This is a genomic window from Solitalea lacus (genome assembly GCF_022014595.1).
In the GTDB taxonomy this organism is placed as follows: domain Bacteria; phylum Bacteroidota; class Bacteroidia; order Sphingobacteriales; family Sphingobacteriaceae; genus Solitalea; species Solitalea lacus.
The window spans coordinates 4,323,273-4,380,943 of record NZ_CP091740.1 but is presented as its reverse complement, the minus strand read 5'-3'; the positions used below and the strand labels follow the sequence as shown (position 1 = coordinate 4,380,943).

Below are 57,671 nucleotides of genomic sequence, written 5' to 3'. Positions count from 1 at the left end.
TACGGTTCCGAAGAACAAAAACAAAAATACCTGGTGCCTTTAGCCAAAGGCGAGATGATTGGAGCCTTTTGTTTATCTGAACCTGAAGCTGGGTCTGATGCTACCTCGCAGCGCACTACTGCTATTGATATGGGCGATCATTACCTGTTAAACGGAACCAAAAACTGGATTACCAATGGTAATAGCGCTTCTGTTTATTTGGTTATCGCTCAAACTGATGTAGCTAAAGGACATAAAGGCATTAATGCGTTTATTATTGAAAAAGGAATGCCTGGCTTTACAGTAGGGCCTAAAGAAAATAAATTAGGCATCAGGGGCTCTGATACCCACTCGTTGATGTTTACAGACGTTATAGTTCCAAAGGAAAACCGAATTGGAGAAGATGGGTTTGGATTTAAGTTTGCTATGAAAACCCTTGAAGGAGGTCGTATTGGTATTGCTTCTCAGGCATTGGGAATTGCATCCGGAGCTTTTGAACTAGCTACTCAATACGCTAAAGAACGTAAAGCATTCGGTAAACCAATTGCTGATCATCAGGCCATTCAGTTCAAGTTGGCAGATATGGCAACTCAGATTGAGGCAGCCCGTATGCTTTGCTTTAAGGCAGCATGGTTAAAGGATCAACACCTGCCATATGCTCAGGCTAGTGCTATGGCCAAATTATTTGCTTCAGAAACGGCTATGAAAACCACTGTGGAAGCTGTTCAGGTACATGGAGGCTATGGTTATGTAAAAGAATACCACGTGGAACGATTAATGCGTGACGCAAAAATTACCCAGATTTACGAAGGTACTTCTGAAATTCAGCGTATTGTAATTAGTCGTGAAGTGTTGAAATAAGAATCTGCTGGTAACAGCAAAGTCAATCAATAAATTGGAGGGGCGGCAACTTGTAGTTGTCGCTTTTTTGTTTTTTCCAAATTGAAATATTGCTAAAAGGGTTACTTTTATAATTAATTGAGTCACCGATAAGTAAATTGAACCACAATCATAAAGACTTGTATTTAAGATGAAGTATTTAATTGGATTGATCCTTACCAGCTTATTGTTTACCGGATGTGCTGATAACGGAGCTACGATGATGCAAAATGGTGTATGGCGTGCAACATTAAAAACAGAATCGGGAAAAGAAATTCCTTTCAATTTTAATTTGATTCATGACAAGAAGAACGAACCTAATATTGAAATTATTAATGGTGACGAACGCTTGCTTGTGGATGACATTATAATAAAGGATGATTCGGTGTTTATTAAAATGCCGTTTTTTGAATCTGAATTTGTGGGCCGATTTGAAGGTGATGCGATTAAGGGGTTTTGGATTAAGCATTTGGCCAATAAGGATGTTTCAATGCCATTCATTGCAGAACCGGATACTTATTGGCGTTTTGAGAAATCAAAAGTGAAAGCTACGAGCAATGTTTCAGGGAAATGGGCTGCTACGTTTGCCGACGGTAAAGACAGCACAATTGCCATTGGAGAGTTTGTTCAACAGGATAATAAATTAACTGGCACCTTTTTAACTACTACAGGTGATTATAGGTACCTTGAAGGTATTGTTGCCGATAATGATTTTTATTTATCATGCTTTGATGGTTCTCATGCTTATTTATTTACAGGATCGATTAATGGAGATAAAATTAGTGAAGGTAAATTTTATGCCGGATTAAATCATGTTGAGGAATGGAGCGCTTCAAGGGATGAAAAGGCCACCTTGCCTGATGCCTATTCTTTAGCCAAGTTAAAGGAGGGCCAAAAACGATTGGATTTTGCATATCCAAACCTTAATAAACAAGTCATTTCTTTAAAAGACCCAAAGTTTAATAACAAAGTAGTTATTGTGCAGCTTCTGGGATCATGGTGCCCTAACTGTATGGATGAAACTAAGTTCCTGGCCGATTTTTATAAACAGTATAAAGGGAAAGGAGTTGAAATAGTTGGATTGGCCTTTGAGCGTACCACTGATTTTGAACGTTCTAAAAAATCAATTTCTAAGTTTAAAGATCGTTTTGATGTGCAGTACGATTTACTGGTAACTAATAAAACCAACGAGGCTGAACAAAGGAATGAGGCCTTGCCAATGCTTGATCGTATTCTTGGGTTTCCTACCACCATTATTATTGATAAAAATGGAGAAGTGCGAAAGATACACACTGGGTTCAGCGGCCCCGGTACCGGCAAGCATTATGTTGACTTTGTTAAGGAGTTTACTCAATACATAAACGAATTATTGGCTGAGCCGCAAAAAACAGCGGCCTGATCTATCCGTAATATTTTACGACTCCCGGCTGTTTTACCGTCAAAACAACTTATACTTGCTTTTGAATATACAGCCGGGAGTTTTTTGTTTTCGGTTTACTTAAGAGAAACACATAGAATTTAGAATGATAAATAGAAAAGTACTAGTTTCGGCATTGTCTGCATCTGTAGCGTTGATGGCTTGCTCAGGAACAAAACATGTGCAATTGCCTGAAATGGTAATAAGTGCTAACTCAAACAATACACTTGAAAAAACAGATTCCTTACATCGCAATAGAAATTATTTTGCCACTTATACTACAATAAACGATTTAATTAATACCAAACTCGATCTCAAATTTAAATGGGATAGTGCTTTTGTTTATGGTAAGGCGGAGTTGAAATTAAAACCATATTTCTATCCAACCGACTCATTGAAATTAAGTGCCAAGGGCTTTAAGTTAAATGAGGTTGCTTTGCTTACCGGAGCTTCTAAGCAACCATTGAAATATGATTACGATGGGGAATCAATTCGAATTAAACTAGATCGAACCTATAAGCGTAATGAAGAATACACGGTATTTCTTGATTATGTCGCCATGCCCAATAAGCGCATTATAAAAGGAAGTAAGGCCATTACGGAGGATAAAGGTTTGTACTTTATTAATAATGACGGAAAAGATCCTAAAAAGCCGAAACAAATCTGGTCTCAGGGAGAAACAGAAGCTAACTCTTGTTGGTTTCCAACAATTGACGGTCCCCAGGAGAAACATACGCAAGAAATTGCTTTGACTGTTGATAAGAAGTACGTTACTCTTTCTAATGGAATAATGACTGGCTCTAAGCAGAATTCTGATGGTACCCGAACTGATAGCTGGAAACAAGACAAAATGCATAGTACTTATCTAACCATGATTGCAGTAGGGGATTTTGCTGTGGTAAAAGATAAATGGAGAAACGTTGAAGTAAACTATTACGTTGAACCTGAATATGAGAAATATGCAAGACTGATATTTGGCAACACTCCTGAAATGCTCGAGTTCTATTCAACAAAAATGGGAGTTGATTATCCATGGGACAAGTATTCACAAATAGTTGTTCGTGACTTTGTTTCCGGGGCGATGGAAAACACTACTGCTACGGTTCATTTTGATAAGCTTCAGATGACCGACAGGGAGCATTTGGATGAACCTCATGAAGATATCATTTGTCACGAGTTGTTTCATCATTGGTTTGGGGACTTGGTGACTTGTGAGTCTTGGCCAAATTTGCCATTAAACGAATCCTTTGCCACCTATGGTGAGTATTTATGGTTTGAACATAAATATGGAAGAGCTGAAGCCGATATCAAAAGTCAGATGGATATGATGGCTTACCTGAGTTCTAAAGACGACGCATCCAAAAACCTGATTCGTTTTAATATTGATGATCGTGAGAAAATGTTCGATCTGGTATCCTATCAGAAAGGTGGTCGTATTTTACATATGCTTCGCAAATATGTTGGAGACGAGGCTTTCTTTACAGCCCTAAAGAATTACCTTACTGAACATAAATATTCCACTGCCGAAGTGCATGATTTACGTATTGCTTTCGAGAAAACTACTGGAGAAGATTTGAATTGGTTTTTTAATCAGTGGTTTTTAGCATCGGGACACCCGGAAGTTAGTGTTGCTTCGGGTTATAATGATGCAGAAAAGCAGGTTGAAATAAACGTGGCCCAATTGCAAAACTTTGAAAAGTCTCCACTGTATAAATTGCCTATAGATGTCGATTTTTATTTCGAAGATAAGGTAGAACGCAAGCGGATTATAATCAATCAGGCTTCACAAAAGTTTACTTTTAAATTTGATAAAAAGCCTGATGTAGTAAATTTTGATGCCGAGAAAATGCTCTTAGGGATGAAACGGGAGACTAAAAATAACCAGGATTGGGTAAATCAATTTAATAAAGCCTCACTGTTTATGGATAAGATTGATGCCCTTTCCTACCTTGAGTACAATAGTACTAGTCCGGAAACTCAGGAGGTTTTTAAAAAGGCATTAACAGATAAGGCATGGGGTGTCCGCATTTTTGCATTACAAGCGTTAGCTTCTTTACCTGTAACTTCTTTGGAGACGTTTTATCCGTTGGTTCTAAATGCAGCCAAGAATGATGAAAAATCATATGTTAGGGCAACAGCGCTTGGCGTATTGAATCAACTGTATAAAACAAAGAACAATAAAGTGATATATCATGAAATGTTAAAAGATAAATCACCGCTTGTTGAAGAAACAGCTAAAAACTTGCTTGAGAAATAATTAGATCAAGGTTTTAGGATAAAGGCTTAAGCAGGCGAGGAGCTTGCTTAAGCCTTTTTTATACCCAGCCCTTAAACTTTTTTACAAGATTTTTTGCATTTATCAAACACTATCTTTACAATTGTAGTGTATTAGTAAACTATAACACTATATCAATTATCTATGATTACCATTAACCATTTAAACTTTGGCTATCACAAAAGAAAGCCTTTATTTACCGACCTTAACCTGGAGTTGAAGCCGGGGCACATTTACGGCTTATTAGGAAAAAACGGAGCCGGAAAATCGTCGTTGCTTCGCCTGCTTTGCGGATTATTGTTTCCTAAACAGGGGGAAATTACCGCGATGAGTTTTATTCCGGGGAAACGCCAGCCTGCATTTTTGGAACAAGTATTTTTCGTTCCTGAAGAAATTGATTTGCCACACTTGAGCGTGCAGCAATACTGTAATGTAAACGGACCGTTTTACAGCGCATTCAGCAAGGAGTATTTTTATGAATTGCTGAAAGAGTTTGAGGTGGATGCCGATGCTAAAATTAAGGACCTTTCGTACGGACAGCGTAAAAAACTGCTGATTGCATTTGCCGTAGCTACTAACGCGAAGTTTCTAGTGATGGATGAGCCAACTAACGGTTTAGACATCCCTTCAAAATCGCAGTTCCGCAAGATTATGGCCGGAGTGATTGATGAGGAGCGCTGTATTGTAATCTCCACGCACCAGGTACGCGATTTGGATAACCTCATCGATGCGGTAATTATTCTGGATGAAGGCAGCATTGTGCTGAACGATACCATGGAGCGCATTTCTGAGCGTTTGCTCTTTACCGTTGCCAAAACCATTGACGAGCATGCCAATGTTTTGTACCAGGAATCTTCCTTAGCCGGCTACCTGACTGTAGCTGAAAACCAATACGGCGAAGACAGCAAACCCGATATGGAGCTGCTCTTTAACGCCGCCACCGAGAATAAACAACATATCCGCAAAATCTTTAATAACTAAGCCATGAACTCTACGTTAAGTATGCATCGTTTGGGCCTGCTGTTTAAAAAAGATTGGGTCGAGAACTGGACGTCTTATCTGTTTATACTGACAGCCATAATTGCTATAATTCCTTTAATGTTGAAGATTGAAAATGTAGTAAAAAGGGGTAACGAGGAAATTGTTGCTGCTAATGTGAGCATGGGCCTGTTATTTATTACTACAGTCTGGCTTCCTATTCTACGCTTTAATCAGTTTTCAAAAAATGAAAAAGCGCTTAACTTTTTAATTCTACCAGCTACTGCTTTTGAGAAGTTCTTGGTGAATTGGGTTTATGCAATTCCTTTCTCAATTCTGCCTTATGTTATTATGCACCTGTATTTTTTTGAATATAAACTAAACCACTTGCATATAATAAATGATAGTTACATGGATTATTGGTTGTTATATGCGTCTGTTTTTTTTATAGGAAACTTACTTTTTAAACGCTATGCTGGAGTTAAATGCTTTCTATTGATAGCAGTCGTACTTTCTGCTATCCTAAAGTTTGGGGATACCATTGAAAGTCGGTGGTGCATAAAGACTGATTTTTTGTTTGGGTCCTTCAATTATTACATCGTCTCAGGCTTTTTGGTTGCAGTATCCGTGCTCATTTGGATACTGTGCTGGCAATTAATTAAGAAGAAACAGGCATAAATAGCTTATGGAAAATAATATGAACAAGATTTTAAGTATGCATCGTTTGGGCCTCCTGTTTAAGAAAGATTGGGCGGAGAACTGGAAGTTCTACCTTCTGGCTATACCGGTAATCATCATTCTTATTTCTTTATTTTTCTACATCACGGATGATATAAAAAGAGAAATTAATAATGGTCTTTCGTACGTGGGCCCACAGATGAAAAATTTTCAGTTTGGCCATGAGATGAAGTATTTAACCGGGTTAATCTTTCTTAGTGTGGTTGCAGCGATTTTACGGTTTAACAGTTTATCGCATAAATCTAAATCTATCGACTTTCTGCTACTACCGGCTACTGCCACAGAAAAAATGATCATTAACTGGGTATGGGTATTTCCCATCTTCTTTACGGTATACTCCATTTTGTACTGGGTGATGGATCATGCATTTATAACCGCTTATATCTCCATGGCTAAAGAAGCAGGGGTGGCAGTAACAGAGGTTAATAAAATTGTGTTTGTTGATTTGAAAACTGTCTGGGAACATCCGTCTGAGTTTTCATGCTACCCGATTTTTACTTCAATCTTTCTGTTGGGCCCGCTCCTGTTCAGAAAATATGCAGTGGTGATTACGATCATTTTGGCTGCAACAGGAGCTTATACCTATATGGACTTATTGAATTCCATGCAGCATTCACTCATTCCGGAATCAGTAAAGCAGGGCTTTAGCTATACCCTTCCGGGAGGGATTCGCCCTGATTACCTTCTGTTAATGTTTGTGATTCCTGCCTTGTTCTGGATCATCACCTGGATGCGGATTAAAGAACGTCAAGTTTAAATTAACATCATTCAATTAGTATAAATTGCTATGAACAACACATTTAGTTTGCAACGTTTTAAGCTGCTCGTCCTAAAAGAATGGGCAGAGAACCGAAGGCTTTACCTCTTTGCCATACCGCTTATTGCTATCGTTATTTCAATGTTCTTTTATTATATGGGAGATAATATCCAGTCGGCTATTAAACTTAGTTATAATACGCGTCATGACTCCTATACTTATCCGATTTGGCGTCATAAACATGAGGGTGTTTATAATATTGTTTTGATTCTGTTGAGTGCATGCTGGGCCAACATGCGGTTTAATCATTTATCAGGCAAGGCCAAATCCATTGGTTTTCTTATGCAGCCGGCAACCTGCTTCGAAAAATTCATTCTGAACTGGCTCTTGGTTTTTCCTGCTTTATTATTGGTATATACCCTGGTGTTTTGCATAATCGATTATTTCTTCATTAACGCTTATATCTCCATGGCCAAAGCTGGGGGTGCCGAATCATTACTTAAAGAGCTTGCCTATGTTGATCTGAAATATGCTTGGTTTGATACTGTAGCGTTGCTGGCTTTGTATTCAATCTTTACCTCCATCTTTCTCTTGGGGCCTTTTTTGTTTAAACGGTATGCATTTGTTAGCACCTTGCTGGTTGTTGCAGCCGGAACTTATGGATATGTTCAATGGCATGAGAATCGTGTGTATGTTTACGGATTACAGCAATTTCTGAAACTAGAATACCTCATGTCATGGCCCCACCAAATAGTAGTTATAGTCTGGGTGTTGATGATCCCTGCATTAGTTTGGGTAGCCACTTATTTACGCATTAAAGAACGAGAGGTATGAAATTTAGAGATCAACAGGCTATTTACCTGCAAATAGTGGAGTTTGCCTGCGAGCAGTTACTCCTGGGTAAATGGCAGCAGGGGCAGCGCATCCCCTCTGTACGTGAACTGGCGGTAGAGCTGGAAGTGAATCCTAATACCGTGCTGCGTGCTTATGAAATTTTACAACAAGAAGAAATTAGTATAAACAAACGAGGAGTCGGTTTTTTTGCTGCTGATAATGCCATTGAAAAGATTAAGGCCTATCGCAAGGAACAATTTATTGCGCATGAATTAATGCCTTTTTTCCGAAATCTGTATTTGCTGGATATCGATTTTGAAGAACTGAAAGCAAAATACGAAGCGTTTAAAAAAGAATACGACCCCACAACTACCTAAATCAATGAACAAGTCGATTAAATTATTAATAGCAACAGTACTCTTGCTGCTGCTGACTATTCCTTTACATGTGTATTGGATAAAAGCTAAAGGAACCGTTTTAGATACTGCGATTAAGCCGGGCTCGTTAAGCGGAAGAAAAATACGGGTACTTTGCGTGAAAAACCTAAAACCTGTAAATGGGCAAGGCGTTTATTTGACTGTTAAACAGGGAAGACACGAACAGGATGATGAGTTAACTTACTGGAATGATGATGGGGTTTATTCATTTCGTGGCGATACACTGTTTGTTAGTCAAAAGGTGGCCGCGGGTAAAGAAAATCAAACAAGTCCCGGAGTCTCTCAAACCATCAATGATTTGGTGAGTCTAACATTCGATGTTTTGCCTGAGGTAATTATTGCTGACAATGTGGAGAAGATAACGGTTGAAGGAGAGCAAGGACAGTGGAAAACACTGAGGATTAATGCCAGGAATGTTGATCAGATGAATTTGACCAATATTTCCATTGCCGAATTAACCATTAAGTCCCAAGTGCGGTCAGGTTTTGTTATAAAGGACGATGTAAAGATTAATCGGGCCAATATTGAGATGGACGGTACCTGTTCGCTCGATCTCGGTTCTGCTAAGATCAATAACGTTACCACTAAGCTCGGGCCAGATGTACAGCTTTCGGGCGATATGGAGAATGTTAAGAAGCTGCTGACTGCCCATTAATCAATATCTGTGTAAATCTGCTAAATCTGTGTAATCCTATTCAAACATGAAAAACTCAACAAAAATACTCTGTACAGCAGCTCTATTGCTGGTGTTCACTACACCCCTAAGAATATATTGGTTAGAAGCCGAGAAACAAAAGCATCCGGAAAAATCGGAAACAAAAGATATCGGATCTAAATTACAGAACAGGCCCGTACGGGTGTTATGTGTTAAAAATCTGATCGGTACAAAACAATGGGGAGTGTATTTGAAGCTTTGGATCGGAAAAAATAACCTGAGTCAGGGATTGCCAATGAATATTGCCGACAGCATGTCATTTGCCTATAAGCAGGATACGCTCTATGTAGAACAAAAGATCACAGGACAAAATCGATATGGCAACCGCGGCATCTACCACTTAGATCTTTCATTTGAAAAGATGCCCGAAGAGATTTTCGCAGATAATGTTGAATCGGTAGAAGTCAATGACTCTTTTTTTAGAAAGAAAATGACTGTTAAGGCAAAGGAATTGAAATCGCTAAACCTCTCTGTTCCTGGTGTTGATTCATTAATCGTCACCGCTAATGATTCTACGGATATGATTGTTCACATTGGAAATGCTACCTATGCAAAGCTGGATATCGGCGCGGGTTCTTCTATTAATCTTGCTAACTCCAAAATCACAACCCTAAAGGCCAACCTGGCACCCGATGTAAAGATTGGCGGCACGGTGGAGAATATTAAGAAAATGCTGGGTCAATAATGAGTTTACTTCGGCTTTGCGCCTTCGCACCTATGCTTGAGAAATAATTAGATCAAAGGTTAGGCTAAAGGCTTAAGTAGGTGAGGGACTTGCTTAAGCCTTTTTTCTGAAAATTAGATATGCGTTAGTGCAGGCAAGCCATCTTCCATGCTTATTGGTGCGTAAAATATTGATTATGCCAAACGGTTATATGATCAAAGTTTCCGAGGCTCTGATTGGGCCAAAACCGTAGAATTGTTAGCCACAATCAACTATTCTGCAGATTGTCAGGCAGAAGCAACTAAATAGCTCGTTGATTCACTATTTACTCATTTTATTGATGTAATTCATGATGCTAAACTCCTGATGCTAAAAGGTTTTGTAAGCAGAATATTTTTTATTACCTTTGCGTTGCAAAAAGAGAAAAGAGGGGACGGTGTCCCCTCTTTTGTTTATTATGTTGTAGATGAGCGTAGTAATTAACAGAGTAACAGCGTTAGTAGAAGAAAAATTAGACGGCACGGATTTATTTATTGTTGACATTAAAATGTTGCCAAACAATAAATTAATGATCTTGCTGGATGGCGATACGGGTGTGGGTATTGATCAATGTGCTGCAGTGAGCAGACACGTCGGATTTCATTTAGAAGAAGAGAATGCGATAGATCATGCTTATACTTTGGAAGTATCCTCAGCAGGGCTTGATTATCCGTTAAAGCACCAACGTCAGTTTGTTAAAAATATAGGCCGTACGGTAATTGTTAAGTTGAATGATGGGGCAAAAAGAGAAGGAAAGTTGCTGAGTTCAACAGAAAACGGAATTACCATTGAAGAAACGGTAAAAGAAAAAGGAAAAAAGGCACAATTGATTGAAAGCGAGCTAAGCTTTAATCAAATAGCTGAGGTGAAAGTAACAGTAAGTTTTAAGTAAACGATAATTCGTAATCAGTAATCACGCAGATTATTGGTTAGGGGTAAGGATCAACAATAATTAAAATGAGCAACATCAATTTGATAGACTCTTTTCAGGAGTTTAAGCAATTCAAGAACATTGACAGACCAACCATGATGAGCGTGCTGGAGGATGTATTCCGTAGCATGTTACGTCGTAAATATGGTACTGACGAAAACTGTGACGTGATCTTGAACACCGAAAACGGTGACCTTGAGATTTGGCGTACCCGCAAAGTGATGGAAGATGGTTTTTCGGAAGACGATGCATTGGAGGTAGAATTAGCCGAAGCCAAGCTCATCGATCCTGATTTGGAAGTGGGAGATGATGCCATTGAACAAATTACGTTGGAAAGCTTTGGTCGTCGAGCCATTTTGGCTGCCCGCCAAACATTGGTTTCGCGTATCATGGAGCTTGAGAAAGACGATATCTATAAAAAATATAAAGATCGTGTAGGCGAGATTGTGGTGGGTGAAGTATACCAGGTATGGAAAAAAGAGATTTTGGTTTTAGATGAAGAAGGTAATGAGCTTTTGTTGCCTAAAATCGAACAAATTCCTGCCGATTTCTACAAAAAAGGCGATAGCATTCGTGCTGTAGTTTTAAAAGTGGAAATGATCAACAACAATCCTAAAATTATTATTTCACGTACCGCTCCTGCGTTCTTGCAACGTTTGTTCGAGCTGGAAGTGCCTGAAATTTTTGATGGTCTGATCAGCATAAAGAAAATCGTTCGTGAGCCTGGAGAGCGTGCTAAAGTGGCTGTTGAGTCATTCGATGACCGCATTGATCCGGTTGGTGCTTGCGTGGGTATGAAAGGGTCTCGTATCCATGGAATTGTACGTGAGTTGCGCAACGAAAATATAGATGTAATTAATTACACTAATAACGCCTCGTTATACATCACACGTGCTTTAAGTCCGGCAAAAATTACATCCATCAAAATTAATGATGATAAAAAGCATGCTTCGGTGTACTTAAAGCCAGATCAGGTTTCTTTAGCAATTGGTAAAGGCGGACATAATATTAAACTTGCCGGTAAATTAACCGGATATGATATTGACGTATTCCGTGATGCTGAAGATGCAGATGAAGAGGATGTGGACTTAGAAGAATTCTCAGACGAAATTGATAGCTGGGTAATTGATGAATTAAAGGCCATCGGTTGTGACAGTGCCAAAAGTGTATTGGCTCTTTCTGTAAGCGAGTTGGTGAAACGTACTGATTTAGAGGAAGAAACAGTTAAGGAAGTATTGCAGATCCTTCGCTCAGAATTTGAATAAGAAATCCGTTCAGGCTTTTGCAATATAATTTGCAAAGGCCTGAGCTTAATAATAAGCTCTTTTTTATAAGTGCAGGTTGTTGAGATGATAACCATACGATTGCCTCTGCTAAAATGGCATGCAGTGAATCAAAAAATAAGTAAATCAGTTTAATTGAGTTAAAATAGCTGTTAACTGATAACTTATAACTATTTTTACAGTCGAAATTCTAAACAGAAGGAATGTCAGAAGACAAACAATATCAATTATTTAAAGTAGCCAAGGAACTGAACATCGGTTTGAATACAGCCGTTGATCACCTGAATAAGAAAGGGTATAAAGTGGATGCAAAGCCAACCACTAAGATCAACGATGAAATGTATGCAATATTGCAAAAGGAGTTTCAGCTTGGTAAAATTATTAAGGAAGAGGCGAAGCACATTCACGTGGGAAAGGTACGTCGTGATGAAGTATCGATAGATGAATCATTGCTTGAAAAGGTGAAGGTAAAAGAAGAAGAGCCTGAAGAAATTCTAATTAAGAATGTTTCATTGAATGCCCCGGTAGTTGAAAAGCCTAAAGTAGAAGCTCAGGAAGAGCCAAAACCTGAGCAAGAATCAGCACCGTCAGCACCTGCAATTACCCCAGTTTCAGGTTCTGAAGAGATTCCGGGAGTTAAGGTGGTAGGTAAAATTGATTTGGATGCATTAAATCCAAAGAAAAAGATTCATAAAGAAGAGCCTGCAGCTGTTGAGCCTCAGGTAGTTGCTGAAGAAAAAATGGAGAAACCTCAGGTAGTTGCTCAAGAGCCGGTTAAACCTGTTGAAGAGAATGTAAAACAGGAAGCCCCAGCTGCTAAGGTTGAAAAAGAAGAGCCTGTAGCAAGTTCAATTGCTGAAGAAGAAAAACCGGTTGTTGTAAAAGCTGAAATTCAGCATGAAGAAAGTATTACTCCTCATGTTGAAGAACCTTCAAGTCAGGAAACAATTAAAGAAGATGATGTAATTCGTGCCAGAGCTCAACGATTGAGCGGTCCGAATATCATTGGGAAAATACAGTTGCCGGTAGAGCGTAAAGGTCAGCCGGTAGCCTCTTCATCTGATAGCGACCGTCATAAACGTAAGCGCAAACGTAAAGATATTCAACCAGGAGCAGGAAACGCTCCACAAGGAGGGCAACAAGGTCAGGGTGGCCAGGGTCAAGGTCAAGGTCATGGCGGACAACGTCAAGGCCAAGGTCAAGGCGGACAGCGTCCGGGCCAGGGTCAGGGTCATGGAGGACAGCGTCCGGGCCAAGGTCAGGGCGGTCAACGTCAAGGACAAGGTCAAGGCGGTCAACGTCAAGGCCAAGGTGGAGAAAGACGTTTTGAAAACAGACCTGGACATCAACGTCCTGATAGCAGAGGCGCACATGCTCGCCCTGAAAAAGAAGAAGTAGATGAGAAAAAAGTTCAAGAGCAAATTAAGCAGACTCTTGCTAAGTTAACGGGAGCCGGTAAGCAAAATAAATTTGCCGCTGGTCGTAAGCACCGTCGTCAGAAACGTGATGATTATGCACAATCTCGTGAAGAGCAAATGATGCAAGATGAACTTGAATCGAAAATATTAAAGGTTACAGAATTCGTAACGGCTAATGAGTTGGCTAATATGATGGATGTACCGGTGACAAAAGTTATTGCAACATGTATGTCGTTAGGTATGTTCGTATCAATTAACCAACGTTTAGATGCTGAGACGTTAACAATCGTAGCTGACGAGTTTGGTTATTCTGTTGAATTTGTTTCTGCAGATGTGCAGGAAGAGATTGAGGAGGATGTTGACGATCCGGCAGATTTAGTAGGCCGCTCGCCAATTGTGACCGTAATGGGTCACGTTGACCACGGTAAAACTTCATTACTTGACTTTATTCGTAAGGCCAATGTAATTGCAGGCGAAGCCGGAGGAATTACCCAGCACATTGGTGCTTATGAAGTGAAGTTGGAGAGTGGCAAGAAAATCACGTTCTTGGATACCCCAGGTCACGAAGCCTTTACGGCCATGCGTGCTCGCGGAGCCAACGTAACCGATATTGCTATTATTGTAATTGCGGCAGATGATGCGGTAATGCCTCAAACCAGGGAAGCAATCAATCATGCAATGGCCGCGAATGTTCCTATTGTTTTTGCATTTAATAAGATAGATAGAGAAGGAGCTAATCCCGACAGAATTCGTGAGCAACTTTCTGCAATGAATATTTTGGTTGAAGAATGGGGAGGTAAATATCAGACTCAGGAAATTTCAGCTAAAAAAGGTTTAAATATCGACCTGCTACTCGAGAAAGTATTGCTTGAAGCAGAAATGTTAGATTTGAAAGCCAATCCGAATCGTAGGGCGGTGGGTACGGTTATTGAAGCGGCCTTAGATAAAGGACGCGGTATCGTTACGACTGTTCTGATTCAAACGGGTACATTAAATGTAGGCGATCCAATTTTGGCAGGCTCTCACTCGGGTAGGGTAAAAGCGATGTTTAATGAAACTGGTGCCAAAATTTCAAAGGCAGGACCGTCAACACCTGTGTTGGTATTGGGTATGCAAGGTGCGCCGCAAGCTGGAGATAAGTTTATTGAAGCTAAAACAGAGCAGGAAGCTAAAGAAATTGCCAATAAGCGTACTCAATTAATGCGTGAGCAAGGTTTACGTACGCAAAAACATATTACTTTGGATGAGATCGGTCGTCGTTTGGCTATCGGTAACTTTAAAGAGCTTAATATCATTGTTAAAGGTGATGTGGATGGTTCGGTTGAGGCTTTATCAGATTCATTGCTGAAACTTTCAACAGAGGAAATCCAGGTTAATATCATTCATAAATCGGTTGGTCAAATCTCTGACTCAGATGTATTGCTTGCTTCGGCTTCTGACGCAATCATCATCGGTTTCCAGGTTCGTCCATCAGCCAGTGCGCGTAAGCTAGCTGAACAAGAGCAGATCGATATCCGCATGTATTCGGTAATTTACAAAGCTATCGAAGAGATTAAGGCGGCAATGGAGGGTATGCTTTCTCCAGAAATTGAAGAGAAGATTGTTGCTAACGTTGAAATTCGTGAAACCTTCAAAATCAGTAAAGTGGGTACAATTGCCGGATGTATGGTACTGGATGGTAAAATTCACCGTAACAACAAGATCAGGATTGTTCGTGATGGCGTAGTTGTTCACAATGGTGAGTTAGACTCTCTAAAACGCTTTAAAGATGACGTTAAAGAGGTTGCAACGGGTTACGAGTGTGGATTGAATATTAAAGGCTTTAATGATATTAAGGTTGGCGATATTGTAGAAGCGTACGAAGAAGTGGAAGTTAAACGTAAACTTTAATCAAACTTATTAGAATATAGTAAAGTGCCCAGCTTAATAGTTGGGCACTTTTATTTTAGCCTGTTATTAACACAGAGTTTCGCATTGTAACTTGAATGTAGATTATCAAAAATAACCATAGGTTTATTTTGGTTTTTATTACTTTTGTCACACATTCTATTTATAGAAGAAAAATTGTTGATTGTGGTTTAGGCCTACTGGGTCTTTAGCAAGTCTTAATCATTTTTCTTAATAAAAGCGTTAACATCTTAATTAATAACTTCATGAGTTTAAAACAGCAACCCTATCTATGTATTTTGGTTTTGGCTTTTATAGCTTTGTCATGCAAATCTTCAAATGATCCTATTGAAGAAGTTAAACCTCAAGAACCAAAGATTATTTACGATTTGGTAAATGTCAAATATTCGCTTTCTGCAGATGATAAAGTGACACTTGTTCCGTTCCCTACTTATTCTAGGACTATGGATAACAGGTCTTCAATTCCACAATCTTTATCAATTAATCTTTCAAAAGACTATAATGAAACATCTGATTTTACTAACGTTGATGGTTTTGATATGACAAGACTAGAACGGTCAAAGGTTGGTGTTCCGCGTTTTAATGGGACTCAAGCAGAGGTAGGAGTGTTGTCATTGCCCAAATGGACCTTTGGGGAAAAGTCGGAATTAGAGAGGGAAGTCGAACAGACTGTTACAGTGGAGGTGCCGGCAAATAGTAAGGTTACAGCTAATTTAATGATAAATATGTATAAACTCTCGGCAAATTATACAGCTACACTTAAAAATAAGCTAAATGGCGAAATTAAAACAATTTCCGGAAAGTGGTATGGACTTCAATCAGGAGAAGCACAGATAGAAATTAAACAATAAGTATGTATAATTAATTACATTCTCTTTAGCAAATTTAGCTCTTACCAAAAGTAAGAGCTAAATTTTTATCTGTCAAAAACAAAGGAAGCTCAGTGAATTACTTATTGTCAAATACAGCCACAGGAAGATAGGCTATCTTCAGTTTGTTATGGTGTACATACAGGTTGATCAGACGCTCTGATAGGAATCCGAATACCCGTTTTTGATAAGGGTCATCACTAACTTTAATCCTGTTTTTTACTTCCAGTAAAACATCAAATAACCAGGTAAGGTAGGCATCCCAAATTTTCCATGGAGCGATCATCATATTGAAGAACGACATAGTGGTAGAATTATTAAACGTAGGAATGCTCTTTAAATAATCAGGGTATTTTTCAGTAATAACATCAATTGTTGTTTTCCAGTCATTTTCAAAATGGTCAGTTGAATAATGTTCTTCAAGCGTTAACTTAACCCCATTTCTTTTGGCTATTACCATTGGTTTGGGTAAAATAACATCACTTGTTTGCAATATTTCTTGCATCTGGGTATATAGCTTTTGGCTAACTACATTGTCCAGATTTTGCTGGTCAATAATTTTAGTGTAGGTTCTTTTATTTTTAAAAGTTGCATTGAACCAGTTTTCTGTTGTGAAATAACGACGATAATGACACATGCCCCAAATATCACAACGAGATCGGTCTTCGTTTTTCCAAATCCAATATTGAGCAGTTAATTCACAGAATGTGCTATTTAATTCAGATATATTATCGCCTGTATTATCTTCAAGGAAATCCAGCTTTTGATTAGAAAGGGCCTTGCCTGCATGTATAGGAATAACAAAGTTTTCTTTAGGCTGAATAAAAGGCTTGTGAAAAACGCTATAGAGTTTTATTGACTTGTCAATCATTTTGAAATTCTTTTTTTACTTTGGTTAGTGCTGATGCAATTACTTGATGCATATCATAATAGCGATATTCAGCCAGACGGCCACCAAAAATTACTTGTGGAGTTTGATTGGCCAGCTCCTTGTATTGTTTATATAAACTGTCGTTTTTCTCGTTGTTTACAGGATAGTAGGGTTCTGCCTTCTTATGCCAAGAAGCAGGGTATTCTCTAGATATTACAGTCTTGTCTTGTTGGCCAAACTCAAAATGCTTGTGTTCAATAATACGGGTAAAAGGAGTGATAGCGTCTGTATAGTTCATTACGGCTACACCCTGATAATTACTGGTATTAAGGGTTGCTTCCTCAAATCGGAGACTTCTATACTCAAGTTCTCCAAATTTATAGTCAAAAAACTCATCTATTTTACCGGTAAATACAATCTTATTGGCCTGTTGCTCCCAATAGGCTCTGTCATCAAAAAAATTGATATCTGTTTTGCATTCAATGTCCTTCAATAAGCCATCAATTATTTTATTATAACCGCCAATGGGAATTCCCTGGAAAGTATCGTTGAAATAATTATTATCGAATGTAAAGCGAACCGGAAGTCGTTTAATGATAAATGCTGGCAGTTCTTTACATGGTCTGCCCCATTGTTTCTCCGTATAACCCTTAATCAGTTTTTCATAAATATCTGTTCCAACCAGTTTAATAGCCTGTTCTTCTAAATTAGCTGGCTCGTCAATGTTCAGGTTTTCAGTTTGCTGGCGAATGATTTCCTGAGCCTCCTTTGGGGTGCGGACCTTCCATAACTCATAAAACGTGTTCATGTTGAAAGGAAGGTTATAAAGTTCCCCATTATAATTGGCTACAGGAGAATTTATATAGTTGTTGAATGAGGCAAATTGGTTGACGTATTGCCAAATCTCTTTATCATTAGTGTGAAAAATGTGAGCTCCATAAGAATGTACATTAATTCCCTCAACTGATTTGCAATGTACATTTCCACCCAAGTGATTGCGTTTATCTATTACCAAGCATTTAAAGCCTCTTAAATTAGCTTCGTGTGCAAAAACGGCTCCAAATAAACCGCTTCCTACAATTAAGTAATCGTATTTGAATGAATGATTATTCATGGTTAATTAAAGTGTAGAGTGCTATAGCGAGATTATGATTTCTTTAATTTAAGTTGTAAGTTTTGAATTTCTTCCATAAACGTATGAAGCTCAGCTTTACTGTCTTTTAGCGCCTGAATGTATCCTTGATTATATGTTAAGCGAGGAGTCCTTCGCGTTGAAGTTGGACTAAACAGGGTTTGTTTAATCATTTTTGTGTAAGCACCAATAAGCTGACGGAGGTAATAAAATTTATCCATCTGTTTATTGGCATGAACCAACTTATATAAGTTTAAAATGGGTTGTGCTGCGCCAATTCCCTTGCGCATTTCACATAAATAGTCAAAGTTTAAGCGTTTTGAAGTTAAGTAATGTTCAAAGGTTAGGTCGTCATTATAACCTATGTTAACATCCATAAACTGAAGGGCAAAAACCAACTCGGTATCTTCTCCTGCAAGTAAAATGGAGCCCTTTCTTCCTATGAGTTTAGGTTCAAATCCGGAATCATACAGCTTCTGCAAATAGGATTTTCGTAAAGCAATACCTGCTCCATACAGGTTTTTTATGACCGACTGAGCTCCCTTCTGTTTACCAACTGCATAGTTTATGGCATATTTGTCAAACCATTTCGGTTTCTCTGTTTCAAATACGGGGATACCTCTTCCCCCTAATGCAGCTAGTTTTTGATCGTTTTCAAATTCGTTAATTACTGTTGCAACGTAATTCTCGTTTAAACGATTATCATCATCACAAAAAATTAAAATCTCTCCAGAGCTTACACTTTTGCCTTTCTCTCTGGCATTCATTAATCCGGCATTAGGCTCTCGTACCACTAGCAATTTAAAAGGAGATCCTAATTGTTTCCATTCATTTTCGGCGAATTCAAAAGTGTTGTCAGAACTATTGTTGTCAACAACAATTATTTCCCAACTAAATGGTTCAGTTTTTTTCTGCAAAGAGAGTGCTTGCAGGGTTGGCCCTAATAATTTGCTGCTGTTGAAGCAACAAATTATGACACTTAGTTTAATTGGGTTGTGTTGATCGATTGTGGTCATTAAAATGGCAAAAAACGTTGGTTAGTTCGAATTATGCTTCCGCACCAAACGACTGCATGTTAATTAGTTTATAGTATAGCCCTTCTTTGGTCAACAACTCCTGATGGGAGCCTTGCTCAATTACTTTACCTTTTTCAAGCACAATAATTTTATCAGCGTTTTGGATGGTGCTTAAGCGGTGAGCAATTACTAACGAAGTGCGATTTTGCATTAAACGATTTAAGGCATCCTGCACCAGTTTCTCTGATTCAGTATCCAGAGCTGAAGTTGCTTCATCCAATAACATTATAGGAGGATTCCCTAAAACAGCACGTGCAATACACAATCTTTGGCGCTGGCCTCCAGATAATTTAGCGCCTCTGTCGCCAATATTGGTTTCATAGCCATCTTCAGTTTCCATAATAAAGTTATGGGCATTGGCAATTTTGGCGGCCTCAATTACTTCTTCCAAAGTTACATTGGGTTTTCCAAAGGCAATATTGTTAAAGATTGTATCATTAAATAAAACAGACTCTTGTGGAACCAGGCCGATTTGAGCCCTGATGGAGTCAATTTTAAGATCTCTTATGTCTGCGCCGTCGAATAAAATCGAACCGCCGTTTACATCATAAAAGCGAGGCAGAAGGTCACATATTGTGGTTTTGCCACTGCCGGAAGGTCCAACCAAGGCAACGGTTTCTCCCTTATTTATTTCAAACGAAACTTTATCCAGTACTATTCGGTCGGTGTACGAAAACTCGACATTTTGTAATTCAATTTTATTGCGGAATAATTCTGCGGTAATTGCAGTCGGTTTGTCTACTATTTGAGGCTTGGTGTCAACAAGCTCTAAGACACGCTCTCCTGCAGCCAGTCCTTGGTTAATATAGGTGAATGCTTCGGAAATAGCCTTAGCCGGACGGGTTACTTGTGAAAACGCCGCGATATATCCTATAAATTGAGCCGCTGTTAAGCCAGACTGTCCATGCGTGATCATGTATCCCCCATATAATAAAATTCCGGCTACAGTAACAATGCCTAAAAATTCTGAAATAGGAGAGGCCAGCTGCTGGCGACGAATCATTTTATAGTTTATTCTTGAGTAATAAATATTCTCATCTTTAAATTTCTGCTTAATAAAAGGTACGGCATTGAAAGCGTTAATGATTTTGATGCCAGAAAGAGCCTCATCCAAAAAGCTAATCATATTTGAATAGCTTTCTTGTAGTGATTGTGCTTGTTTTTTTAAGCGTTTTACCAATGCCGCTATTGCAATACCTGCAATTGGAACTGCAAGAATTGAAAAGAGCGTTAATTTAACCGAAACGGTAAACATGAAAATGAAATAAGCAATAAGCTGCAACGGGTCGCGGAAAATTACCTGCAATGTACTTGTTACTGTAAATTGCACAACCTGAACATCGGAAGCTACTTTTGAGATAATATCTCCTTTTCGTTCATTGTTAAAAAAGCCGACATTCATGTTCATCACATTTTCAAAAACGCTAACCCGAAGGTTTTGCATGGTATGAACACGAAGCTCTTCCATGAAACGCTGAGAAAGATATCGGAATAGATTGCTTAAAAAAGCTGAACAAACAATTATTACACTAACAAACTTTAACGAACCGTAAATTCCATAAGTTCCTTTTGCTTGATAAAAATGATAATAGAAAAGGGTTTTAAAGTATTCAAATGAATATTGGAATTCTGGTTTAGTTAAAATAGCCTTTGTATTGTCTTCAGAGAAAAGCGCTTGGAGTAAAGGTATTAATAAAGCAAAATTTAATGTACCGAATATCACAGCTAATATGGTGGTGAAAATATAAGGTACCGCATATTTCCCAATTGGTTTAGCGAATGAAAGTAGTCTGAAATAAGTTTTCATCCTTTGTATTATTTTGAAGTAGGCTTAAAAGCCAGCTTGTATTTTAAAAATGTATAATAAGAACCGTAAGCGTTTACAAAAAAGCCTTGCTTCCCATCTAAAAAACCTCGCTTAAAGAAGTAGTTCTTTATAAAATAAAAAATGGGGCTAGAGATTGCTTTGAACAACAGGTAGGGTTTGGATTTACCCTTTCTGTCGGCGGCACCTAATTCCGCGTATTTTAAATATTTCTTTATCAGGTCTTCTTTTTGGTAATACGAATAATGCAGTAAATCGCCTTTTAAATGGTTTTTTTTGCAATCAGGCGGAATTAAAAGATCTTCATGTACAGCAGAAGCATTCCAGCTGATAGATTTTGGATAAATCCGGTCTTTGGTGTCCGGGTACCAATCTCCATGCTTAATCCACTTTCCGCAAAAACTGGTTAAACGATTAAATGAATAAACTCCTTCAAATCCTTTATTTTTTTCCTTTAGTATAGAATCCTTAAGTTCAGCAGAAATAGCTTCATCAGCATCAATTGAAAGGATATATTCATTTGCTGCGTTTTCAGCGCCAAAGTTTTTAGTAGGACCATAACCCATCCAATCAACGCTGATGAATTTAACCGGATATTTTTTGCAAATTTCAGGAGTACTGTCGGTGCTTTTTGAATCAACTACAATAATTTCATCAACCCAGTCAGTCAATGATTTAATGCATCGTTCAATGTTTTTTTCCTCATTATAAGTTATTATAACAGCACTTAGTTTTTGTGGCATTTAATTGTTGAAAAATTAGCTTACAAAGGTAGAAATAATAACCAATCTGAACCATACCTTCTAATTGACAATTAGTGGGAGTGTTTCAGCGGATATTTTCTTTACTTTGAGTCTGAAAACATGCTTGAATGACTCACGATTTGCTAAACAAAATAAAAAAGGGTGATTTTAGGGCTCTTTCAAGAGCTATTAGCTGGGTTGAAAATGAAATCCAAGGTGCCGAAGAACTCTTACTTAATTTGGATTTGTCACGTAATGTTCCTGTAATTGGTATTACCGGCCCTCCGGGAGCGGGTAAAAGCACACTGGTTAACAGGCTGATTTCTACTATAACCCAACAAGGAATGCGAGTAGGGGTCGTTGCTATAGATCCAACTTCTCCATTTAATTTAGGGTCACTATTAGGCGATCGCATTCGGATGGCTGAACACTTCAATAATCCTAATGTGTTTATTAGGTCATTGGCTACGCGAGGATCTTTGGGCGGTTTATCCGCAAAAACCATTGAAGTGGTTGATGTAATGAAAGCAGCGGCGTTTGATTTCATAATTGTTGAAACAGTGGGAGTAGGGCAGTCAGAAGTAGAAATTGTTGGGTTAGCAGATACAACAATTGTAGTTCTGGTTCCGGAGGCGGGAGACGAGATCCAGACCATTAAATCAGGATTAATGGAAATAGCAGATATTTTCGTTGTAAATAAAGCAGATCATGTTGGGGCTGATACATTTGCCCGTAATCTTCAAAAACTTGTTCATCAACGTCCAGCCTCGCTATGGCAGGTTCCTGTCATTAAAACAATTGCCGATAAAAACGAAGGGGTTGGGGATTTGTTTTCCCGCATTGAGCAGCATTATCCTTTAGCAGAAAATGAAAAAAAGCCATTTCTAATGCTGGAAAAGGCTTTCCGGATAATTCAACATAGAAGAATGCATGATATCGATAAAACTCAATTGTTAAAAGAAGTAACTATTGGGCTAAGTAAACCAGGATTTAATTTATATCGATTTATTGGCAATTATGACTCTTAAGATTATAAATCATAAGGAATGTAATAAGGTTAAGCTAGAAATAATTGATAGATATTTTAGGTTTAAAAATTAAATTATTGTTAATAAAATCGCCTTAAATTGCAAAAAGTTAAGACAATATTTGGTTGCGCACATTAATTTTGTTACATTAATATTTTGAAAGCAGTGTGTTAAAATCAAATTGCAGACAGTTGCCTTAGAAGTAAAGTATTAGTTTTGTTTTCCTGATGAAAGAATAACTTTGAGTTAAAGCTTGTATGATTTTTGGCTAAGTTATGTAATTAATGAAAATATTCTATATTTGCCTAGCATTTATGCTATATATTTAAACTTGAACAATATATATCTAACTAATATTTGATCGACTATGAACAAATCTACTTTTAAAAAGGTAGCAGCTTTAACGCTGGTTGCAGCATTTAGCGGGCTATCTGCGTTTGCCCAAGATGGTGGCGCGAAAGTGTTTGGCGGGGCCAAACAATTCAACACATGGTCAATTGGGGTTAACGGCGGTGTTAATGCTCCTGTTATCTTCTTAGGTGGCCATAACGATTACAATGAATGGGATGCAAACTTTGGTTACGGAGCGTACATTCAAAAGCAAATCACCCATGCATTTGCCTTGAAATTGGACTACCAAGGAGGTAAAGTATCAGGTTCCTACAACCCAAATGAAAACGGACAGGGCAACCCTGGTTTCTCTTCGTTTGAAACAACCATTAACTATGCAGCTTCCTTACAAGCACAAATCGACTTGACCAGCTTGTTGTGGAAACGCGACAGCAAAGTGGCGTTATACGTGCAAGGTGGTTACGGTTTAACCGGTTACAAGCCAGATAGCGAAACCCGTACTGAGCAGTTCTTCCCAGTAGGTGGTGGTTTGAAATTCAAATTATCAGAGCGCATTGGTTTGGACTTAGGTTACACCATGAACTTCCTGGATGCGGATAACTTGGACAGAACCTGGTATGGTTCAGCTAACGACAAATGGTCGTACGGTTATGCAGGTTTGAACTTCAGCTTGGGTAACAAATCGAAGAAAAACCTAGATTGGGCAAACCCTTATGCCTTGATGTATGATGAGTTGAAAGACGATCAATTACGTCAGGAAGTTGAAGCATTGAAATCACGTGTAGCCGCTACAGAAGGTGATGTATCGAACATGAAGAAAGATTCTGACGGAGACGGCGTATCGGATGTGTTTGACAAAGAGCCAAATACTCCAGCAGGCAACGTAGTTGACGGTGCAGGTCGTACCATCGTGTTCCCTAAACCAGAGCCTACAGCCGCAGTAGCTGAGCAAAGCAACACCATTCAATTCGACTTTAACTCAGACAAATTACGTCCAGAGTCAATGGGTGCGATTGAAAACATGGCGAACGAATTGAAAGCTTCAGGCGGTAAAATGTTGTTAGAAGGTCACGCTTCAGCAGAAGGTACCGAAGCTTACAACATGGACTTATCAAAACGTCGCGCAAGTTCAGTGAAAAAAGCTTTAGTGAAAGCCGGAGTAAAATCAGGTAACATCACAACTAAAGGTTACGGCGAAACTCGTCCGGTAGCATCGAACGACACTGAAGAAGGTCGTCAGAAAAACCGTCGTGTTGAATTCAAAGTTCAATAAGTAGAAGACGATAAAATTTTATAAAAAAGGGAGTCCTGATTATTATCGGGACTCCCTTTTTTATAATTTTGCATAATATGTTGTACTACTTCCGAAAAAAAGATCCCAATCGTCCAACTAACTTCAATATTAAAGTAATGCATTGGATCAATAGGATTGCCATTATCATGTTTCTGGCAGGGGTTATTTATAAGCTTGTTGAAGTTTTTTTAATTAAATAGACCTTATTCCTATATACATAATTCATTCAGAATTTGAAGAGATCAGTACGCAAAATCTATTCTAATATTATAATCATAAATGAAGTCTATAGTAAAAACAGAAAATGCGCCTGCACCAATTGGGCCTTATAATCAGGCTGTATGGGCAGGGAATATGTTATTTGTATCCGGACAAATTGCAATTGTACCTGAAACCAATGAAATTGTATCTGGTGATATAAATAAAGAAGCTCATCAGGTTATGAAAAATTTGAGTGCGATTTTGGAAGCCGCAGGTTTAACTTTTGAAAACGTGGTTAAAACAGGTATTTTCTTGAAAAACATGAGCGATTTTGCGATCGTTAATGAAGTTTACGGAAGCTATTTCAGTGGAAATTATCCTGCTCGTGAAACTGTTGAGGTAGCGTGCCTGCCCAAAAATGTGAATGTCGAAATATCTGTTGTTGCTGTAAAACTTTAAGGCCAATTGGAGCAAAAACAACAGTATAAATATTTTTTAGCCGGATTTATTTCTCCGGTAATTTGGGGTTTCTTTGCCATTGTGCTAAGAAACCTCAGTCTTTTTCCAGCTCAGCAGATCCTGGATTACCGCATCTTTACTTCACTCGCTGTTTTAGTGCTGGTTATTCTGATATTCAGAAAAAGACAATTGAGAGCGGATATTTATCATTATAAAGAGAACGTTGCCAACAAAAGCCACCTCTGGAGAATCGTTATTCTATCCTGTATATTGCTTACAGGCAATTGGTTGTCGTTTATTTATGTTATAAACAATGTGAGTGTTCAAGCTGGAGCATTTGCTTATATGGTTTGTCCATTACTGACAGCAATTGGCGCTTTCCTGATTTTAAAGGAACCGCTAAGTAAATTAAAATGGCTTGCCATTGGAATAAGTCTGATAAGTTCAGCTATTTTGGGATGGGGGCATTTAAGTGATGTACTTTGGTCTTTTTTTGTAGCTATATTATTTGCCGGATATCTTATAGCGCAGCGTAGTATTCAAGGGTTTGACAAACTAAACTTGTTAGGAATACAGTTATTGATTTCCTGTGTTTTTATCCTGCCTTTAGAGCTATTGAACCCGCATGAAATTCCAGCATCTTTCAATTTTTGGATAAACATTGTAATCATAGCAGTTGTATTTACGATTATACCTTTGTTTTTAAGTTTGTTTGCTATGATTAAAATTCCAGCGTCAACAGCCGGAATTCTTATCTATGTTAATCCAATTATTGCTTTTGCTGTTGCTTATTTCTATTTCCACGAGGGATTTTCTCTGCAAAAATTGATATCATACAGTTTGCTGGCAATTGCAGTAATGCTTTTCAATTTGGAGTACATTAAGAAACTTCTTCCCGTTATGAAATTGGAGAAATAATCTTGTTCGTGTATTTTAGTAGTAGTGGAAAGAAAGAGCTTTTTTGAAACACCGATAGAATACTTAAAGGGCGTTGGCCCTTCAAAGGCTGAGATTCTGAAAAAAGAACTCGGTATTTTTACTTATGGAGACTTAATTTATCATTATCCGTTTAGGTATATTGACAGAACACGGTTCTACCGAATCTCAGAGATAAGTCCTGATTTACAATATATTCAAATTAAAGGGGTGATAACAGGCACGCAACTAATTGGAGATGCTCGAAAGAAAAGATTAGTTGCAACCCTTGCTGATGATCATGGGGGGCATTTAGAATTGGTTTGGTTTCAGGGGATTAAATTTGTTGAAAAGAATATTCAAATTGGTCGGCCATATATTGTTTTCGGGAAACCTAATTTCTTTAACCATAAACCCAATCTGCCTCATCCCGAACTCGAATTATTATCTGAAAGCAAAAAGGAATTCCAAACAGCTCTTCAACCAGTTTATTCGTCAACAGAAAAACTGAAACTTTTTTTTCTGGATAGTAAGGGATTAATGAAGCTGATTTATACGGTTTTGCAGCAAGGTGCTCATTTTATTGATGAAACACTTCCAGAGGAAGTCTTGAGTCAGTACAAGTTTATGTCTAAGCGTGAAGCTCTTGCTCAAATCCATTTTCCATCAGACTCTCGTTTACTGCAACGCGCTCAAAGCCGTTTAAAATTTGAAGAGTTGTTTCTCATTCAATTGAGATTATTATTCAATAAACAAGTAAAAAAGAGACTGTATAATGGAAGTACTTTTTCTGTAGTTGGTGAGCTTTTCAATTCATTTTATAATCATCATTTACCATTTGATTTAACAACTGCGCAGAAGAAAGTTGTCCGCGAAATTCGTCAGGACACCTATTCCGGACTTCAAATGAACAGACTATTGCAAGGCGATGTAGGAAGTGGAAAAACGGTAGTAGCTCTCATGACCATGTTGCTTGCAGCTGATAATGGCTATCAGTCTTGTATGATGGCACCAACTGAGATCTTGGCTGTTCAGCATTATCATTCTTTAAGAGGAATGCTGAAGAATATGAACATTGAAGTAGGTCTATTAACCGGTTCAACAAAGAAAAAGGAAAGAACTCGATTGTTTGAAGCATTGTTGAGCGGTGAGCTGAAGTTATTGGTGGGAACGCATGCTCTTATTGAAGACGGAGTTCAATTTCAGAATCTGGGGATGGTAATTATAGACGAGCAACATCGTTTTGGCGTTGAACAAAGAGCTAAATTATGGAGGAAGAATAATAATCCTCCGCATATTTTGGTCATGACAGCCACACCAATTCCTCGTACACTGGCAATGACCTTATATGGAGATTTAGATGTTTCAGTGATAGATGAGTTGCCTGCAGGTAGAAAGCCCATTACAACCTTACATAAATTTGAGAACCATCGCTTGCGATTATTCGGCTTTTTGAAAGAAGAAATTGCCCGGGGCCGTCAGGTTTATATTGTTTATCCTTTAATTGAGGAGTCAGAGAAATTGGATTACCTCGACTTAATGAATGGGTATGAGCATATATCCAATACTTTTCCTGCTCCACAGTACAGAGTTAGCATTGTGCACGGCAAAATGAAGGCTGCAGAAAAGGATATGGAAATGGAGCGGTTTAAAAATGGTGAAACCCATATTATGGTGGCAACTACGGTAATTGAAGTTGGAGTAAATGTACCTAACGCCTCGGTAATGGTAATTGAAAATGCAGAAAAGTTTGGATTGTCTCAATTGCATCAGTTAAGAGGGCGTGTGGGAAGAGGTGCTGAACAGTCGTATTGCATTTTAATGAGTAGTCATAAATTATCATCTGAAGCCAAAATAAGATTAGACACCATGGTACAAACAAATAATGGGTTTGAAATTTCTGAAGTTGATCTTCGATTACGTGGTCCGGGCAACCTGGAGGGCACACAACAAAGTGGAGTGTTGGATTTGAAACTGGCGGATCTGGCTAAAGATCAGCAAATTTTGATTGAAGCCCGGAGTTGCGTTGAACGAATTTTAGATGAGGATCCATCATTAATTATGGAAAAGAATAAGAAGCTAAAGTATTATTTTGAAAATAAAGGAGTTTCTGAAATAACTTGGGAGAAAATTTCGTAAGTATGTATATATTTGAAATTAACAACTTAATCCAATCTTTTTTATGAAAAAATATTTATTAATCATTGTATTGTTGCTGGCATTTCAGAAGGGGTTTGCTCAGGAGTCATTAAGTATTATTCAACAATCGGAAGGGTGGTTTAATCAAAATAGCGAAACGTTTTTAAAGAAAATGACGCCTGCTAGCTGTGAGAAAATTGAAATAGTATGGGATAAGGCTGAACAACAGTATTCTGAAGGTAAAGATTATATCAAAGTGCCGGTTAATTTAGTGCTACTGCCAACTAATAAGCCTGTATCTAAGAAGAAAAGCAAGGAAGAAAAGGCTCCCGAGGCTAGCAATAACCTGTATTTGGTTAAACAAAATGGTTCTTTTAAGTGTGTTTTAGTTAATATTCAACCAGATCCCGCAAAGCATCTGAATGTTATCAAATTATACGATGGGGAAAATGGTGAGTTTTTAATAAAGCAGTTAGACGATATATTACCTTTGCCCAAACCAAACTGGTATTTTGAACAACCTAAAAACTAACTATTTTTATCATAAAATTGTTGCAGTGCCCGACGCATTTACATGCTCGGGCACTGTCATTTTAATCTATATTTAATGTCTCTGTCAAAGGATATATTTTTGTTTTTAAGGAAGAAAAATTCAGTTGATATTTATATGAAGAAAGTAAGTTTATTGATAGCTGCATTGGCTTTTGGGGCCTTAAGTAGTTATGGAGCTAATCCTGATTCAGTTGCTGTAAGTCGTATTTATGGAGAAATTCTGGAAAACGGAAAAGTATATTCTAATCTGCATTATTTATGCAAAAACTTTGGGCCGAGGTTAAGTGGTTCTCCAACAGCACAAAAAGCTGTTGAATGGTCCAAATCCCTTATGGAGTCTTACGGGTTTGACCGCGTTTACCTGCAAGAAGTAATGGTTCCGCATTGGGATAGAGGAGCTAAGGAAAAAGCATTTTTTAAGATTGGAAATACTAAACAGAATGTTTCTGTTGCCGCTTTGGGAGGTTCAGTTGCTACTAATTCCAAAGGAATAGAGGCTGAAGTTGTGGAAGTTTATTCCTTTGATCAGTTGAAAGAAATAGGAGAAGAAAAGATTAAAGGCAGAATAGTTTTCTTTAATCGCCCAATGAGTCAACGGTATTTAAAAACCTTTAATGCATACGGCGCTGCTGTAAATCAACGAACCCAAGGGGCTTCTGAAGCTGCAAAGTACGGAGCTGTGGGTGTGATTGTTCGGTCAGTGACTACCAAGGTTGATGAATTTCCTCATACAGGTTCAGTAGGGTATGCTGATAATGTTGCTAAAATTCCAGCTGCTGCTATCAGTACTCGCGATGCAAATGCACTTAGTGAGGCGTTAAAGGCTAACCCGAAATTAACATTCTACTATCAGCTAAATTGTAAAATACTACCTGATGCAGTTTCTTATAATGTCATTGGTGAAATTAAGGGGGCTGTCTACCCTGAGAAAATTATTACTATTGGAGGGCATTTAGATGCGTGGGATTTGGCAGAAGGCGCACATGATGATGGCGCAGGATCAATGCAATCTGTGGAAGTGCTGCATGCCTTTAAAGCATTAGGAATAAAACCAAAACATACAATTAGGGCCGTATTATTTATGAATGAAGAAAATGGTTTACGCGGAGGCCTGAAATATGCAGAGGTTGCCAAGCAAACTGGGGAGCAACATTTGGCCGCTATTGAGTCTGATTCAGGAGGGTTAACTCCTCGTGGTTTTTCAATAGATGCATCAGGTGATGTAGTGGAGAGGGTTATGAACTGGAAATCTATTTTTGACGAATACGATTTGCGTGAAATTGGAGGAGGGGGAGGAACTGGATCTGATATTGGCCCACTTAAACAAGTAGGGGCGGTATTATTCGGTTTACGGCCTGATTCACAGCGTTATTTCGACTATCATCATGCTCAAACCGATGTGTTTGAAAATGTAAATGAAAGAGAATTAAAGTTGGGTGCCGCTGCTATGACAGCGTTGGTTTACTTAATTGATCAAAACGGCTTAAAATAGTTAGGTTCGAGGTTGGTTTGAATGATGGGATGATCGATCTTTGAGAATTCTTCTTCAGTCCTGCCTCATATTTTATATTGTGTTGACAGAAACTAAAAAATCCGCTGAAATAGTATCAAATTCAGACGCTTTTGCTGCATTACGATTTCCTCAATTCAGATTCTATTTAGTAGCCCGATTTTGCCTGACATTTGCTTTGCAGATGAAAGCGGTAATTATTGGTTGGTTTATTTATAGTTTAACTAAGGACCCATTGTCACTGGGATTTATCGGCTTGGCTGAAGCTATTCCAGCCCTTTCAATAGCCTTATTTGGAGGTTATGTGGCTGACCGGTCAGATAAACGGAACTTATTGATTGTAGTAATTTCGATTATTTTTTTGGCTGCAGCAGTTTTGTTTATCCTAACATTGCCTGCCATGCACTTGAAGATCAATTCGAAAAGTCTGGTATTCATTATTTACTCTTTGGTATTTATTGATGGATTAGCGCGAGGCTTCTTTGCTCCGGCGGCGTTTTCATTAATGGCCTCATTGATCCCCAAAGAATTATATCCTAATTCATCCTCCTGGAACAGCTCGAGCTGGCAATTGGCAGCAGTAATTGGTCCGGCGGCGGGTGGACTGATTTATGGTTTTTATGGCATTTCCATAACTATGGCCATAGTTTTAGTGTTTATGCTATTAGCAATTTTAGGAATAGCAATGTTGAAGCCAGATCCAGCTAAGCCGGTTGTGAAAAAGGAATCGATCTGGAGTAGTTTGGAAGAAGGAATAAGGTTTGTTTTTAGTACAAAAATGATGTTGGGAGCAATGGCTCTTGATATGTTTTCTGTATTTTTTGGAGGAGCAGTGGCATTGTTGCCAGTATTTGCTAATGACATCTTAAAAGTGGGTGCTGAGGGATTGGGAATATTAAGAGCGGCTCCCTCGGCAGGAGCGGTTATTTCAATGCTGATTATGACCCGATTTACACCTGCTGTTCGCCCTTGGAGAAACTTGATAATTGCTGTTGTTGGTTTCGGAGTCGCTACGATTCTATTCGGACTTTCTCAAAGTTTTTACCTCTCCATTTTCTTTTTGTTTTTAGTTGGAGCGTTTGATAGTATAAGTGTGATTATCAGATCAACTATTTTTCAAATGCTAACTCCGGATCATATGAGGGGAAGAGTATCTGCGGTTAATACCATGTTTATTGGCTCATCTAATGAGATTGGTGCATTTGAATCAGGGGTAACAGCAAAGTGGATGGGTGCCACAGTGTCGGTAGTTTTTGGAGGCAGCATGACATTACTCATTGTTGCTTTTGCCTATTTAAAAACCAGGAGCTTATTGCCATTACGTTTAGTAGGGAAAGAGTTTAAATAAAAAAGAAAAGCCGTTAACGGCCTTTCTTTTTTACCGGTGCTTTCGTTTTGTTTTTCACAGAAGTACTTTTTGGTAAGTACTTACCTATGTTTGGAAAATTTTCAAAGGACTCCTTAAACATGGCATCTATTACCCGCTGCGAATCACGTGTAAAAAAACGGTCGTAGCCCACTGATACCCAAACAGGTTTATTGGTTTTGGGGTTCATCAGCGCTAAAATTAATACTCCTTGCGGGCGATCATCGTTTTTCCACTCTTCAGTTGAGCTTTCAATTACTCCTTTAGGTAGTTTTATTTGCTGACCGTAACTTGCTAAGCTTTCCTGCGATTGGATTCCACCTATGAAAGTGAAAGTTAACTGTCCATTTTTGGCATCGAAGTTTAAATGATGTTGGAAAAAATTGTTTTGAAAAGCAGCTAGCATGTTGTTGTTGGCTTGTGCTCGATCGATAGTATCACCGTTCAGCATAACTTTGCCAGGCCTGAATTTGTAGGTTTTGATCTTTGAAAAATCAAATAGTGAGTCGCGGTAAATTTTTACAGTTTGAGCGTAGGCAGTTGTTGAACTCAATACAAACGCCAGTAAAAGAAACAGAGTTTGTGGATAAGATATTCTTTTTTTCATAGAGCGTTTTTTTAGATGATTATTAAATCAAATCAAATGCTTGGGCAAATTTGGTGATGTCGTAACTTGATTGTATATCAAGTTTTGTTCTAATGTTTCTTCGGTGAGTAACTACCGTTTTTTCTGAAATATGAAGTTGAGCGGCAATCTCTTGCGAGTTTTCTCCAAGCGCCATGTATCTTAAAATTTCTTTTTCCCGTTTAGAAAGTGCAGCAAATACTTTTTCATGTCTTCTTAAGAAGTTGTTCTCTTCAAGCAAGCGATTCACCTTCGTTGTAATATGATGCTTGGGATCAATAGGAGAGGCTGATGTAATGATATGGGTTGGCTTTTGGTTACCATCACGGAGAAAAATCTTTGTAGTACTTAAATACCATCTCCAATCATGTTGTTCCGATGCCCGAGCTTGCTGAAAATAGCTGATTATTTTATCATTGAGGGAATTACTTTGAATTAAGTTTAGAATCTTCGGAAGATAATCTGCCACATCTTCTGGGTTAAAAAATTTGGTATGATATTCTTTGCCTAAACTCTTCAAATCTTCAAGTGAAAAGCCTAAAATCTGTTCTCCCCTGGGCGAAATGTATTCAACTGCCATAGTTTCTAGGTTATGAATTATTATAACGGATGGCAAATCGTCTTCAATAGCGATTAAGGCGTTTAATTTTTGTTGAAATACTGAAGCTGTATCCTTGCCTTTTCTGCCCATAGAATAGGAGAATGTTTTCCTTAAGATACAAAAATGATTAGTTATTTATTATGTGGAATTTATGAAATAGAAAACATGAACTAATTAAAGTAAAAGTGCCGGACTTAATCCAGCACTTCTTCTTGTTCGCCAATTTGTTGTCGCCACATGGCGTAGTATAATCCTTTTTGACTTAATAAATCCTGGTGATGCCCTTCTTCGATTATGTGGCCTTTCTCCAGAACATAAATGCAATCAGCATGCATAATAGTACTCAAGCGGTGCGCAATCAGGATGGTGATATGCTCCGCTTTCTTGGAGACCTCTCGTATAGTCTTGCTGATTTCTTCTTCCGTTAGTGAATCAAGAGAGGATGTTGCTTCATCAAAAACTAACAAATCCGGCCTGCGCAGTAATGCTCTGGCAATTGATAATCGTTGTTTTTCTCCACCAGAAACTTTAACGCCTCCTTCTCCAATTAAAGTATCCAAGCCTTTGTCGGCACGAGCCAATAGCGTGTGACAGGCTGCTTTATGTAAAACATCCATGCATTCATCATCAGTAGCATTGGGCCGCACAAACTTTAAGTTTTCTCTGATAGTTCCTGCAAATAATTGAGTTTCTTGGGTTACAAAGCCAATTTTTTCGCGTAACTCATCCAAATCAATTTTATTGCTTTCAATGCCATTATATAAAATTGCGCCTTGTTGCGGGCGATAAAGGCCTACCAATAGTTTAACTAAGGTTGATTTTCCGGCTCCTGATGGGCCAACGAAAGCTATCGTATCACCTTGTTCAACTGTAAAGGTTATATCACTAATTGCATTGCGGTTGGCCGATTGATGCTTAAAGCTCACCTCATCAAATTCTAACTGGCTGATCTTGGTAAGATGCGCCGGATTTGAAGGCTTAATGTCTTTAGGAGTATTTAAAATGCTTTCAAAATTGTTTAAAGAAACTTCCGCCTCACGGTAAATATTAATGATATTTCCCAGTTCCTGTAATGGTCCAAAAATGAAGAAGGAATAAAACATTAAAGAGAAAAATTGACCCACTGTAATCTCTTCTCTAAAAATCAGAAGCAACATTAAAAAGATAATGGATGTTCTGAGGAAGTTAACCGTTGTACCCTGAACAAAGCTTAAACTACGTATATATTTTACCTTTTTTAATTCAAGGCCTAAGATTTTTATGGTGGTGCCATTCAATCGATCAATCTCCTGGTTAGCCAATCCCAGTGATTTTACCAGTTCTATGTTTCTTAATGATTCAGTCGTTGATCCTGCCAGTGAAGTAGTTTCAGCAACAATGGTTTTCTGCATTTTCTTAATTCGTTTACTCAATGCAGAACTCAGAAAGCCCAAAACAGGAATGGTAATAAAAAAAATTGGAGCAATTATCCAATGTACCCTAATTGCATAAATGGATACGAAAACTATTCCAACCAGAGAGGTAAACAAGGTGTTAATAAATGTGGTAATTAAGCGCTCAACATCAGTACGTACCTTTTGTAATTTGCCTAAAGTTTCGCCGCTTCGTTGGTCCTCAAATACTTGATAAGGAAGTTCTAATGAGTGTGCTAAGCCGTCGCTATACATTTTTGCCCCCATCTTCTGTACAATTACATTTGCAAAATAATCCTGGAAGTTTTTGGCTACTCTGGAAATAAATGCTACTCCAATTATACCCAGAAGGTAAAGGCCAACACCTCTAAAAAACGCATCAGAGCTAAGGGTTTTAAACTTGGTAACATAATCGTCCATTAACCTCCCAAATATGTATGGGTCGAGCATTGAAAATCCTTGATTAATGGTTGCCAGCACCAAGGCCAGAAACAATAGTTTTTTATAATTTTTCAGGTACGAGAAAAGTATCTTCATTTTGCTTGTATATGTAGATGAATGCTTAAGGAACAAATCACTACAGGAATAAATAGTAAATGCTATGAATTTGTTTTAGTTTATGAAGATATAAAGGTAGAACGTTATCTCAAAGTAGTGAAGGCTGTTTTGTAAAGAGAATAGAAAAATAACTTACACTTGTTGTTTCCTAAACTCATCCGGACTAACACCTGTATACTTTTTGAAGAATCTACTGAAATAGGCATTGTCTTCAAAGTTAAGATGCCAAGCTATTTCACTAATGGTTTGCCCTGAGTTAACCAACATACGCTTAGCCTCAAGCAAAATGCGATCCCGGATAAGCTCTCCGGCTGATTTTCCTGTTGTACTAGTCACCACAGCATTTAGGTGATTGGGCGTAATGTATAACAATTCAGCATATTCCTTTGGCAATTTCTTTGTTTTAAAATTGGTTTCAATCAATTTTTCAAAATTGCGTAATAGGGTGTAATTGTAGCGGGTGGTTTCGTTTGACTTTTCGGGTTGACAAGCTCTAGCCAATACAACCAATAATTGAAGCATTAATGCCCTTATGTAATCGTTTTTAAAATCAGAATCGGCTTCATGTTCCTGCTTGATGTGTGCAAACAAAGAAAGAGCCTGTTCTTTAATTTCCTCCTTGAGCATGGTGGTCGACCGCTGCGTCATTGAATTAAAGAATGGAAACTCATTTAAAAAATGGGGGTTATAGCAAACTGAAGTAAAAAAACTCTCATCGAAGTTGATGATAGAGCCATCTGTATTGTCACTGAAATTCCAGGAGTGAATTTGTCCGGGAGCAAGAAAGAACAGTTGTCCAGGATTCACATCAAAGGTGTTAAAATCAACAGTGTATTTTCCACTACCTTCTGCGATATACATCAGCTGATAAAAACTATGACGATGCGGCATAATTAGTTTTGACTGATTCTCCAGGAACGTTTTAAGACTGCAGGCCATAAAGTCTTTGGTACAGGTTTCTGTTCCAAACAGGTTACAGATACTATAGGTGGGGATTTTATTCATAAGAATGAATACACTGATTATATAATACGAATTACACTAAATTATTAGATTTAGTGTAATTCGCACAAATGGGTTTATTAGGGTTTTAATGAGGAAGTCTGTCACGTAACAAGCCATATACCCAAGTGCCGGCAATGGCGCTTAACAGGGTAACTGTTACAGCTAAGAATCCGCTTCCTATTTGAGCAAACAATGGGCCGGGGCAAGCGCCTGTTAGTGCCCAGCCTAAACCGAACATCAAACCTCCAATTATTTGTCCTTTATTGAAGGTTTTGTCGTGGAAAATCACTTTTTCTCCCTTGGCGGTTTTAATGTTAAACTTTTTGATTAGCCAAACTGAGAGCATGCCTACTGTTACTGCTGAACCAATCACTCCGTACATATGGAAGGATTGCAGGCGAAACATTTCCTGAATTCGAAACCAAGAAACAATTTCTGCCTTTACAAACACCACTCCGAACAATAAACCTATTATCAGATATTTAAAGTTGGCTGTAAAACCTTCAAATGAGCGTTGTTCATTAGGCGACTCGCACTCAATAGGGTGTTCAATTACAAATTCTTCTTTCTCTACAATTTCGCTCTTCATCTTAAAATAAATTGAATAGTAAGGGTAAAATAAACCAGGTCATTGCAAAACCTCCAACCATAAAGGAGATGGTTGCCACTAGTGATGGCCATTGCAGATTTGATAAACCCATTATTGCATGTCCTGAAGTACATCCTCCTGCATAACGTGTTCCAAAGCCAACAAGAAACCCTCCGATCACCATAAAGAATAGTCCTTTAAGGCTAAAGAGATTGCTAAAACTAAAAATATCCAGGGGCAAAAAATGACCAAAATCTTTTACGCCCAGCTGCTGTAAATCAGTAACTGTTTGCGGGTTGAGCTTTATTGGCTCAGGGTTGGCCAGCACGAAGCTTGCAAGAAATCCTCCAATGGCAATCCCAAAGACAAAGAACAGGTTCCAGGCTTCTTTTTTCCAATTGTAGTTAAAGAAGGGGATCTTTGCCGGTAAACATGCTGCACAAATGTGACGCAATGATGAACTAATTCCAAAGGATTTATTGCCAATAAGCAATAACGCTGGAACAGTTAAGCCAATTAGCGGCCCTGCAATGTACCAGGGCCAAGGCTGTTTAATGAAATTAATTATCGTATCCATATTGATGAATTACCTGCTTTGTAGTTTGCTTTGACAAACAAAATCAGTTTTTGGAACAGAAGTTTTAGCAATAGCTCCAAATCCTCCTGCAACTTCAGTGAAGTTGTTAAATCCGCGTGCTTTTAAAATGGATGCTGTAATCATTGAGCGGTATCCACCAGCGCAATGAATATAGTAATGTGTTTTTGGATCAACAGAACTCATCCATTCATTAATATAATCGAGTGGCTTATTGTAAGCATCTTCAACGTGTTCTGCACGGTATTCGCTTTCTTTACGAACATCAAGTACTACTGTTTCGTTTTTTTGGAATCTGCTGGCAAACTCTTCTGCAGTAATACTGTCTATAATTTCAACATCTTTACCGTCATTTTTCCATGCTTCAAAGCCGCCTTTTAAATGCCCAATAGTATTATCATAACCAACACGAGCCAAGCGTGTTACCGCTTCTTCTTCACGACCAAGGTCCGTTACTAATAAAATAGGTTGCTTCAAATCAGTGATTAGTGCTCCTACCCAAGCAGCAAACTGACCATCCAAACCAATATTAATCGAATTTGGAATAAATCCTTTGGCAAACTCAGTAGGTTTTCTGGTATCCAAAACGATTGCTTCCTCTGCATCTGCTGTCATTTCAAACTCTTCAGGAGATAATTCACGTGCTCCTTGGCTAAGTACTTCATCAATGCTTTCGTAGCCTTTTTTATTTAGCATTGCATTTTTAGGGAAATACTGAGGAGGAGGAGCAATGCCATCCAATACCTCTTTTATAAATTCTTCTTTACTGATATTGCGTAAAGCGTAATTGGTTTCTTTCTGGTGACCTAAAGTATCCCAGGTCTCTTTACTCATGTTTTTACCACAAGCTGAACCTGCGCCATGTGCAGGATAAATGATTATATCGTCAGGCAAGGTCATTACTTTGCTTCGCAAGGAATCATATAATAAGCCTGCCAAATCTTCTTTAGTCAAATCTGATTTGACGGCAAGATCCGGACGACCAACATCGCCTATAAATAAAGTGTCACCGCTAAATAAACTGTGGTATTTGCCATTTTTATCAATTAACAAGTAACAGCTCGACTCCAGGGTATGACCTGGGGTGTGTAAAACCCTAATGGTTATATCTCCGACTTTAAACTCTTCACCGTCCTTTGCAATATGAGCAGCAAAAGCAGTTTCAGCTGTTGGGCCGTAAACTATGGTAGCTCCGGTCTTCTTTGCCAGGTCAATATGGCCTGAAACGAAATCTGCATGGAAGTGCGTTTCAAACACGTATTTAATTTTGGCGTTTTCTTTTTCTGCTTTGGCAATGTAAGGAGCTACTTCGCGTAGTGGGTCAATTATAACCGCTTCACCTTTTGATTCAATATAATAAGCGCCCTGCGCCAAACATCCGGTATAAATTTGTTCTACTTTCATCTCACAGTATTTTAATTAATCTTTCTAAAATTGATGAACAACTCTGTTCCGGCACGAGGTTGCACAGAATTAGAACAATCATCAATTGTTTTTAGTTCAAATTTTGATTCGAATAAGGTTATATATTCAGCTTTGTTTCCGCCAAACGGTGGACCTTGAAGCTCAAACGTTCTGTTAAAAAGCACTCCAACTAAACGGCCATCAGGCTTTAAGAGCTGATGAGTTTTCGATACATAATTTTCTCGCATCTGAGGAGCTATTGCACAGAAAAATGTTTGCTCCAGAATTAAGTCAAACTGTCCTTCCATCTCAAAAAAGTCTCCGGTAATTATTTTCAGACTTCCATTGCTGATAAAGGGGGAAAGTTGTTGACTTAGAGAAGTGGTAAGTGTTTCTGCAATATCAACCACAGTAACGTTAGTAAACCCGCTATTAAGCAAATATTCTGCTTCGTAAGCATTACCACAGCCCGGTATTAGAATTGAAATAGATTTATCCGATAATTGATCTATATAGGCCTTTAGCGGAGGAGAAACCATTCCTAAATCCCATCCTGTTTGCTGATTTTGATAACGATCATCCCAATAAGCTTGGTTTAACGATTCATGGTTATTTGCAATTTCCTTCATCTTATTTTATATGGGATTTTAAAACACCTTCAAGCTGCATGGCAGGCACAACTCCCGACTGCCGCCATTTAATTTCCCCGTTCTGAAACAAAATTAATGTAGGTACTCCCATTACGTTGTATGCAGAGGCTGCTGCTGGGTTTTTATCCACATCAACCTTAATGATGGTTACCTGGTCTCCAATTTTGCCTTTTACTTCCTCTAAAATGGGTGACATCATTTTGCATGGTCCACACCAGGTTGCAAAGAAATCAACCAGTACAGGTGTGCTTGATTTTATCATATCTGAAAATGTTGCCATATACTTTAGCTTATTTGTTTCGATAAAATTCCTTGTGTATTGAATGGCTACTTTTAATCTCCTTTTCATGGAGCGTAAACATTGTTAGCCAAAAAACTATGTTTGCAAGAAGGAATAGAAATACACTCTTTTTAGTTCTCATTTAATTAAAAGTTCCTTGATGATAATGAACGACCCCATTATTAGCACAAACCACCCAAAGGCAGGCTTTAATTTCTCACTGCTTATTTTTTTTGACAATGCTCCTCCAATCAAAATTCCAATCGAGGCTATTCCGAAGAACTTTAACATGAATCCCCAGTCGGAAGCCTGAATGCCTACATGATTACTCATAAAGCCGATCAATGAGTTAAGTACAATAATTACCAATGACGTTCCAATTGCTTTTTTTATGGGAAGGTTTGCCATAATTACTAATGCAGGAATAATTAAAAAACCACCTCCTGCACCTACCAAGCCCGTTACTTCTCCTACAAATAACCCTTGTGCAATAAGCAACGTATTGTTCGGATTTTGTTGCACTTTTTCCTGTTCAGCATATTTGGGCTTTTTTATCATTGAATAAGCCGCAAAAAGCATCACAAGAGCAAAGATTAGTAATAAGAAGAGGGATTTATTTATAGAGATTGATCCAAAACTGAGAACAATTTCTGGGATCAGTTTTACTAAATATGTACGTGTGATAAATACAGAGAATACCGATGGTATGCCGAACATTAAAACACTGCGCCAATCAATGTTATTTTGTTTGAAATGACTTACAGAGCCAACCAAGCTTGTCAATCCTACAATAAAAAGCGAATAAGCAGTTGCCTGAACTGTATCAATATGAAACAAATACACCAAAATTGGAACGGTTAAAATGGATCCTCCTCCTCCAATCAAACCAAGGGTAAGTCCCATTAAAATTGCGCCTATGTATCCGATTAGCTCCATTCGATCTTGTTTTTTAACAATGCAAAAGTGGAGAATTAATCCAAGCTATCCTTTGACAATAAACTGCCTTTTGTTGTACTTTTTACTGATTGCCCCAGTTAGTCAATAGATTATTAGTATTTACAGGTTTTAGCATTTGCAGACCAAAGTGTTATAAAATAGAAAAGGATTCCTTTTTCGGAATCCTTTTCTATTTTATGCGTTGAAAACTGAATTAAACAGTTAAGATATCTTTTTCTTTCGCTTCAACTATCTTGTCAATTTTGGCGATATAGCTGTCAGTCAATTTCTGAACTTCAGCTTCTCCGCCTTTGATTTCGTCTTCAGAAACACCTTCTTTAGAAAGCTTTTTAATTTTTTCGTTAGCGTCTTTACGGATATTACGAACAGTAACTTTTCCATTTTCAGCTTCAGCTTTAACTTTTTTAACAAGGTCTTTACGACGCTCTTCAGTTAATGGTGGAACGTTAATACGAACCACTATACCGTCATTTTGTGGGTTAAAGCCAAGGTTTGCTTCCATGATGGCTTTCTCAATTGGAGTGATCATGGTTTTTTCCCAAGGTTGAATTACAATTGTACGAGCATCAGGAGTGTTTACGCTTGCCACCTGACTAACAGGTACCAGACTGCCGTAATAGTCAACATGAACGCCATCAATCATAGAAGGCATTGCTTTGCCAGCACGGATTTTTAATAATTCACCATCAGTGTGTACAACAGTTTTCTCCATATGCTCCTTAGCATCGTCCAACTGTTTTTTTATTAAGTCGTTCATAAATTATTTATTTAAATATATGATTGATGAAATGCGATTTATGATTACCCCTGATAAAAGAGCCATCAAATTCATGTCACCTCTTTCTGTTCTTAGAAATATACGAATTATCCTTCTACCAAGGTTCCGATAGGCTCACCTACTGCAATTTTCATGAAATTACCAGGCTTATTCATGTCAAACACAATTATTGGTAATTTATTTTCCTGGCAAAGTGTAAAGGCAGTCATGTCCATCACGTTCAGATTCTTTTCATACACTTCGCTGAAAGTAATTTTGTCATAACGAATTGCACTTGGGTCTTTCTCTGGATCGGCAGTATAAATACCATCCACACGAGTTCCTTTTAATACCACATCGGCTTCAATTTCAATGGCACGTAATGAAGCGGCTGTATCGGTGGTAAAGTAAGGGTTACCTGTACCTGCTCCAAAAATTACTACACGGCCTTTTTCCAAGTGACGAACGGCTCTGCGACGGATAAATGGTTCACAAATTTGCTCCATTTTAATTGCTGAAAGCAAACGTGTTTTTATCCCAGTTTTCTCCAAAGCATCCTGTAACGCCATACTGTTAATCACAGTGGCCAGCATACCCATGTAATCAGCCTGCACACGGTCCATGCCACCTTTTTCAGCATCCAGCCCACGATGAATATTGCCACCGCCAATAACTATGGCAATTTCTACGCCCTTATCGGCTACCTCTTTAATATCTTTTGCATACTGATTAACACGCTCAGGGTCAATGCCGAATGGCTTGTTTCCCATTAGAGACTCTCCGCTAAGTTTAAGTAGAATTCTTTTATAGTTCATTGGATATGATAAAAACTGCGCAAAAATAGAAAAATTGTTTTAATGATAGGTGAGGATGACGCATTTAGGTGATAAAAAGATAATATTTTACAGTTTGTAATTTACAAGCGTCCGATACAAAAAACGGCTGCTTCCTTATCAGAAACAACCGTTTTATATTTAGTTAAAAAGTTAATTAACCAATAACAACGCGTTTGAATGCGGTTACAGTTAAACCTTTTTTAACACCGTCTAACATCTGAGCGATGGTTTTAGAGCTATCCTTAACGAACTCTTGGTTCAATAAAGTAGACTCTTTGTAAAATTTGTTCAATTTACCTTGAGCAATTTTCTCTACCATTTCTTCAGGTTTACCTTCAGCACGGATTTGATCTTTAGCAATTTCTAATTCGCGCTCAATGGTAGAAGCATCAACACCGTCTTTATCAACTGCGATAGGGCTCATAGCAGCAATTTGCATTGCAACGTCTTTACCTGCTTCAGTAATATCAGTACCTGCTGCACCTGCAAATACAACTAATACACCCATTTTACCGTTTGAGTGGATATATGAAGTAACAGCTTCACCTGATACGTTTTCGTAGCTAGAGATAACGATTTTCTCTCCAATTTTACCAGTTAATTCGGTAATGGTTTCAGCAACAGTACGGCCATCAGCTAATTTAATTTGCTCCAACTCTTCAGTAGTAGCAGGATTGTTAGCTACAGCTGCATCTAAAATAGCTTGTCCTAAATTGCGGAAGTCTTCTACTTTAGAAACCGGCTCAGTTTCACAAGCTAAAGCAATTAATTTACCGTTAGTACCATCAGCAGATAAGTTTACTAAAACGATACCTTCAGCAGTAGTATTGCCTGAACGAGCAGCAGAAACTTTCTGACCTTTTTTACGTAACAAGTCGATGGCTGCTTCAAAGTCACCGTTAGTTTCAGTTAATGCTTTTTTACAATCCATCATACCTGCGCCTGTTTGTAAACGTAATTTGTTTACATCTGCTGCGCTAATTTGTACAGTTGACATATTTTTATTTCTAAATTTTAGATTTTTTAAAACAGTTACGGGTTACGTGTTGCGTGTTGATAATAACTCGTAACTCGTAACCCGCAACGTTAATTCAAAGAATATTACTCAGCAGATTCTGCCTCTTCGCTTTTCTCAGCTTTTTTAGCTTTTGGAGCAGCGCCTTCAGCTTTTTCAGCTTTAGCAGCAGCAATTGCTTCTTTGTCTGATTCTTCTTCTTTTTCGCGTTTACGCTCTTCTAAACCCTCTTCGATAGCCTTGCAGATAATGCCTGTAATCAATGAAATTGATTTAGTTGCATCGTCATTCGCAGGGATAGGGAAGTCGATATTAGTAGGGTCAGAGTTAGTATCTACCATCGCGAAAGTAGGGATGTTCAATTTCAACGCTTCAGAAACAGCGATGTGCTCTTTCTTAACGTCAATTAAGAACAATGCCGCAGGAAGACGGTTTAGGTCAGCAATACCACCTAAAACTCTTTCTAATTTCACGCGGTCGCGGCTGATCATTAACTTCTCTTTTTTCGACAAATTGTCGTAAGTACCGTCTTTGGTCAATTTATCGATGTTAGTCATCTTTTTAATCGACTTACGTACTGTAGTGAAGTTAGTTAACATGCCACCTAACCAACGCTCGGTTACGAAAGGCATGTTTACGCCTTGAGCTTGTGCAGCTACGATATCTTTTGCTTGTTTTTTTGTAGCTACAAATAATACTTTGCGACCTGATTTAACGATTTGCTTAATTGCTGAAGCAGCTTCTTCAACTTTAACCAACGTTTTGTTCAAATCGATAATGTGGATACCGTTTTTCTCCATGAAAATGTATGGAGCCATTTTTGGATTCCACTTGCGGGTAAGGTGACCAAAGTGGACACCTGCATCCAACAATTCGTTATAAGAAGTTCTTGCCATGTTAGTGTTCCTCCAAAAATATTAACGTTTACTAAACTGGAATCTACGACGAGCTTTTCTGCGTCCTGGTTTCTTACGCTCAACCATACGTGAGTCACGGGTCATCAACCCTTTAGCACGTAATGCTGGTTTAACTTCAGGATCTAACTCTACTAACGCTTTAGCAATGGCTAAACGAGTTGCTTCTGCCTGACCGGTAATACCACCGCCTTTAACATTTACTAAAACATCAAATTTACCAGCTTGATTCGAAGTCTCGATAGCTTGGTTAACGATGTATTGTAATGGTAAAGTAGGGAAGTATACTTTGTAGTCTTTGTCATTTACGGTAATGTTACCACTACCTTCTTTTAAGTAGATACGCGCAACAGCGGTTTTTCTTCTACCTGAGGTGTTTGTAGTTGCCATTCTCCTTGGAATTATTTAATGGTTTTAGGACTTTGAGCTGCATGCGGATGCTCGTTGCCGGCATATACATACAAGTTCTTAATTAACGCGTTTCCTAATTTGTTTTTAGGAAGCATACCGCGTACTGCTTTTTCGATAACTGCAGTAGGGTGTTTAGCCATTAAATCTCTTGGGGAGATAAAGCGCTGACCACCTGGATAACCAGTGTAACGTACGTACTGTTTTTCAGTCCATTTGTTACCAGTCAATTTAACCTTGTCTGCGTTGATAACAATTACGTTATCTCCACAGTCTACGTGCGGGGTAAAGTCAGGCTTGTGTTTACCACGGATGATCATTGCGATCTTCGATGACAAGCGCCCCAGGATCTCTGCGTTGGCGTCAATTACGACCCACTCCTTTTTAACAGTTTTACTGTTTGCAGAGACAGTTTTGTAACTTAACGTATTCACTTGTGAATAATTAATTGATTAATAATGATTTAATACTCTTTTCCCAAAATTTGGGATTGCAAAGATAGATGTTTAATTCTAACTACCAAAGCTTTAGGGGATTATTTTAGACCGTTTTGTAAATAGGCTGATGTAATCCTAGTTATTGTCACATTATAAAAGGTTAAGTTTTAGTCACCTTTGATGTGATCTTGATTGTAATTTGGAGTTAATTCCATCTTTTTTGTAATTTTGAATTGCTTTAATTTAAAATTACGCAATCGATTGCTTTGTCTCTTCAAGCGCTTTTTCGCTAGTTTAGTGAATACTCATTCATTGTATATAATTCCAATTTTAGTTCTTTTGGTTTTTATTCAATTGAAATAAGTTGGAATTATTTGACGATATAGAGTTGCTAAGCATGTTGCAAAATAACAACATGGAGGCTTTAAATGAGCTCTATAATCGTTATTGGGAAGTTCTCTTTGATATTGCTTGTAAAAAGTTAAATGACAGAGAAGATGCAAAAGATATAGTTCACGACCTGTTTTTACAATTGTGGAATACCCGCACATCATTATACATTTATAAATCTTTCTCAGGATTTCTATTCACCGCCCTCAAAAACAAAATAATTGACAAGCAACGGTCTGTAACCAGAAGAACAAAGAAGGATAATGAAATTGTTCAAATGCAGCCAGGTGCTTGTAATGGTACCTATGAGGAAGTTTGTTACAATGAGTTGAATGGCATTATTCGTTTTGAAATAGACCAGCTTCCGGAAAAAATGAGAGAAATCTATCAATTGAGCCGAGAAGAAAATCTGTCGATTGACGAAATTGCTAACCGTTTATCCCTCTCCAACCAAACCGTTAAAAATCAGATTAGTAAAGCTTTGAAGCGGCTTCGCGAAAAGGTTTCCCAGAGTCTGGCCACTATTTTTTTCTAAAAAATAAAAATAACAGTAGTACTTAGTAATTACTTCATCGTCTTTACGTCATATTTCGCAAGATAAATGACGTCGAAGAAAGATTTTTATAAAGAATTTAATGTTTCAGAATATCCATTGTCGTTTGATAGTGAAGAGGATAGATTGCAGGTAAAAGATGAAATTCAACAACGGTTATACCAAAGTATTTCTAATCAACAGGCCTCTCCTGGATTAATAAGAAGATTATTGACATCCACTACTTATAAGATTGCCGCAGTCTTAATAGTGTTGATCTCGACAGCTTTGATCTCCTATAAACTTTATTGGTTAAAGAATGACTCATTAACATTCATTACCCTAAATGCTCCACAAGGAAAAGTAATGGAATTTATGCTGCCTGATGGTAGTAAAATCATTTTAAATGCAGGCAGTAAACTGAAGTACCCATCAAAATTTGCAAGTACAAGGGATATTTATTTAGAAGAAGGTGAAGCCTTCTTCGATGTTACTCATGATCCATCAAAACCATTTATTGTTCACACGTCCAATGTTAGCACCCGTGTTTTAGGTACAGCATTTAATGTTAAGTCATACGCTGCATTGCCAACTATTACGGTAACTGTTGAAAGAGGAAAGGTGCAGGTTAATGAGCAAGCGAAAACTCTGGGAGTGCTCACTCCTGATAAGCAATTGGTGTTTAGCAAAGCAGATCACTCCGCAATAAATAAAACTGTTAAGGCCGTAAAAACAACAGCATGGAAGAAGGGCGATTTCATTTTAACAGAGGCCTATTTTGATGAAATAATGCTGGCTATTGCTAACAGATTTAATGTGGAAATGAATTACGATTCGAAAGTTTTCAGCAACTGTCAAAATAGTATTCATTTTACTAAAACACAAACCTTATCAAAGGTTTTGGAAACGCTTAAAGAAATTCAAGGCATAACCTACTCAATAAAAGGCAATCAGGTATTTATTACTGGTAAATCATGCAAATAATAAGACACTTTATAATTCCAATACAATGAAGCAAAATTTACAAAAAATGTTAAAACGGCGAATGGCGCAGCTAGGAATGCTTGCCATGCTTTCTGCTGTGTCATTAAATGCTTGGGCAAAGGCCCGCATTCTGGATATCCAGCAGGTTAAAGTGACGATTGGTTTCAAAGGAGGAGAGACACTTGAAAATGCATTCAAGCGCCTAAGTGAGCTTTCAAAGGTGTCATTTAACTATAATCATAATGAGCTTCGTAAAGTTCAGTCGAAAAATTTAGAGTTTATAAATGAACCGCTTAACAATGTTTTAAATTCAATTTTAAACGGAACAAGCTTTCATTACAAAGAAGGAGAAAATGGCATTGTAATTTTCAAGGCAGTTGAAAAACACAACAATAATTTAACTGTCATTACTACATCAACTGTTGATCAAATTACAATAAAAGGAACTGTTTCAGATGCAACTGGTCCATTGCCTGGCGTAACTGTTAGCGTTAAGAATCGTACGACAGCAACCAGTACAAGTGTTGATGGAACTTACTCAATTAAGGTAGAGAAGGGGGATATGCTGGTGTTCTCGATGATTGGTTTCAAACCTAAGGAGATTACTGTTGGCACCCAAACTACCATTAATGTAATGCTTGAGCCTTCTATGAGTGCTTTGGACGAAGTAGTTGTGGTAGGTTACGGACAACAAAAGAAAGTAAACTTAACCGGGGCAATTGCTACGGTTTCAGCAAAGGATTTTGCAAACCGACCGGTTACCAATATCTCTACAGCTATTCAGGGAAAAATGGCCGGTGTTACAGTATTGCAGCGCTCAGGCCAGCCCGGAAAAGACGGTGGAACTATTCGTATTAGAGGTATCGGAACATTAAACGATTCTAGTCCATTAGTACTTATTGATGGATTACAAGGTGATATGAATACCCTTGATCCGAATGACATTGAAAGTGTTTCAGTGTTAAAAGATGCTGCCTCGGCAGCAATTTATGGCTCACGTGCGGCAAATGGTGTAATCTTAATTACAACTAAGAAAGGAAAGAATAATACTCCGGCACAATTGACGTACAGTGCATATTCAGGCTGGCAAGATCCTACTCGTTTACCACATTTCCTTAATTCAGCAGATTATGCCCGCTTATACAACGAGGCATTAGATAATGAAGGAAAAACTAAAAGATACACTGATGAAGAAATTGCAAAATTTGCATCAGGTGTTGATCCTGATAAATACCCAAACACTGACTGGTTGGGATTATTCTTTACAGAAAAAGGTTATCAGCAGAATCATTATTTAGGGTTATCTGGAGGGTCTGAGAAAACTACTTATTCAATTTCTTTGGGTTATTTTGACCAAAAAGGTTTAATAAAAAACTCTTTTTCAAAACGCTATAACCTTAAAACAAATATTGAAAGTCAGGTTTATGATCGGTTAAAGGTGGGGGTAGACTTAAATATTAACCGCAAGAATATTACCGAGCCAACCAATCCTTATACAGGGGATATGGACCAAATTTTCAGACAGGTAATTAAATTATCACCAACTATACCATATAAATATTCAAATGGCCAATACGGCTATGGCCAGGATGGTAACCCGATTGCCTGGATGGATTTGAACGCAACCAATGTATCTAACTATAACGATGCTTTCGGAAATATTCATGGTGAATTAACGATTCTTAAGGGTCTGACTGCTACAGGGATGTTAGGTATAAGATCGTTTGCTGATATGGGTAGCCGTTTCATTAAAGATATTCAATTCTATGATCCAAATACTGGCAATCCTACCAAGTATCAAGGGCCAAATTCACAAAGAGATTATAATGCCAATTCCCTAAACATCACTGCACAAGCTTTATTAAACTTTAACCATAGTTTTGGTAAGCACGATGTTAAAGGATTGGCCGGTTTCTCTCGTGAATCATATAGAAATGATTGGTCTCAAGGGTATAGAAAGGGTTTTCCTAACAATGAATTAACGGAGTTAAATCCTGGCTCAACAGACGGACAGGAAGCTACCGGGTCAGCCTATGAATGGGCGTTGCAATCATTCTTTGGTCGCTTAGGTTATACTTATAATAACCGGTATATGTTTGAAGCGAATGCCAGGTATGATGGGTCTTCACGATTTGCCAAAGGAAATCAGTATGGCTTGTTCCCCTCATTTTCGGCTGGTTGGAGAATTTCAGAAGAAGAGTTTCTTAAATCGGTAAACTGGTTATCTAATCTGAAATTGAGAGCTTCATGGGGAAAATTGGGTAATCAGTTAGTAACTAATTCCAGTGGCGGTCAACTATATTACCCTACTGTAGCAACAATTACACTAGGGAAAGATGTGGACTATACTTTCGATGATGCAGTAGCTTCAGGTGCCATGGTAACGAAAGGAGTAAATCCTGATTTGGTTTGGGAAACCTCAATTAACACTGATTTAGGTCTTGATGCATCTTTCTTTAACGATAAACTTTCATTGACTGCAGATTACTTCAGCAGAGAAACAAAAGATATTCTTCTTGACTTCCCTGCTCCGGTTACTTACGGATTGGCTGCTCCGGCTCGTAATGCAGGGGCTATGGCAAATAAGGGATTTGAATTTGAATTAAGTCACAATAATAGGATAGGACAAGTTGCCTATAACGCTTCAGCCAATTTTACAATTGTTAATAATGAGGTAACAGACCTAAAAGGGAAAGGCGATATTTTTTATTCAGGCAATGCTCAAATTGCTCGTGTAGGAGTACCTTATAGATCGTTTTACGGGTATGAAGTAGAAGGTATTTTCAAAACACAAGCCGAGGTTGCAGAACATGCTACTCAAAGTTCAGTGACAAAACCAGGGGATTTGATATATAAAGATCAGAACGGCGACAATGTAATTAATGCACAAGATCGTGTTATGATTGGCAATAGCATTCCCAAATACATCTATGGATTAAACCTGGGCGCTAGCTATAAGGGCTTCGATCTAAGTGTATTTATGCAAGGCGCTGCTGGTCATAAAGGCCTGTTAAACAATGAGGCAATCGGTGGATTCAGTGATCGTAAACCACTTGAATATCAATTGGGACGCTGGACACCTGAGAATCCGAATGCAGAATTTCCAAGAGTATTAGCCACTCAAAAACATAATGAGCAGGTTTCATCATTTTGGGTAAGAGATGCATCATACGTACGTCTCAAGAATCTACAATTAGGGTACAGCTTTCCTAAGTCGCTTACAGAAAAGATGAGAATTTCCAGCTTTAAATTATACTTAAGCGGACAAAACTTATTCACCATTACTAAGTACCCTGATGGATACGATCCGGAATTACCAGAGGTAAGCCGCGGTGCAAATTATCCGCAGGTAAAAGTGTACACATTAGGATTAGATGTTAAATTTTAATTAGAAGAGACAATCAAATGAAAAAAATATATGTATTGGCTGGAGCACTTTCAATTGCATTAAGTTTTACAGCCTGTAATAAAGATTTTTTGGACAAAGCTCCTTTAGACGAACTTTCGGATCAAACCTTTTGGAAAAATGAGAAGGATGTGCAAATGGCATTGAATGCCTGTTATCGAAAAGGTTTATTCGGTTTTTGGGAAGTGTTATATATGGACGGTATGGCCGATAACGCTTACTCACAGTTTGTTTGGGATGGTTTCCAAAAGATTGGTAATGGTACCATGGATGCTGGCTACGTGGATCAAAATAATTTTTTCGATTTTAAAGGTATTAGATCCTGTAATGAGTTCTTAGTTGGTATAGAAAAGGTGCCATTCGCAGATCCTGCAAAGAAAGAAGCGATGAAGGCAGAAGCTCGTTTCATTAGAGCTATGGATTATTTCTACAAAGTTCAGTTTTTTGGCGATGTGCCTTTAATGACTAAGCCACTTGCTCTCCAAGAGTCCAATATTCCTAAAACGCCTAAGGCAGAGGTTGTAAAATTTATTTTAGATGAGTTAGGAGCTATTGCAAATTCACTTCCTAATAAGGCCTCATCAAGTGGCAGGGTGTCAAAAGTAGCTGTTCTGGCTTTAAAGGCACGTATTGAACTGTATGAGGGTAAGTTTGCTGATGCAGCTAATTCGGCCAGTCAGGTAATGAATATGGGCTTTAGCTTGTTCCCAAATTATGAGGCAATGTTCTGGATGGCTAATAAGGGAAACAGTGAGGTCATCTTTGATCGTCAATATAAGGTAGATGGACAAGACAATACGATGTGGGATATGGGTGCTCATTTACCTAACAGTGAAGGTGGCTGGTCGTCGATAGAACCAACTCAAAGTTTGGTAGATGAATATGAGTGTACAGATGGAAAAGTTGCCGAGCTCTCGCCATTGTATAACCCGCAAAATCCTTATGTAAACAGAGATCCTCGAATGAAAGCAACCATTCTTTATCCTGGCGCTGATTGGAGAGGTAGCTTGTTTAATTCGTTAGATAAAGACGGAGCAGATTATTATAATAACAGCGACAATGCTTCAGAAACTGGTTATAACCTGCGTAAGTACATGGATCCGACTGCAGAAGGAGATGGAGTTTGGAACTGGGGAACCAATGCCATTCTAATTCGTTATGCAGAGGTGTTGCTAACGTATGCAGAAGCAAAAATTGAGCAGAACCAGATTGATGCAAGCGTTTATAATGCTATTGATGCCATAAGACAACGAGCTGGCATGCCTGCGGTGGACAGAACGGTTTATAGCAACCAGGTTAAACTAAGAGAGCTTATCAGAAGAGAGCGAAGAGTGGAACTTGCAATGGAAGGATTCCGATGGTTCGATTTGAAACGTTGGAATCAACTAGAGAAAATCGGTAACCCTGTTTATGGGGTAAGAGAAGGAGTTGTGAATCCTGACGGTTCTGTTGCCTTGACTGGAACAAACCGGTTGGTGGAGCAACGCATTTTTGCTCCGAAAAATTACTTACTTCCAATTCCACAGGCGGCAATTGATATTTCTCAAGGTGTGCTCAAGCAGAATCAAAATTACTAAAGGATAATGGTTTCTATAAACTAAGTTTTGCAAGCAGCCTTATCAAGGCTGCTTGCTTGCTTTTATGGGAAAACAGCAAAATAAGCCATTAGTCTTTAAGATGTTTGTAAACTATTTAAAATTACGCAATCGGTTGTCAAGTCTCTTAAAGCTTGTATTCACTAGTTTAGTGAATGCTCATTCATTGTATATGATTTCAATTTTATTTCTTTTGCTTTTTAATTCAATAGCAAAATGACAACATGGAGTCTCTCTATGATTTACCATTCTGTTTTAAAAGCTTATCATGAAAAAACGGCTATTTCTTTTACTTCAAATTATCTTTCTTACGTTACCATTAAGCCTTTTGGCACAGTCATTACCCCAAAAAGTATGGGCAGCAGATAATGGAAATGGTACGTATAAAAACCCTTTACTATGGGGCGATTGGCCCGACCCGGATTTTATACGGGTCGGTGATGAATTTTACTTTGTTTCAACCAGTATGCACTATGTGCCTGGTTGCCCCATACTAAAATCAAGGGATTTGGTAAACTGGGAAATGGCTGGTTATGCTGTCGACAAGTACGATGAAGATCCTCGCTATAATCTTCAAGGGGGCAATATGTACCTGCGGGGTTCATGGGCTGCAACCATCAGACATCACAACGGAATGTTTTATGTAGGATTTTGCACCCCCAATTGGGATAAAGAAAAAGGAAATTTCTCCATTTGTACTGCCAAAGACATCAAAGGACCTTGGAAAAGAGCGATTTTGCCGGAATACTTATATGATCCGGGGTTGTTTTTTGATGATGATGGAAAAGTGTACGTGGCTCATGGTCAACAAAAACTGTATATAACGGAATTAAATGCCGATGCCTTATCGGTGAAAACGCCGCAAAGGGAAATTTATAATAATCGTGATTACCCTTATTTGGAAGGGTCCCATTTATACAAAATCAAAGGGAAGTATTATATTTTGGGTACTACCGGAGGTACAAAAGGAAGGCAGGTTTGTTTGCGATCAGATAATATTTATGGTCCTTATGAATCGAAGGTAGTTATTAATGACGACCATACTTATCCGGGCAATGGACTGCACCAGGGTGGAATGGTACAACTAAAAGATGGTTCCTGGTGGTTTATTATTATGCAGGATCGTGGAGCCATAGGCCGAACCCCTAATTTGGAACCTGTTACCTGGGTGGGTGGATGGCCAATGTTGGGCGTGAATGGGAAAGGGGTACAAACTCATAAAAAGCCTAATGTTGGTAAAGTCTATCCGGCCACAGTTCCGGCTACTTCTGATGAGTTCAATACCTCCGTGCTTGGTTTGCAATGGCAGTGGAATCATAATCCTGATAATAAAAAATGGTCATTAACAGAACGAAAAGGACATATGCGTTTGCAGGCCTCTTTTGCAAATGAGTTAACCATGGCTCGCAATACGCTTACACAACGTGTGCAGGGGCCGGTTTCTGAAGGGGTTGTGGAGATGGATGTTAAAGGATTGGAAAAAGGTAATATCGCCGGTTTTGGAATTTTTCAGTCTCCTTACGCTTACATCGCTGTACGCAAAGAAGATAAAGGTAATTGCCTGCTGATGGTTAATAATGGTAAGGTAATCGATAGCATTAATAATTTTTCTGCAAGCAAAATCTGGATCAAAGCAAACGCAACCCATATTGGTTTTAAAGCCACATTTTCATATAGCATAGATGGGAAAAAGTTTATCCCATTCGGAAATCAACTTGCCATGGGACTAGGTTTAGACTGGACCGCCAACCGATTCGCTTTATTTAATTTTAGTACCCAAAAAGAAGGAGTTGGGGGTAATGCCGATTTCAATTGGTTTCATTTTAAGGGAGAGAACCATTTGGTTAATAATCAAAAGGTGTCGTACAATGGCAATTGCTTAAATATAGATGGGAAAGAAACCTTTGTGTACAGTGCTGCATTTCATTATTTTCGTTGTCCCAAAGAATTATGGCGAGACAGGTTTCAAAAGATAAAGGCAGCCGGCTTTAATACCGTTGAAACCTATATTCCATGGAACTGGCACGAACGCAATATGCCGAAGGATATTGATGATGAGTCTCAGCTAGACTTTTCGGATGTAAAAGAGTGGCTGCGTATGGCCCAGGATGAATTTGGGTTTTATACCATTGTCCGCCCCGGGCCGTTCATTTGTGCTGAATGGGCTGGTGGGGGCTATCCAAGATGGTTAGCTAAATTTCGTCCCAACGTGGAAGATTTCTGGCTTAGAAGCAATGATCCTGAACATGTAAAATGGAGTTTGCATTGGTATAAAGCTGTTTGCAAATTTATTGCCGATGAACAAATTACTCAAAAGCCTAAGGGGGAAAAAGGAATTATCCTGGTTCAAATTGAAAACGAATACAACCACCATGAAACGAATGGTAAAGTAGCGTTTTTGCAATCCTTATATCAAGCTGTAAAAAAGGCTGGAGTTAATGTTCCGATGTTTACTTGTTTAACAGCTGAATGTAGGGCAAGTAAAGATAGCGTCTTATCAGATGTTTTTGATAGCGATAATTATTATGTGGGATTGAATGACGCTATTGGTTGTGCTAAGAGAATGGAAGACTTAAAGCATAAGCAGCCAAATGCTCCGGGCTTTGTTACCGAATTGCAAGGCGGCTGGTTTTCTACCGTTGGAGGAAAATTAAGTGAAGATAGCGAGTCAGACTATCGTCATTTCTATGCAATCGGTATGATGTCAATTTTGGGCGGGGCTACAGGATTGAATGGTTATATGTTTTATGGAGGTACTCATTTTGAAGGTTGGGGAGCCAGAGGACAAACAACAAGCTATGATTATAATGCAGCCATCAGAGAAAATGGTGCACTTTCACAGAAATATTTTGCGGCTAAAAACCTGGGAGCTTTCATTAAAAAGTATCAGCAACAACTCATCCACTCCAAGGGAGGTGTTTGTGTATTTGAAAAATCACCTAATGAATTAACAGGAGGTATGCGTATTGCAGAAGACGGGACGAAGTTTGTATTCCTTCACAATAGTTCTGCGAAAAAGCGCATTGCGGGCACAGCCATTGTTAATCCGGCTGCGGGCGGTACTCAGGGTGAGCCAATCTATAACGTAAACCAAAACGAAGAGAAAGTTTTAATATCAATTGATCCAACAAAGAAAAACGCATTGGCTTCCGAATCGGCATTCGAAGTGCAATATGAATTGGATTCGTTGGGGACGAAAGTATTGATCATCCCTCCTAAAGCTACAGTCAAAGAAGGGGTGTGGTGGAGTTTGTCAGAGGATTTAAAGAAGAAAGCGGCAGTTCAACAGCCAAAAAATAGTATACGGATAGCAAAAGCCCGGGTTTATAATGAAGATTTTAAGGCTAGTTGGGAACCTCTAAAGCCTTTAGTTTCCCTTCCCGAATTAGGTGTGAACGATAGCCGGTATACATTATATCGTTCAAAGGATTTATTAACAGAAAAGGAAGCTTCAAATTTTGTTAAACTATTGTTCAATACCTTTTCAAGGGATATTTTGAATGTACAGGTAAACGGCAAGGTTGCAAAACGTTTATATCCTAGTGATAATTATGCAGCAGCTGCCTACAGAAATGTTGACAAATCTTTTGCACAAATTAAAGACAAAGAATACGATAATGTTTTTGATGTTGCAGGTTTGTTAAAAAATGGAGAGAACGAAATTATAGTCGTTTACGAAAACATTGGGCATGAGCATGGTTATTATCCTATGGAAGAATTATGCGGCATTCGTAAAGCCGGTTTGACTGATACTTCTTCAGTAATTCAAAAAATGCTTCAATGGCAGGTAGCAACTGACTTGTCGGGAATTGAGCATGGCTTTATCGCCTCTAATTTTAATGACCGTTCATGGAAGGAAACAGAATTAGATACTACGATAACAATTCCTCGAAAAGGAAATAATATTCAGCCAAAAGGTAAACAGGAGGCTCTATTTACATGGTATAGAACCGAGTTTGAATTGCCTAAAAATGCAGATCCAGCAACCACCTGGCGACTACTTATTAATGCTTCGGGCAATGGTTACATTTATTTGAATGGACACAATATTGGCCGGCATTATGAGGTTGGTCCGCAACGTGAATTTTATTTGCCTGAATGCTGGTTGCGTTATGGGAACAACCAAAAGAATGTAATAACGCTGGGGCTACGCCAAACCATGAATGGGGCAGTGATAAAAGGGATGGAGATAAAAGAAGATTAACCTTAACGCGTTGTGCGATTTGATTCACATGAGGTTGAAATTCAGTTTTTTGCACTAAACCTTCCAGGTTTCCAAAACCTGGAAGGTTTTGAGCATGAGCTGGTCGAAGCTCTATTCGTTTTGGTAAAAGTACTTTTTGTATTTGGTCGAAGCACTATTCGTATTGGTAAAAGTACTTTTCGTATTTAGTAAAAGTACTTTTCATATTAGTAAAAGTACTTTTCATATTTGGTCGAAGTGCTTTTCGTATTTAGTAAAAGTACTATTCGTATTGGTAAAAGCACTTTTCGTACTGGTAAAAGGCCTATTCGTCCTACGAAAAGGCTTTCGTGGGAGTCGAATGGGTTTTCGTAGTCCGAAAGAGAGCTTTCTTGGGAATTAAAGACGATTTCGTAGCAGTAAAAGTGTTGTGTTACTCGGGCAAACGGTTGTGGTAGGGAAGAAAAATGAGGGAGCTCCCGTTGCTGCATCTAATTAATTGAGAATTACACAACCGGTTGCAATTGAAAATAAAGCTGATTTGGTCAAAATGCGTGTTAAGTCCGTTTGATTAGTTTGTAACTTTTTTGGATGCAATGGACTGTGGTCCTACTTGCATCCGGATCATTGCAAAATATTACGGACGAAATTATCCCCTGCAGTATTTAAGAGAAAAATGTTGTATTAACCGCGAAGGAGTTTCCTTACTTGGTATCAGTGAAGCATCAGAGCAAATAGGTTTTAGAACCATTGCAGTAAAAATCAACTATAAGCAATTGCTTAGTGAAGCAACCTTGCCCTGCATTGTGCATTGGAAGCAAAACCATTTCATAGTCGTTTATAAAATCAAAGGAAACAAAGTATTTGTAAGCGATCCGGCTAAAGGGTTAATGCAGTACACCAAGCAGGAGTTTTTGCAAGGATGGCAAGGCACTTCTAAAGATGATTTAGGTATTGTCTTATTAATGGAGCCAACTAACCGTTTTAATGAAGAGCATGAAGAGCTGTCGCAAAGTTTAAATTTTAAAAGTATATCCGGGTACTTTTTAAAATACAGAAAACTGTTTGGACAATTAATGCTGGGCCTGTTAGCAGGCACAATACTTCAGTTGATATTACCCTTTTTAACGCAAGCTGTAGTAGATGTTGGCATTGCCACCAAAGACATGCAGTTCATCTATCTGATTTTGGCAGGGCAGTTAATGATGTTTGTGGGTTCTACATTAGTAGATTTTGTGCGTAGCTGGATATTATTGCATATAAGTACTCGGATAAATCTTGCATTACTATCGGATTTTTTGATCAAACTAATGAGATTGCCGCTTTCTTATTTTGATACCAAAATGATCGGTGATATTATGCAACGATTGGGTGATCATAGCAGGATAGAATCTTTCTTAACAGGATCCACCATCAACATCATTTTTTCAATATTCAATTTTGTCATTTTCACCTTTTTAATGGTTGCCTATGATGTGAATATATTCTTGATTTTCTTGCTTGGTAGTATTTTCTATTTCTCTTGGGGTTTTCTTTTCCTACGGGCCCGAAGGAATTTAGATTTCAAACGCTTTGAAATTTCAGCGAGGAATCAAAGTACGACTATACAATTAGTACAGGGCATGCAGGAAATAAAGATGAACAATTGTGAGACTTTGAAACGTTGGGAGTGGGAGCGGATACAAGCAAAGCTATTTAAATTGAATGTAAGATCATTAAGCATCAATCAGCTTCAACAAGGCGGAGCTTTCTTTATTAATCAATCAAAAAATATACTCATTACATTTTTATCGGCTCAGGCTGTTGTAAATGGTCATTTGACCCTTGGAGGAATGTTGGCGGTACAATATATCATTGGGCAATTAAATGCGCCTGTGCAACAGTTTATTCAGTTTATTCAATCCATGCAAGATGCCAAGATCAGTTTGGAACGGATAAACGAAATACATCAAATG

51 protein-coding genes (2 of these 51 cut by a window edge) are annotated in these 57,671 nt (G+C 38.3%); 30 read left to right on the top strand and 21 right to left on the bottom strand.

The window, feature by feature from the left end; all coding sequences use genetic code 11:
* From L2B55_RS18820 to L2B55_RS18755, 14 genes are all read left to right on the top strand, one after another.
* A protein-coding gene (locus L2B55_RS18820; RefSeq protein WP_237848012.1) for an acyl-CoA dehydrogenase crosses the window boundary here: on the top strand, positions 1-840 show its 3' portion. 300 nt of this gene lie to the left of the window's left edge; the window shows 840 of its 1,140 coding nt (coding positions 301-1,140); the start codon falls outside the window, past its left edge; its stop codon occupies positions 838-840.
* A gap of 169 nt (positions 841-1,009) precedes the next feature.
* The gene (locus L2B55_RS18815) at positions 1,010-2,257 is read left to right on the top strand and encodes a peroxiredoxin family protein (protein ID WP_237848010.1); all 1,248 of its coding nucleotides are present in this window, start codon (positions 1,010-1,012) and stop codon (positions 2,255-2,257) included.
* Positions 2,258-2,381: 124 nt separating this feature from the next.
* Positions 2,382-4,532: a M1 family metallopeptidase gene (locus tag L2B55_RS18810; RefSeq protein WP_237848008.1), complete on the top strand. Its 2,151-nt coding sequence runs from the start codon at positions 2,382-2,384 to the stop codon at positions 4,530-4,532.
* 162 nt (positions 4,533-4,694) lie between these two features.
* Positions 4,695-5,531 carry an ABC transporter ATP-binding protein gene (locus L2B55_RS18805; protein ID WP_237848006.1) on the top strand — a complete coding sequence of 279 codons (837 nt, stop codon included), beginning with the start codon at positions 4,695-4,697 and terminating at the stop codon, positions 5,529-5,531.
* Between the two features lie 3 nt (positions 5,532-5,534).
* Entirely contained in the window at positions 5,535-6,206 is a 672-nt protein-coding gene (locus L2B55_RS18800; protein ID WP_237848004.1) for a hypothetical protein, read from the top strand.
* Positions 6,207-6,225: 19 nt separating this feature from the next.
* Positions 6,226-7,023, top strand: a complete 798-nt coding sequence (locus L2B55_RS18795; protein ID WP_237848002.1) for a hypothetical protein — start codon at positions 6,226-6,228, stop codon at positions 7,021-7,023.
* A gap of 30 nt (positions 7,024-7,053) precedes the next feature.
* Complete coding sequence (locus L2B55_RS18790) at positions 7,054-7,857, top strand: hypothetical protein (protein WP_237848001.1); 804 nt, start codon at positions 7,054-7,056, stop codon at positions 7,855-7,857.
* Positions 7,854-8,234: a GntR family transcriptional regulator gene (locus L2B55_RS18785; protein ID WP_237847999.1), complete on the top strand. Its 381-nt coding sequence runs from the start codon at positions 7,854-7,856 to the stop codon at positions 8,232-8,234. Before L2B55_RS18790 ends, L2B55_RS18785 begins: the two co-directional genes overlap by 4 nt.
* 4 nt (positions 8,235-8,238) lie before the next feature.
* Positions 8,239-8,949, top strand: a complete 711-nt coding sequence (locus tag L2B55_RS18780) for a hypothetical protein (RefSeq protein ID WP_237847997.1) — start codon at positions 8,239-8,241, stop codon at positions 8,947-8,949.
* 46 nt (positions 8,950-8,995) lie between these two features.
* Positions 8,996-9,694 (top strand): hypothetical protein, encoded by a 699-nt coding sequence (locus L2B55_RS18775; protein ID WP_237847995.1) that lies wholly within the window; start codon positions 8,996-8,998, stop codon positions 9,692-9,694.
* Between the two features lie 445 nt (positions 9,695-10,139).
* Complete coding sequence (locus tag L2B55_RS18770) at positions 10,140-10,604, top strand: ribosome maturation factor RimP (RefSeq protein ID WP_237847993.1); 465 nt, start codon at positions 10,140-10,142, stop codon at positions 10,602-10,604.
* A gap of 65 nt (positions 10,605-10,669) precedes the next feature.
* Positions 10,670-11,908, top strand: a complete 1,239-nt coding sequence (gene nusA, locus L2B55_RS18765; RefSeq protein WP_237847991.1) for a transcription termination factor NusA — start codon at positions 10,670-10,672, stop codon at positions 11,906-11,908.
* A 221-nt stretch (positions 11,909-12,129) separates the two neighbouring features.
* Positions 12,130-15,234 carry a translation initiation factor IF-2 gene (gene infB / locus L2B55_RS18760; protein WP_237847989.1) on the top strand — a complete coding sequence of 1,035 codons (3,105 nt, stop codon included), beginning with the start codon at positions 12,130-12,132 and terminating at the stop codon, positions 15,232-15,234.
* 263 nt (positions 15,235-15,497) lie between these two features.
* Positions 15,498-16,103 (top strand): hypothetical protein, encoded by a 606-nt coding sequence (locus tag L2B55_RS18755; RefSeq protein WP_237847987.1) that lies wholly within the window; start codon positions 15,498-15,500, stop codon positions 16,101-16,103.
* A gap of 97 nt (positions 16,104-16,200) precedes the next feature.
* Here the strand turns inward: L2B55_RS18755 and L2B55_RS18750 are convergent, their stop codons facing one another.
* Genes L2B55_RS18750 through L2B55_RS18730 form a run of 5 tightly spaced genes read right to left on the bottom strand, consistent with a single transcriptional unit; the run spans position 16,201 to position 21,768 of the window.
* Positions 16,201-16,992, bottom strand: coding sequence for a DUF4422 domain-containing protein (locus L2B55_RS18750; protein WP_237847985.1), 792 nt, complete (start codon positions 16,990-16,992; stop codon positions 16,201-16,203).
* Positions 16,985-18,106, bottom strand: coding sequence for a UDP-galactopyranose mutase (gene glf / locus L2B55_RS18745; RefSeq protein ID WP_237847983.1), 1,122 nt, complete (start codon positions 18,104-18,106; stop codon positions 16,985-16,987). Before glf ends, L2B55_RS18750 begins: the two co-directional genes overlap by 8 nt.
* Positions 18,107-18,138: 32 nt before the next feature.
* Complete coding sequence (locus tag L2B55_RS18740; RefSeq protein WP_237847981.1) at positions 18,139-19,140, bottom strand: glycosyltransferase; 1,002 nt, start codon at positions 19,138-19,140, stop codon at positions 18,139-18,141.
* 31 nt (positions 19,141-19,171) lie between these two features.
* Positions 19,172-21,007: an ABC transporter ATP-binding protein gene (locus L2B55_RS18735; RefSeq protein ID WP_237847979.1), complete on the bottom strand. Its 1,836-nt coding sequence runs from the start codon at positions 21,005-21,007 to the stop codon at positions 19,172-19,174.
* Positions 21,008-21,015: 8 nt separating this feature from the next.
* Positions 21,016-21,768 (bottom strand): glycosyltransferase family 2 protein, encoded by a 753-nt coding sequence (locus tag L2B55_RS18730; RefSeq protein WP_237847977.1) that lies wholly within the window; start codon positions 21,766-21,768, stop codon positions 21,016-21,018.
* Between the two features lie 128 nt (positions 21,769-21,896).
* On the opposite strand from L2B55_RS18730, the gene meaB reads away from it, so the two are divergent.
* From meaB to L2B55_RS18690, 9 genes are all read left to right on the top strand, one after another.
* Complete coding sequence (gene meaB, locus L2B55_RS18725) at positions 21,897-22,796, top strand: methylmalonyl Co-A mutase-associated GTPase MeaB (protein WP_237847975.1); 900 nt, start codon at positions 21,897-21,899, stop codon at positions 22,794-22,796.
* A 367-nt stretch (positions 22,797-23,163) separates the two neighbouring features.
* Positions 23,164-24,420, top strand: coding sequence for an OmpA family protein (locus L2B55_RS18720; protein WP_237847972.1), 1,257 nt, complete (start codon positions 23,164-23,166; stop codon positions 24,418-24,420).
* A gap of 77 nt (positions 24,421-24,497) precedes the next feature.
* Entirely contained in the window at positions 24,498-24,641 is a 144-nt protein-coding gene (locus tag L2B55_RS19005; RefSeq protein WP_338092191.1) for a DUF6728 family protein, read from the top strand.
* Positions 24,642-24,720: 79 nt separating this feature from the next.
* On the top strand, positions 24,721-25,101 hold the full coding sequence (locus tag L2B55_RS18715) for a RidA family protein (RefSeq protein ID WP_237847970.1): 381 nt from the start codon (positions 24,721-24,723) through the stop codon (positions 25,099-25,101).
* 6 nt (positions 25,102-25,107) lie between these two features.
* Positions 25,108-26,019 carry an EamA family transporter gene (locus L2B55_RS18710; protein ID WP_237847968.1) on the top strand — a complete coding sequence of 304 codons (912 nt, stop codon included), beginning with the start codon at positions 25,108-25,110 and terminating at the stop codon, positions 26,017-26,019.
* 24 nt (positions 26,020-26,043) lie between these two features.
* Positions 26,044-28,155 (top strand): ATP-dependent DNA helicase RecG, encoded by a 2,112-nt coding sequence (recG, locus tag L2B55_RS18705; RefSeq protein WP_237847966.1) that lies wholly within the window; start codon positions 26,044-26,046, stop codon positions 28,153-28,155.
* A 43-nt stretch (positions 28,156-28,198) separates the two neighbouring features.
* Positions 28,199-28,687 (top strand): hypothetical protein, encoded by a 489-nt coding sequence (locus L2B55_RS18700; RefSeq protein ID WP_237847964.1) that lies wholly within the window; start codon positions 28,199-28,201, stop codon positions 28,685-28,687.
* A 135-nt stretch (positions 28,688-28,822) separates the two neighbouring features.
* Complete coding sequence (locus L2B55_RS18695) at positions 28,823-30,199, top strand: M28 family peptidase (RefSeq protein ID WP_237847962.1); 1,377 nt, start codon at positions 28,823-28,825, stop codon at positions 30,197-30,199.
* 79 nt (positions 30,200-30,278) lie between these two features.
* Entirely contained in the window at positions 30,279-31,565 is a 1,287-nt protein-coding gene (locus tag L2B55_RS18690; protein ID WP_338092190.1) for an MFS transporter, read from the top strand.
* 13 nt (positions 31,566-31,578) lie between these two features.
* Here L2B55_RS18690 and L2B55_RS18685 read toward each other — a convergent pair whose 3' ends face one another.
* The 16 genes from L2B55_RS18685 to rplM form a co-directional block, all read right to left on the bottom strand.
* On the bottom strand, positions 31,579-32,190 hold the full coding sequence (locus tag L2B55_RS18685; protein WP_237847960.1) for a DUF4136 domain-containing protein: 612 nt from the start codon (positions 32,188-32,190) through the stop codon (positions 31,579-31,581).
* Positions 32,191-32,212: 22 nt separating this feature from the next.
* Positions 32,213-32,899 carry a LuxR C-terminal-related transcriptional regulator gene (locus L2B55_RS18680; protein ID WP_237847958.1) on the bottom strand — a complete coding sequence of 229 codons (687 nt, stop codon included), beginning with the start codon at positions 32,897-32,899 and terminating at the stop codon, positions 32,213-32,215.
* A gap of 104 nt (positions 32,900-33,003) precedes the next feature.
* On the bottom strand, positions 33,004-34,758 hold the full coding sequence (locus L2B55_RS18675) for an ABC transporter ATP-binding protein (RefSeq protein WP_237847956.1): 1,755 nt from the start codon (positions 34,756-34,758) through the stop codon (positions 33,004-33,006).
* A 153-nt stretch (positions 34,759-34,911) separates the two neighbouring features.
* Positions 34,912-35,784 carry a helix-turn-helix domain-containing protein gene (locus L2B55_RS18670; RefSeq protein WP_237847954.1) on the bottom strand — a complete coding sequence of 291 codons (873 nt, stop codon included), beginning with the start codon at positions 35,782-35,784 and terminating at the stop codon, positions 34,912-34,914.
* Positions 35,785-35,869: 85 nt separating this feature from the next.
* A complete protein-coding gene (locus L2B55_RS18665; RefSeq protein ID WP_237847953.1) occupies positions 35,870-36,373 on the bottom strand; it encodes a DUF6691 family protein in 504 nt (167 codons plus the stop codon).
* A gap of 1 nt (position 36,374) precedes the next feature.
* On the bottom strand, positions 36,375-36,950 hold the full coding sequence (locus L2B55_RS18660) for a YeeE/YedE family protein (RefSeq protein ID WP_237847951.1): 576 nt from the start codon (positions 36,948-36,950) through the stop codon (positions 36,375-36,377).
* A 9-nt stretch (positions 36,951-36,959) separates the two neighbouring features.
* Positions 36,960-38,372 (bottom strand): MBL fold metallo-hydrolase, encoded by a 1,413-nt coding sequence (locus L2B55_RS18655; protein ID WP_237847949.1) that lies wholly within the window; start codon positions 38,370-38,372, stop codon positions 36,960-36,962.
* An 11-nt stretch (positions 38,373-38,383) separates the two neighbouring features.
* Positions 38,384-39,001: a methyltransferase domain-containing protein gene (locus L2B55_RS18650; RefSeq protein ID WP_237847947.1), complete on the bottom strand. Its 618-nt coding sequence runs from the start codon at positions 38,999-39,001 to the stop codon at positions 38,384-38,386.
* A 1-nt stretch (position 39,002) separates the two neighbouring features.
* The gene (gene trxA / locus L2B55_RS18645; RefSeq protein WP_237850310.1) at positions 39,003-39,302 is read right to left on the bottom strand and encodes a thioredoxin; all 300 of its coding nucleotides are present in this window, start codon (positions 39,300-39,302) and stop codon (positions 39,003-39,005) included.
* 138 nt (positions 39,303-39,440) lie between these two features.
* On the bottom strand, positions 39,441-40,238 hold the full coding sequence (locus tag L2B55_RS18640) for a sulfite exporter TauE/SafE family protein (protein WP_237847945.1): 798 nt from the start codon (positions 40,236-40,238) through the stop codon (positions 39,441-39,443).
* 214 nt (positions 40,239-40,452) lie between these two features.
* Positions 40,453-41,016 (bottom strand): ribosome recycling factor, encoded by a 564-nt coding sequence (frr, locus tag L2B55_RS18635; RefSeq protein WP_237847943.1) that lies wholly within the window; start codon positions 41,014-41,016, stop codon positions 40,453-40,455.
* 107 nt (positions 41,017-41,123) lie between these two features.
* On the bottom strand, positions 41,124-41,831 hold the full coding sequence (gene pyrH / locus L2B55_RS18630; RefSeq protein WP_237847941.1) for a UMP kinase: 708 nt from the start codon (positions 41,829-41,831) through the stop codon (positions 41,124-41,126).
* A 175-nt stretch (positions 41,832-42,006) separates the two neighbouring features.
* Positions 42,007-42,849 carry a translation elongation factor Ts gene (tsf, locus tag L2B55_RS18625; protein ID WP_237847939.1) on the bottom strand — a complete coding sequence of 281 codons (843 nt, stop codon included), beginning with the start codon at positions 42,847-42,849 and terminating at the stop codon, positions 42,007-42,009.
* Between the two features lie 104 nt (positions 42,850-42,953).
* Complete coding sequence (gene rpsB, locus L2B55_RS18620; RefSeq protein ID WP_237847937.1) at positions 42,954-43,763, bottom strand: 30S ribosomal protein S2; 810 nt, start codon at positions 43,761-43,763, stop codon at positions 42,954-42,956.
* Between the two features lie 21 nt (positions 43,764-43,784).
* Complete coding sequence (rpsI, locus tag L2B55_RS18615) at positions 43,785-44,171, bottom strand: 30S ribosomal protein S9 (protein ID WP_237847935.1); 387 nt, start codon at positions 44,169-44,171, stop codon at positions 43,785-43,787.
* Positions 44,172-44,182: 11 nt separating this feature from the next.
* Positions 44,183-44,623: a 50S ribosomal protein L13 gene (rplM, locus tag L2B55_RS18610; RefSeq protein WP_237847933.1), complete on the bottom strand. Its 441-nt coding sequence runs from the start codon at positions 44,621-44,623 to the stop codon at positions 44,183-44,185.
* A 367-nt stretch (positions 44,624-44,990) separates the two neighbouring features.
* On the opposite strand from rplM, the gene L2B55_RS18605 reads away from it, so the two are divergent.
* The 7 genes from L2B55_RS18605 to L2B55_RS18575 all read left to right on the top strand — a co-directional run.
* Positions 44,991-45,551 (top strand): RNA polymerase sigma factor, encoded by a 561-nt coding sequence (locus L2B55_RS18605; protein ID WP_237847931.1) that lies wholly within the window; start codon positions 44,991-44,993, stop codon positions 45,549-45,551.
* 66 nt (positions 45,552-45,617) lie between these two features.
* Positions 45,618-46,532: a FecR family protein gene (locus L2B55_RS18600; RefSeq protein WP_237847929.1), complete on the top strand. Its 915-nt coding sequence runs from the start codon at positions 45,618-45,620 to the stop codon at positions 46,530-46,532.
* Between the two features lie 25 nt (positions 46,533-46,557).
* Entirely contained in the window at positions 46,558-49,920 is a 3,363-nt protein-coding gene (locus L2B55_RS18595; RefSeq protein WP_237847927.1) for a TonB-dependent receptor, read from the top strand.
* A 17-nt stretch (positions 49,921-49,937) separates the two neighbouring features.
* Positions 49,938-51,515 carry a RagB/SusD family nutrient uptake outer membrane protein gene (locus tag L2B55_RS18590; protein WP_237847925.1) on the top strand — a complete coding sequence of 526 codons (1,578 nt, stop codon included), beginning with the start codon at positions 49,938-49,940 and terminating at the stop codon, positions 51,513-51,515.
* A 286-nt stretch (positions 51,516-51,801) separates the two neighbouring features.
* Positions 51,802-55,737 (top strand): beta-galactosidase, encoded by a 3,936-nt coding sequence (locus L2B55_RS18585; protein ID WP_237847923.1) that lies wholly within the window; start codon positions 51,802-51,804, stop codon positions 55,735-55,737.
* A gap of 12 nt (positions 55,738-55,749) precedes the next feature.
* The gene (locus L2B55_RS18580) at positions 55,750-55,926 is read left to right on the top strand and encodes a hypothetical protein (RefSeq protein ID WP_237847921.1); all 177 of its coding nucleotides are present in this window, start codon (positions 55,750-55,752) and stop codon (positions 55,924-55,926) included.
* A gap of 386 nt (positions 55,927-56,312) precedes the next feature.
* Positions 56,313-57,671 carry the 5' portion of a peptidase domain-containing ABC transporter gene (locus tag L2B55_RS18575; RefSeq protein WP_237847919.1) on the top strand. The gene runs 789 nt beyond the window's last position, so the window shows 1,359 of its 2,148 coding nt (coding positions 1-1,359); it begins with the start codon at positions 56,313-56,315; its stop codon lies beyond the right edge, outside the window.

What these genes read in the sequence shown, in the direction of transcription:
- L2B55_RS18650 (WP_237847947.1), bottom strand. Translation starts at nt 39,001, where the DNA reads ATGAAGGAAATTGCAAATAACCATGAATCGTTAAACCAAGCTTATTGG.
- L2B55_RS18810 (WP_237848008.1), top strand. Translation starts at nt 2,382, where the DNA reads ATGATAAATAGAAAAGTACTAGTTTCGGCATTGTCTGCATCTGTAGCG.
- L2B55_RS18700 (WP_237847964.1), top strand. Translation starts at nt 28,199, where the DNA reads ATGAAAAAATATTTATTAATCATTGTATTGTTGCTGGCATTTCAGAAG.
- L2B55_RS18655 (WP_237847949.1), bottom strand. Translation starts at nt 38,372, where the DNA reads ATGAAAGTAGAACAAATTTATACCGGATGTTTGGCGCAGGGCGCTTAT.
- L2B55_RS18735 (WP_237847979.1), bottom strand. Translation starts at nt 21,007, where the DNA reads ATGAAAACTTATTTCAGACTACTTTCATTCGCTAAACCAATTGGGAAA.
- L2B55_RS18750 (WP_237847985.1), bottom strand. Translation starts at nt 16,992, where the DNA reads ATGATTGACAAGTCAATAAAACTCTATAGCGTTTTTCACAAGCCTTTT.
- L2B55_RS18780 (WP_237847997.1), top strand. Translation starts at nt 8,239, where the DNA reads ATGAACAAGTCGATTAAATTATTAATAGCAACAGTACTCTTGCTGCTG.
- meaB (WP_237847975.1), top strand. Translation starts at nt 21,897, where the DNA reads ATGACTCACGATTTGCTAAACAAAATAAAAAAGGGTGATTTTAGGGCT.
- L2B55_RS18785 (WP_237847999.1), top strand. Translation starts at nt 7,854, where the DNA reads ATGAAATTTAGAGATCAACAGGCTATTTACCTGCAAATAGTGGAGTTT.
- L2B55_RS18755 (WP_237847987.1), top strand. Translation starts at nt 15,498, where the DNA reads ATGAGTTTAAAACAGCAACCCTATCTATGTATTTTGGTTTTGGCTTTT.
- infB (WP_237847989.1), top strand. Translation starts at nt 12,130, where the DNA reads ATGTCAGAAGACAAACAATATCAATTATTTAAAGTAGCCAAGGAACTG.
- L2B55_RS18595 (WP_237847927.1), top strand. Translation starts at nt 46,558, where the DNA reads ATGAAGCAAAATTTACAAAAAATGTTAAAACGGCGAATGGCGCAGCTA.
- L2B55_RS18800 (WP_237848004.1), top strand. Translation starts at nt 5,535, where the DNA reads ATGAACTCTACGTTAAGTATGCATCGTTTGGGCCTGCTGTTTAAAAAA.
- L2B55_RS18685 (WP_237847960.1), bottom strand. Translation starts at nt 32,190, where the DNA reads ATGAAAAAAAGAATATCTTATCCACAAACTCTGTTTCTTTTACTGGCG.
- L2B55_RS18775 (WP_237847995.1), top strand. Translation starts at nt 8,996, where the DNA reads ATGAAAAACTCAACAAAAATACTCTGTACAGCAGCTCTATTGCTGGTG.
- L2B55_RS18670 (WP_237847954.1), bottom strand. Translation starts at nt 35,784, where the DNA reads ATGAATAAAATCCCCACCTATAGTATCTGTAACCTGTTTGGAACAGAA.
- L2B55_RS18695 (WP_237847962.1), top strand. Translation starts at nt 28,823, where the DNA reads ATGAAGAAAGTAAGTTTATTGATAGCTGCATTGGCTTTTGGGGCCTTA.
- trxA (WP_237850310.1), bottom strand. Translation starts at nt 39,302, where the DNA reads ATGGCAACATTTTCAGATATGATAAAATCAAGCACACCTGTACTGGTT.
- rpsB (WP_237847937.1), bottom strand. Translation starts at nt 43,763, where the DNA reads ATGGCAAGAACTTCTTATAACGAATTGTTGGATGCAGGTGTCCACTTT.
- L2B55_RS18600 (WP_237847929.1), top strand. Translation starts at nt 45,618, where the DNA reads ATGACGTCGAAGAAAGATTTTTATAAAGAATTTAATGTTTCAGAATAT.
- tsf (WP_237847939.1), bottom strand. Translation starts at nt 42,849, where the DNA reads ATGTCAACTGTACAAATTAGCGCAGCAGATGTAAACAAATTACGTTTA.
- L2B55_RS18715 (WP_237847970.1), top strand. Translation starts at nt 24,721, where the DNA reads ATGAAGTCTATAGTAAAAACAGAAAATGCGCCTGCACCAATTGGGCCT.
- L2B55_RS18730 (WP_237847977.1), bottom strand. Translation starts at nt 21,768, where the DNA reads ATGCCACAAAAACTAAGTGCTGTTATAATAACTTATAATGAGGAAAAA.
- L2B55_RS18815 (WP_237848010.1), top strand. Translation starts at nt 1,010, where the DNA reads ATGAAGTATTTAATTGGATTGATCCTTACCAGCTTATTGTTTACCGGA.
- rpsI (WP_237847935.1), bottom strand. Translation starts at nt 44,171, where the DNA reads ATGGCAACTACAAACACCTCAGGTAGAAGAAAAACCGCTGTTGCGCGT.
- L2B55_RS18585 (WP_237847923.1), top strand. Translation starts at nt 51,802, where the DNA reads ATGAAAAAACGGCTATTTCTTTTACTTCAAATTATCTTTCTTACGTTA.
- nusA (WP_237847991.1), top strand. Translation starts at nt 10,670, where the DNA reads ATGAGCAACATCAATTTGATAGACTCTTTTCAGGAGTTTAAGCAATTC.
- L2B55_RS18770 (WP_237847993.1), top strand. Translation starts at nt 10,140, where the DNA reads ATGAGCGTAGTAATTAACAGAGTAACAGCGTTAGTAGAAGAAAAATTA.
- glf (WP_237847983.1), bottom strand. Translation starts at nt 18,106, where the DNA reads ATGAATAATCATTCATTCAAATACGATTACTTAATTGTAGGAAGCGGT.
- L2B55_RS18675 (WP_237847956.1), bottom strand. Translation starts at nt 34,758, where the DNA reads ATGAAGATACTTTTCTCGTACCTGAAAAATTATAAAAAACTATTGTTT.
- pyrH (WP_237847941.1), bottom strand. Translation starts at nt 41,831, where the DNA reads ATGAACTATAAAAGAATTCTACTTAAACTTAGCGGAGAGTCTCTAATG.
- L2B55_RS18720 (WP_237847972.1), top strand. Translation starts at nt 23,164, where the DNA reads ATGAACAAATCTACTTTTAAAAAGGTAGCAGCTTTAACGCTGGTTGCA.
- L2B55_RS18590 (WP_237847925.1), top strand. Translation starts at nt 49,938, where the DNA reads ATGAAAAAAATATATGTATTGGCTGGAGCACTTTCAATTGCATTAAGT.
- L2B55_RS18660 (WP_237847951.1), bottom strand. Translation starts at nt 36,950, where the DNA reads ATGGATACGATAATTAATTTCATTAAACAGCCTTGGCCCTGGTACATT.
- L2B55_RS18790 (WP_237848001.1), top strand. Translation starts at nt 7,054, where the DNA reads ATGAACAACACATTTAGTTTGCAACGTTTTAAGCTGCTCGTCCTAAAA.
- L2B55_RS18795 (WP_237848002.1), top strand. Translation starts at nt 6,226, where the DNA reads ATGAACAAGATTTTAAGTATGCATCGTTTGGGCCTCCTGTTTAAGAAA.
- L2B55_RS19005 (WP_338092191.1), top strand. Translation starts at nt 24,498, where the DNA reads ATGTTGTACTACTTCCGAAAAAAAGATCCCAATCGTCCAACTAACTTC.
- L2B55_RS18740 (WP_237847981.1), bottom strand. Translation starts at nt 19,140, where the DNA reads ATGACCACAATCGATCAACACAACCCAATTAAACTAAGTGTCATAATT.
- frr (WP_237847943.1), bottom strand. Translation starts at nt 41,016, where the DNA reads ATGAACGACTTAATAAAAAAACAGTTGGACGATGCTAAGGAGCATATG.
- L2B55_RS18640 (WP_237847945.1), bottom strand. Translation starts at nt 40,238, where the DNA reads ATGGAGCTAATCGGATACATAGGCGCAATTTTAATGGGACTTACCCTT.
- L2B55_RS18665 (WP_237847953.1), bottom strand. Translation starts at nt 36,373, where the DNA reads ATGAAGAGCGAAATTGTAGAGAAAGAAGAATTTGTAATTGAACACCCT.
- L2B55_RS18680 (WP_237847958.1), bottom strand. Translation starts at nt 32,899, where the DNA reads ATGGGCAGAAAAGGCAAGGATACAGCTTCAGTATTTCAACAAAAATTA.
- L2B55_RS18805 (WP_237848006.1), top strand. Translation starts at nt 4,695, where the DNA reads ATGATTACCATTAACCATTTAAACTTTGGCTATCACAAAAGAAAGCCT.